Annotated in this window: 54 protein-coding genes, 1 pseudogene and 1 riboswitch (2 of these 56 running past the window's edge); of the genes and pseudogenes, 23 read left to right on the top strand and 32 right to left on the bottom strand. The window is 38.1% G+C overall.

Annotated elements, in window-relative coordinates; genetic code table 11:
• The 3 genes in view from J2Y67_RS04130 to J2Y67_RS04120 are tightly spaced (at most 18 nt apart) and all read right to left on the bottom strand, a layout consistent with a single transcriptional unit that may run on beyond the window.
• Positions 1–1,348, bottom strand: the 5' portion of a protein-coding gene (locus J2Y67_RS04130; protein WP_310170942.1) for a flavin-containing monooxygenase. It extends 293 nt beyond the left edge of the window; the window shows 1,348 of its 1,641 coding nt (coding positions 1–1,348); its start codon is at positions 1,346–1,348; its stop codon lies off the left edge, out of view.
• Between the two features lie 18 nt (positions 1,349–1,366).
• Positions 1,367–2,326, bottom strand: a complete 960-nt coding sequence (locus J2Y67_RS04125) for an alpha/beta hydrolase (protein ID WP_310170939.1) — start codon at positions 2,324–2,326, stop codon at positions 1,367–1,369.
• A 17-nt stretch (positions 2,327–2,343) separates the two neighbouring features.
• On the bottom strand, positions 2,344–3,555 hold the full coding sequence (locus J2Y67_RS04120) for an iron-containing alcohol dehydrogenase (protein WP_310170936.1): 1,212 nt from the start codon (positions 3,553–3,555) through the stop codon (positions 2,344–2,346).
• A gap of 353 nt (positions 3,556–3,908) precedes the next feature.
• Between J2Y67_RS04120 and J2Y67_RS04115 the strand changes: the two genes are divergently transcribed.
• Positions 3,909–4,589, top strand: a complete 681-nt coding sequence (locus J2Y67_RS04115) for a response regulator transcription factor (protein WP_310170933.1) — start codon at positions 3,909–3,911, stop codon at positions 4,587–4,589.
• A gap of 101 nt (positions 4,590–4,690) precedes the next feature.
• Here J2Y67_RS04115 and asnS read toward each other — a convergent pair whose 3' ends face one another.
• Complete coding sequence (asnS, locus tag J2Y67_RS04110) at positions 4,691–6,082, bottom strand: asparagine--tRNA ligase (RefSeq protein WP_310170931.1); 1,392 nt, start codon at positions 6,080–6,082, stop codon at positions 4,691–4,693.
• A gap of 356 nt (positions 6,083–6,438) precedes the next feature.
• Here asnS and J2Y67_RS04105 point away from each other — a divergent pair, with 356 nt between their 5' ends.
• Positions 6,439–6,669, top strand: a complete 231-nt coding sequence (locus J2Y67_RS04105; protein ID WP_310170928.1) for a hypothetical protein — start codon at positions 6,439–6,441, stop codon at positions 6,667–6,669.
• Here the strand turns inward: J2Y67_RS04105 and J2Y67_RS04100 are convergent.
• Positions 6,650–7,153: a GNAT family N-acetyltransferase gene (locus tag J2Y67_RS04100; RefSeq protein WP_310170925.1), complete on the bottom strand. Its 504-nt coding sequence runs from the start codon at positions 7,151–7,153 to the stop codon at positions 6,650–6,652. The genes J2Y67_RS04105 and J2Y67_RS04100 overlap by 20 nt on opposite strands.
• 154 nt (positions 7,154–7,307) lie before the next feature.
• Between J2Y67_RS04100 and J2Y67_RS04095 the strand changes: the two genes are divergently transcribed.
• Complete coding sequence (locus J2Y67_RS04095) at positions 7,308–7,451, top strand: BA3454 family stress response protein (RefSeq protein ID WP_310170922.1); 144 nt, start codon at positions 7,308–7,310, stop codon at positions 7,449–7,451.
• A 44-nt stretch (positions 7,452–7,495) separates the two neighbouring features.
• Here J2Y67_RS04095 and helD read toward each other — a convergent pair whose 3' ends face one another.
• Positions 7,496–9,814, bottom strand: coding sequence for an RNA polymerase recycling motor HelD (helD, locus tag J2Y67_RS04090; RefSeq protein WP_310170919.1), 2,319 nt, complete (start codon positions 9,812–9,814; stop codon positions 7,496–7,498).
• Between the two features lie 384 nt (positions 9,815–10,198).
• Here helD and J2Y67_RS04085 point away from each other — a divergent pair, with 384 nt between their 5' ends.
• Together J2Y67_RS04085 and J2Y67_RS04080 are read left to right on the top strand one after the other, a co-directional pair.
• Positions 10,199–10,729 carry a YceI family protein gene (locus J2Y67_RS04085; RefSeq protein WP_310170917.1) on the top strand — a complete coding sequence of 177 codons (531 nt, stop codon included), beginning with the start codon at positions 10,199–10,201 and terminating at the stop codon, positions 10,727–10,729.
• A gap of 501 nt (positions 10,730–11,230) precedes the next feature.
• Complete coding sequence (locus tag J2Y67_RS04080; protein ID WP_310170914.1) at positions 11,231–13,474, top strand: immune inhibitor A domain-containing protein; 2,244 nt, start codon at positions 11,231–11,233, stop codon at positions 13,472–13,474.
• Positions 13,475–13,551: 77 nt separating this feature from the next.
• Here J2Y67_RS04080 and J2Y67_RS04075 read toward each other — a convergent pair whose 3' ends face one another.
• The 4 genes from J2Y67_RS04075 to J2Y67_RS04060 form a co-directional block, all read right to left on the bottom strand.
• Positions 13,552–14,040: a L,D-transpeptidase family protein gene (locus J2Y67_RS04075; RefSeq protein WP_310170910.1), complete on the bottom strand. Its 489-nt coding sequence runs from the start codon at positions 14,038–14,040 to the stop codon at positions 13,552–13,554.
• 60 nt (positions 14,041–14,100) lie between these two features.
• Entirely contained in the window at positions 14,101–15,603 is a 1,503-nt protein-coding gene (locus tag J2Y67_RS04070) for an aminotransferase class V-fold PLP-dependent enzyme (protein ID WP_310171181.1), read from the bottom strand.
• 123 nt (positions 15,604–15,726) lie between these two features.
• Positions 15,727–16,062 (bottom strand): hypothetical protein, encoded by a 336-nt coding sequence (locus tag J2Y67_RS04065; protein WP_396954041.1) that lies wholly within the window; start codon positions 16,060–16,062, stop codon positions 15,727–15,729.
• 328 nt (positions 16,063–16,390) lie between these two features.
• On the bottom strand, positions 16,391–17,119 hold the full coding sequence (locus J2Y67_RS04060) for a polysaccharide deacetylase family protein (RefSeq protein ID WP_310170908.1): 729 nt from the start codon (positions 17,117–17,119) through the stop codon (positions 16,391–16,393).
• A 178-nt stretch (positions 17,120–17,297) separates the two neighbouring features.
• Between J2Y67_RS04060 and J2Y67_RS04055 the strand changes: the two genes are divergently transcribed.
• Positions 17,298–18,086 carry an HAD family hydrolase gene (locus J2Y67_RS04055; protein WP_310170904.1) on the top strand — a complete coding sequence of 263 codons (789 nt, stop codon included), beginning with the start codon at positions 17,298–17,300 and terminating at the stop codon, positions 18,084–18,086.
• A 50-nt stretch (positions 18,087–18,136) separates the two neighbouring features.
• On the opposite strand, the gene J2Y67_RS04050 is transcribed toward J2Y67_RS04055, so the two are convergent.
• Positions 18,137–18,973 carry a DMT family transporter gene (locus J2Y67_RS04050; RefSeq protein ID WP_310170896.1) on the bottom strand — a complete coding sequence of 279 codons (837 nt, stop codon included), beginning with the start codon at positions 18,971–18,973 and terminating at the stop codon, positions 18,137–18,139.
• A 244-nt stretch (positions 18,974–19,217) separates the two neighbouring features.
• Between J2Y67_RS04050 and J2Y67_RS04045 the strand changes: the two genes are divergently transcribed.
• Together J2Y67_RS04045 and J2Y67_RS04040 are read left to right on the top strand one after the other, a co-directional pair.
• On the top strand, positions 19,218–20,165 hold the full coding sequence (locus tag J2Y67_RS04045) for a MerR family transcriptional regulator (RefSeq protein WP_310170893.1): 948 nt from the start codon (positions 19,218–19,220) through the stop codon (positions 20,163–20,165).
• Between the two features lie 52 nt (positions 20,166–20,217).
• Entirely contained in the window at positions 20,218–20,730 is a 513-nt protein-coding gene (locus J2Y67_RS04040; protein WP_310170890.1) for a MerR family transcriptional regulator, read from the top strand.
• Positions 20,731–20,778: 48 nt separating this feature from the next.
• On the opposite strand, the gene J2Y67_RS04035 is transcribed toward J2Y67_RS04040, so the two are convergent.
• The 3 genes from J2Y67_RS04035 to J2Y67_RS04025 form a co-directional block, all read right to left on the bottom strand.
• Complete coding sequence (locus tag J2Y67_RS04035) at positions 20,779–21,798, bottom strand: acyltransferase family protein (RefSeq protein WP_310170887.1); 1,020 nt, start codon at positions 21,796–21,798, stop codon at positions 20,779–20,781.
• Between the two features lie 372 nt (positions 21,799–22,170).
• Positions 22,171–23,418: a DHH family phosphoesterase gene (locus J2Y67_RS04030; protein WP_310170885.1), complete on the bottom strand. Its 1,248-nt coding sequence runs from the start codon at positions 23,416–23,418 to the stop codon at positions 22,171–22,173.
• A gap of 125 nt (positions 23,419–23,543) precedes the next feature.
• The gene (locus J2Y67_RS04025; protein WP_310170882.1) at positions 23,544–24,029 is read right to left on the bottom strand and encodes a nitroreductase family protein; all 486 of its coding nucleotides are present in this window, start codon (positions 24,027–24,029) and stop codon (positions 23,544–23,546) included.
• Positions 24,030–24,185: 156 nt separating this feature from the next.
• Between J2Y67_RS04025 and J2Y67_RS04020 the strand changes: the two genes are divergently transcribed.
• A complete protein-coding gene (locus J2Y67_RS04020; RefSeq protein ID WP_310170880.1) occupies positions 24,186–24,314 on the top strand; it encodes a hypothetical protein in 129 nt (42 codons plus the stop codon).
• 51 nt (positions 24,315–24,365) lie between these two features.
• Here the strand turns inward: J2Y67_RS04020 and J2Y67_RS04015 are convergent, their stop codons facing one another.
• The 4 genes from J2Y67_RS04015 to J2Y67_RS04000 all read right to left on the bottom strand — a co-directional run bounded on the left by J2Y67_RS04015 (position 24,366) and on the right by J2Y67_RS04000 (position 28,290).
• Positions 24,366–25,082 carry an ABC transporter ATP-binding protein gene (locus J2Y67_RS04015; protein WP_310170877.1) on the bottom strand — a complete coding sequence of 239 codons (717 nt, stop codon included), beginning with the start codon at positions 25,080–25,082 and terminating at the stop codon, positions 24,366–24,368.
• Positions 25,082–26,083, bottom strand: coding sequence for an ABC transporter permease (locus J2Y67_RS04010; protein ID WP_310170874.1), 1,002 nt, complete (start codon positions 26,081–26,083; stop codon positions 25,082–25,084). Before J2Y67_RS04010 ends, J2Y67_RS04015 begins: the two co-directional genes overlap by 1 nt.
• Positions 26,084–26,237: 154 nt before the next feature.
• A complete protein-coding gene (locus tag J2Y67_RS04005) occupies positions 26,238–27,617 on the bottom strand; it encodes a HAMP domain-containing sensor histidine kinase (RefSeq protein WP_310170871.1) in 1,380 nt (459 codons plus the stop codon).
• A gap of 4 nt (positions 27,618–27,621) precedes the next feature.
• Entirely contained in the window at positions 27,622–28,290 is a 669-nt protein-coding gene (locus J2Y67_RS04000) for a response regulator transcription factor (RefSeq protein WP_310170869.1), read from the bottom strand.
• A gap of 181 nt (positions 28,291–28,471) precedes the next feature.
• On the opposite strand from J2Y67_RS04000, the gene J2Y67_RS03995 reads away from it, so the two are divergent.
• Together J2Y67_RS03995 and J2Y67_RS03990 are read left to right on the top strand one after the other, a co-directional pair.
• Positions 28,472–29,596, top strand: coding sequence for an ABC transporter ATP-binding protein (locus tag J2Y67_RS03995; protein ID WP_310170867.1), 1,125 nt, complete (start codon positions 28,472–28,474; stop codon positions 29,594–29,596).
• Positions 29,596–31,161 (top strand): ABC transporter permease/substrate-binding protein, encoded by a 1,566-nt coding sequence (locus J2Y67_RS03990; RefSeq protein ID WP_310170865.1) that lies wholly within the window; start codon positions 29,596–29,598, stop codon positions 31,159–31,161. The genes J2Y67_RS03995 and J2Y67_RS03990 overlap by 1 nt, the downstream gene beginning before the upstream one ends.
• Positions 31,162–31,213: 52 nt before the next feature.
• Here J2Y67_RS03990 and J2Y67_RS03985 read toward each other — a convergent pair whose 3' ends face one another.
• A complete protein-coding gene (locus tag J2Y67_RS03985; protein ID WP_310170863.1) occupies positions 31,214–31,834 on the bottom strand; it encodes a GntR family transcriptional regulator in 621 nt (206 codons plus the stop codon).
• A 213-nt stretch (positions 31,835–32,047) separates the two neighbouring features.
• Between J2Y67_RS03985 and J2Y67_RS03980 the strand changes: the two genes are divergently transcribed.
• The 3 genes from J2Y67_RS03980 (at position 32,048) to J2Y67_RS03970 (ending at position 33,903) form a co-directional block, all read left to right on the top strand.
• A complete protein-coding gene (locus tag J2Y67_RS03980) occupies positions 32,048–32,566 on the top strand; it encodes a membrane-spanning protein (protein ID WP_310170861.1) in 519 nt (172 codons plus the stop codon).
• Between the two features lie 15 nt (positions 32,567–32,581).
• Complete coding sequence (locus J2Y67_RS03975; protein WP_310170858.1) at positions 32,582–33,160, top strand: hypothetical protein; 579 nt, start codon at positions 32,582–32,584, stop codon at positions 33,158–33,160.
• A 98-nt stretch (positions 33,161–33,258) separates the two neighbouring features.
• Positions 33,259–33,903 (top strand): GTP pyrophosphokinase, encoded by a 645-nt coding sequence (locus J2Y67_RS03970; protein ID WP_310170855.1) that lies wholly within the window; start codon positions 33,259–33,261, stop codon positions 33,901–33,903.
• Between the two features lie 544 nt (positions 33,904–34,447).
• Here J2Y67_RS03970 and J2Y67_RS03965 read toward each other — a convergent pair.
• The 11 genes from J2Y67_RS03965 to J2Y67_RS03915 form a co-directional block, all read right to left on the bottom strand.
• Positions 34,448–35,809, bottom strand: a complete 1,362-nt coding sequence (locus J2Y67_RS03965; protein ID WP_310170852.1) for an aspartate kinase — start codon at positions 35,807–35,809, stop codon at positions 34,448–34,450.
• A gap of 182 nt (positions 35,810–35,991) precedes the next feature.
• On the bottom strand, positions 35,992–36,606 hold the full coding sequence (locus J2Y67_RS03960) for an NUDIX hydrolase (RefSeq protein WP_310170848.1): 615 nt from the start codon (positions 36,604–36,606) through the stop codon (positions 35,992–35,994).
• 139 nt (positions 36,607–36,745) lie between these two features.
• Positions 36,746–37,327, bottom strand: coding sequence for an O-methyltransferase (locus tag J2Y67_RS03955; protein ID WP_310170846.1), 582 nt, complete (start codon positions 37,325–37,327; stop codon positions 36,746–36,748).
• A 124-nt stretch (positions 37,328–37,451) separates the two neighbouring features.
• A riboswitch (SAM riboswitch) is annotated at positions 37,452–37,560 on the bottom strand.
• A 102-nt stretch (positions 37,561–37,662) separates the two neighbouring features.
• Positions 37,663–38,826 carry a homogentisate 1,2-dioxygenase gene (locus J2Y67_RS03950; RefSeq protein ID WP_310170844.1) on the bottom strand — a complete coding sequence of 388 codons (1,164 nt, stop codon included), beginning with the start codon at positions 38,824–38,826 and terminating at the stop codon, positions 37,663–37,665.
• A 15-nt stretch (positions 38,827–38,841) separates the two neighbouring features.
• Positions 38,842–39,765 (bottom strand): fumarylacetoacetate hydrolase family protein, encoded by a 924-nt coding sequence (locus J2Y67_RS03945; RefSeq protein WP_310170841.1) that lies wholly within the window; start codon positions 39,763–39,765, stop codon positions 38,842–38,844.
• Positions 39,762–40,385, bottom strand: coding sequence for a flavin reductase family protein (locus J2Y67_RS03940; protein ID WP_310171176.1), 624 nt, complete (start codon positions 40,383–40,385; stop codon positions 39,762–39,764). The genes J2Y67_RS03945 and J2Y67_RS03940 overlap by 4 nt, the downstream gene beginning before the upstream one ends.
• Positions 40,386–40,502: 117 nt before the next feature.
• Positions 40,503–41,618, bottom strand: a complete 1,116-nt coding sequence (gene hppD, locus J2Y67_RS03935) for a 4-hydroxyphenylpyruvate dioxygenase (protein WP_310170838.1) — start codon at positions 41,616–41,618, stop codon at positions 40,503–40,505.
• A 229-nt stretch (positions 41,619–41,847) separates the two neighbouring features.
• The gene (locus J2Y67_RS03930) at positions 41,848–42,642 is read right to left on the bottom strand and encodes an ABC transporter ATP-binding protein (RefSeq protein ID WP_310170835.1); all 795 of its coding nucleotides are present in this window, start codon (positions 42,640–42,642) and stop codon (positions 41,848–41,850) included.
• Positions 42,617–43,648: an ABC transporter permease gene (locus tag J2Y67_RS03925; RefSeq protein WP_310170832.1), complete on the bottom strand. Its 1,032-nt coding sequence runs from the start codon at positions 43,646–43,648 to the stop codon at positions 42,617–42,619. The genes J2Y67_RS03930 and J2Y67_RS03925 overlap by 26 nt, the downstream gene beginning before the upstream one ends.
• Before the next feature lie 135 nt (positions 43,649–43,783).
• The gene (locus tag J2Y67_RS03920) at positions 43,784–44,782 is read right to left on the bottom strand and encodes an ABC transporter substrate-binding protein (protein ID WP_310170828.1); all 999 of its coding nucleotides are present in this window, start codon (positions 44,780–44,782) and stop codon (positions 43,784–43,786) included.
• A 272-nt stretch (positions 44,783–45,054) separates the two neighbouring features.
• Positions 45,055–45,183, bottom strand: a complete 129-nt coding sequence (locus tag J2Y67_RS03915) for a hypothetical protein (protein ID WP_310170825.1) — start codon at positions 45,181–45,183, stop codon at positions 45,055–45,057.
• Between the two features lie 281 nt (positions 45,184–45,464).
• On the opposite strand from J2Y67_RS03915, the gene J2Y67_RS03910 reads away from it, so the two are divergent.
• Positions 45,465–46,013, top strand: coding sequence for a cupredoxin domain-containing protein (locus J2Y67_RS03910; RefSeq protein WP_310170824.1), 549 nt, complete (start codon positions 45,465–45,467; stop codon positions 46,011–46,013).
• Positions 46,003–47,469, top strand: coding sequence for a cbb3-type cytochrome c oxidase subunit I (locus J2Y67_RS03905; protein ID WP_310170821.1), 1,467 nt, complete (start codon positions 46,003–46,005; stop codon positions 47,467–47,469). The genes J2Y67_RS03910 and J2Y67_RS03905 overlap by 11 nt, the downstream gene beginning before the upstream one ends.
• A gap of 395 nt (positions 47,470–47,864) precedes the next feature.
• Here J2Y67_RS03905 and J2Y67_RS03900 read toward each other — a convergent pair whose 3' ends face one another.
• Entirely contained in the window at positions 47,865–48,293 is a 429-nt protein-coding gene (locus J2Y67_RS03900; protein ID WP_310170818.1) for an ATP-binding protein, read from the bottom strand.
• A gap of 277 nt (positions 48,294–48,570) precedes the next feature.
• Here J2Y67_RS03900 and J2Y67_RS03895 point away from each other — a divergent pair, with 277 nt between their 5' ends.
• The 4 genes and pseudogenes from J2Y67_RS03895 to J2Y67_RS03880 all read left to right on the top strand — a co-directional run.
• Positions 48,571–50,055 carry a spore germination protein gene (locus J2Y67_RS03895; protein WP_310170814.1) on the top strand — a complete coding sequence of 495 codons (1,485 nt, stop codon included), beginning with the start codon at positions 48,571–48,573 and terminating at the stop codon, positions 50,053–50,055.
• Positions 50,045–51,238: a Ger(x)C family spore germination protein gene (locus J2Y67_RS03890; RefSeq protein WP_310170811.1), complete on the top strand. Its 1,194-nt coding sequence runs from the start codon at positions 50,045–50,047 to the stop codon at positions 51,236–51,238. The genes J2Y67_RS03895 and J2Y67_RS03890 overlap by 11 nt, the downstream gene beginning before the upstream one ends.
• Before the next feature lie 34 nt (positions 51,239–51,272).
• Positions 51,273–52,367, top strand: coding sequence for a GerAB/ArcD/ProY family transporter (locus J2Y67_RS03885; RefSeq protein ID WP_310170808.1), 1,095 nt, complete (start codon positions 51,273–51,275; stop codon positions 52,365–52,367).
• 555 nt (positions 52,368–52,922) lie between these two features.
• Positions 52,923–53,565 (top strand): annotated as a pseudogene (locus J2Y67_RS03880) (IS110 family transposase); the annotation flags it as partial.
• Between the two features lie 81 nt (positions 53,566–53,646).
• Here the strand turns inward: J2Y67_RS03880 and J2Y67_RS03875 are convergent.
• Positions 53,647–54,087, bottom strand: a complete 441-nt coding sequence (locus J2Y67_RS03875) for a cell wall hydrolase (RefSeq protein ID WP_310170805.1) — start codon at positions 54,085–54,087, stop codon at positions 53,647–53,649.
• A 568-nt stretch (positions 54,088–54,655) separates the two neighbouring features.
• Here J2Y67_RS03875 and J2Y67_RS03870 point away from each other — a divergent pair.
• The 3 genes in view from J2Y67_RS03870 to J2Y67_RS03860 are tightly spaced (each overlapping or abutting the next) and all read left to right on the top strand, a layout consistent with a single transcriptional unit that may run on beyond the window.
• Entirely contained in the window at positions 54,656–56,095 is a 1,440-nt protein-coding gene (locus tag J2Y67_RS03870; RefSeq protein WP_310170802.1) for a spore germination protein, read from the top strand.
• Positions 56,095–57,195 carry a GerAB/ArcD/ProY family transporter gene (locus tag J2Y67_RS03865; RefSeq protein WP_310170799.1) on the top strand — a complete coding sequence of 367 codons (1,101 nt, stop codon included), beginning with the start codon at positions 56,095–56,097 and terminating at the stop codon, positions 57,193–57,195. Before J2Y67_RS03870 ends, J2Y67_RS03865 begins: the two co-directional genes overlap by 1 nt.
• On the top strand, positions 57,192–57,671 hold the beginning of the coding sequence (locus J2Y67_RS03860; RefSeq protein ID WP_310170796.1) for a Ger(x)C family spore germination protein. It continues 618 nt past the right edge of the window; only the first 480 of its 1,098 coding nucleotides appear in the window; the start codon lies at positions 57,192–57,194; its stop codon lies off the right edge, out of view. Before J2Y67_RS03865 ends, J2Y67_RS03860 begins: the two co-directional genes overlap by 4 nt.

Below are 57,671 nucleotides of genomic sequence, written 5' to 3'. Positions count from 1 at the left end.
CAACATGCTGCTCAATAGAGACAGGCATGTTAGACAACACAGAAGGACTCTGAGGGCCGGTAATCATAAACATGTTTGGGAATCCGGCATTTGCAATACCGAGGTAAGTCCTCGTTTGTGTTCCGTCAGCCCATTTATCCTTTAGTGCAATCCCGCCTTTACCACGGATATCAATCTTAAACAATGGTCCTGTCATTGCGTCGTAGCCTGTAGCAAAAACAATGACATCCAGTTTGTACTCTGCTTCCGAGGTTCTCAGCCCCTTCGACGTGATCTCTACAATTGGAGCCGCCTTTACATCAACCAAGCTGACATTCTCACGGTTGTATGTCTCATAATAATTGGTGTCCAAGACCGGCCTTTTAGCGGCGTAGTAGTATGTAGGCTTCAACTTCTCAGCCACCTTAGGTTCTTTTACAATTTCATCTATCTTTGAGCGAATGAATTCTCCTGCAGTTTCATTCGCTGTTCCGTCTACCATCAGATCTTGGTATGTTTGGCTAAACCCTAATCCCCCTTTTTTCCATACCTTTTCATATTCTTGCAGACGTTCCTCTGGTGTATCATCCAGTGCCGATCGATCATTAATCACCTTATGAAGGTAGCCCATCTTCGACCATCGTATTTGCTGCTTTATTGCATTGTAGTTTGCTTTCGTTTCACGAATAAACTCAGGATCATAACGATAGTTTCTCGCTGGAGTACTGTACGCCGGGGTCCTTTGAAAAACAGTGAGATGTTCTGCTTCTTCTGCAATGACTGGGATTGACTGGATACCACTTGAACCCGTACCAATCACACCTACACGTTTCCCTTTGAGATCTACTTTTTCATGCGGCCAGCGGCCAGTGTGGTACCACTCACCCTCGAAACGATCTAAGCCCTTAAAGTTAGGTACATTGGAGGCAGAAAGGCAGCCTACCCCTGTGATAAAGTATTTAGCAGACAATCTCGTGCCATCGTCCATTTGGATTCTCCATCTATTATTGACTTCGTCATAATGAGCAGCCGTAATACGTGTATTGAACTGGATGTCACGACGCAAGTCAAACTTATCTGCCACATAGTTAAGATAACTTAATATTTCCGTTTGTTCAGGATATCTGGAAGTCCAAGTCCATTCCTGAAGGAGCTCCTGGGAAAAAGTGTAATTATAAATGATGCTCTCTGAGTCACATCGCGCACCGGGATATCGATTCGCGTACCATACGCCCCCGACATCAGCTGCTGCCTCAAAGGCACGAATGGAAAATCCGGCCTCCCGTAAGCGATATAACATGTACAACCCCGAAAATCCTGCTCCAACAACGACTGCATCCAAGTTCATATTCTGATTCGTATTATTCATTTCTTTCCTCCCCTTTTATCACAATTTGTTAAGTGAATGATCCTTATTTTGAAAAACTGATTGCAAGTAGCGGGCCACATGATCAATCGCCTGCTTCCCTTTATCCATAATTCCAGCCATCCAGAAAAAACCATGAATCATTCCTTCGTAGGAGGTGTATTCTGCCTGAACACCCGCTTGCCGCAGCCGCTCAACATAAGCCAATCCCTCATCACGAAGTGGATCATATTCTGCCGTTATGACGAATGCCGGAGGAAGTTGGCTCAGATCCTTAGCCTTAAGCGGTGCTGCGTAAACATTGAGCTTCTCTTCCTCTTTATTTAAATATTGACTAGTAAACCATTCCATGCTATCACGGGTGAGGAAGTATCCTTCTCCATTTTTCAGATACGATGGCGTTTTAAATGAGAAATCAGTTACCGGATAAATTAATATTTGGGCCACAAAATCCGGACCATGCCGTTCCTTTGCTTTCAGCGAGACGGAAGCAGCTAGGTTCCCTCCGGCACTATCTCCACCAACAGCGATTCTCGCTGGATCTCCCATCCAATCACTTGCATGTTTTGCCACCCATGTTGCCGCTTCATAACAATCTTCAAGAGGAGTTGGGAACTTATATTCGGGAGATAGGCGGTAATCTACGGACACTACGATGCATTCAGCCCAGTTGGCCAAGCTGCGGCAAGGTGAATCTGCTGTATCCAGATCTCCAAAAACCCACCCTCCACCATGAAAATAGATAAAAATCGGAAATGGACCTTCCCCTTTAGGCGTATACATCCTCACCTTTATTTCAGTATCGTTTACGGGAATCAACTGCTCTTCTATCCTGGCAACCGGCTCTGCTGGACCCGTTAGTTTTTTAAGTTCCGCCGCTCTTGACCGGTTCTCGTCAGGTGTCATCGCAGAGTTTGGCTCCCTTTCCCCTAATAAATCTAGAAATGCTCTCGCTTGAGGATCTAACATAAATGAACTCATTCCCTCCTTTGAACGCATTATGAATTGACTTTGTTTGAAGCAAGTCCGGATACTTCGTTTGTCACTTGTAGGATTACATCAGCCGGAATGAAGAATCGTGCAGAAGCGGGATCACTATGCACATCGGCAACAATACTTGGAAGCAAATCCTGGTCAAGATTATATTCTGTAAAGGTCCCAGGCAAGCCTATCTGATTCCGCAGACCTCGGATGAATCCAATTACCTCTGTTAAGCACTCCTTTTGATCAGAAGACGGTTTTACAATTCCCAATGCCTTTGCAAATCGCTTAATTTTCGGCAAATATAAGGAAGGTAAGGCAGCCATAACGTTAGGCAAAAGAACTGAATTGGCCAGCCCGTGCGGGATTCTGAACCTGGCCCCAAATGCATGAGCCATGTTATGAACTGGAACACCATTGTTACCAAAGCCAAATGCTGTTATTGCCATCGCACTTGCCATCAACATATTTGACCTTGCTTCCAGATTAGCTCCATCTTTGACCGCTATTGGGAGATTCTTTACAATTAACTGGGTTGAATACAGAGCATAGGAATCTGTAAGTGGAGTTGCTGTTGTTGAGAAATAACCTTCTATTGCATGCGTCAAGGCATCAAATCCCGTAAAGGCGGTAATCTTCGGAGGCAATCCAACGGTTAACTCCGGATCCAAGATCGCATTGTCGGCACTAAGATATGGGGTTCGGACGACTATTTTCATACCGAGTTTTTCATTGTAAATTACAGCCATCGGCGATACTTCTGCACCGGTTCCCGCTGTGGTAGGAATCGCAACATGTGGGATGCCTATTGGTTGTGCTTCCGGCGGAAATTCCCTGATATGAGTGTTAAGAACTTCCTCCATATCTTGATAACCTTTGTTGAGCATCCACTTTATGCCTTTAACAGCATCAAGAACGCTTCCCCCTCCCAAAGCTATCACCGAGTCTGCCTGATGCTCTTTAAAAAACCGTACTGCTTTGGAGACGTTTTCCGCTTTGGCATCCTGTTCAATCTCGTCATAGACTCCCACAAGCTCTACGGACCCTTTTTTGTCTTTAAACAAATCGATGATTTGGGCAGTAACACCTGCTTTAACTAATCCTTTGTCCGTAAATAAGATGGCCCGCTTTCCACCTAAACCCTGAATCATTTGCGGCAGCAAGATTCTTGAACCTGCACCGCTGGATATCGATGTTCTTAAATGAAATTCAGAAAAATAATTATTCATTTCCATCACCCACTTTGCCAAAATATAAATTCATTCGATTACTAAAACGACATTCACCCCTAAACTTTTATGGCTTTCCCTTTGCGACCGTTTACAATTTTTATAATAAACAGAATACTTAATTAAATATACCCCCTAAAAATAGGGGGTCTTTCCTCATGTATCTTCTTTTTCACTATTTAACCAAATATAAAAACTCGCCTTTTTAATGGATCGTTTTAACCAAAAGCATTGTTTCAATCATGTAATCTTACACTTTACAAATTTATTAATAACGTAATTATAGTGTTTATAATTAAAATAGTTTTTCGTATACTGTAAGTATTCAGTTAATTGTAGGAGGCGATCCAGCAATGCTTAGTACAGCCATAAAAAAGCAGATTCATACCATTGAATCAGCCCGTTCTCATGATGAAAAGCAAATCCTTGCTGTACGGGGATTTATGGATCTTTTCCAATTTTCCCGTGTTGGTCTCTATTTCTATTCGCCTTTAAGCAAAATTGGTGAAGGTATTTTGCGGATTGATAAACAAGGTGTATCTTCCTTACGAGAATGGAGAGAAGATGTTCGAAACATGCCGCCCATCTATACTGCTATTCAAGAGAGAAAACCAAAACATGTTGATTCTCAATTAATTCACCAGATACCGGAGAAATTTACCAATGGCATAAAAACTGAGCTGCTAGTAGTCCCCCTGATCCATGTTTCACACGTGGTTGGCTATGCGTGTATGGGGAGTACAGATACCTTTACTGTTAGAGATAATCTTCTCTACTCTCTGGGTATATATGGACAACATTTAGGACAAGTATTTAAAGATGACTATTCCGGAGATTCCAAAAAACTTAGCAAGAGGGAAATTGAAGTTTTGCAAAAAATGTCTTGGGGTGAAAGCACCAAGGAAATGGCTGTAACCCTTGGGATTAGTGAATTTACCGTCCAGGATTATGTACGATCTGCAAATCGAAAACTTGGTGTGCTTAATCGGGTACAAGGAGTGGCTGAAGCTTTGCGAAGAAGAATCATCCAATAAGAATGCTTTACCAACAACAAAACTCTCCTTCATTAAAGGAGAGTTTTAAAGTAATGAACACATCGTTTTTAGACCTTTTTCTCAGTCTGTTTTTCCTTTTTTTAAAAATCTGCATTTCCTGTTGTTCTTGGGAATGGGATTACGTCTCTGATATTGGACATCCCTGTTAGGTACATGATTAAGCGTTCAAAGCCTAAACCATAACCGGAATGCTTCGTACCACCGTATTTGCGAAGCTCCAAGTACCACCAATAATCTTCCTCATTCATTCCCAGCTCATTAATCTTCGAAGCAAGAATTTCTTCGCGCTCCTCACGCTGACTGCCACCAATCAGCTCGCCAATGCCAGGTACAAGTAAATCTGTTGCAGCAACGGTCTTGCCATCCTCGTTTAAGCGCATATAGAAGGCTTTAATTTCTTTTGGATAATCGGTAACAAATACTGGCTTTTGGAAGACCTTTTCGCATAGGTAGCGTTCATGCTCCGTTTGTAAGTCAAGTCCCCACTCGACAGGGTAGGCAAACTTTTCTCCGGATTTTTGTAAAAGTTCAATTGCCTCCGTATAGGTTACCCGGCCAAAATCAGCAGTATGGGCGTTTTTGAGACGATCTAACAAGCCTTTTTCAATAAAGCTGTTAAAAAAGTTCATTTCTTCAGGTGCCTGTTCAAGAACATAACCAATCACATATTTGACCATTTCCTCAGCGAGATCCATAATATCTGGAAGTTCGCCAAAAGCGATCTCCGGCTCAATCATCCAAAATTCTGCAGCATGTCTCGCCGTATTCGAGTTCTCTGCTCTAAATGTCGGTCCAAATGTATACACATTACGGAATGCCAACGCAAAGGCTTCAGCAGATAACTGACCGCTAACCGTTAGATTGGTTTCTTTGCCAAAGAAATCAATTGTATTATCGATTTTTCCTTCTTCACTTTTCGGGAGATTATCCATATCAAGTGTTGTGATCCTGAACATTTCACCCGCACCCTCTGTGTCACTTCCTGTAATAATTGGAGAATGAACATACACAAAGCCTTTTTCCTGGAAAAACTGATGAATTGCATAGGAAGCTAAAGAGCGAATACGGAATACAGCCGAAAATGTATTCGTTCTTGGGCGTAAGTGAGCAATCGTTCTTAAATACTCAAATGAGTGCTTTTTCTTCTGTAATGGGTAATCTACATTCGAAGTGCCTTCAATGGTAATTTCAGTTGCTTTAATTTCAAAAGGCTGCTTCGCCTGCGGAGTATGAATAAAATCACCGACAACCTTAATCGACGAACTGATTGGAAGCTTGGTAATATCTTTAAAATTATCCAATTGTTCATCAAAAACAATTTGAACGCCTTTAAAAAAGCTTCCATCATTTATTTCAATAAAGCCAAAGGTTTTGGAATCACGAATGGTACGAATCCAACCCGATAATTGAACTTTTTGATCAATATAATTTTCTGTATTTCTGTACAAATCCTTAATTAAGGAATTTTTCATTGCAATAGACCTCCTAAAGCATTTTATATATGTAAAAAAACCTCTCACCCCAAGCGGGACGAAAGGTAAATCCACGACAAAAAGTTTTTCTTTTATCCCTTCAATATTATATAAAATTTTTCACCCAAAAAACAACCATCAGCTAATATTCCTAATTTTTATAGTATTAAATTCATATCGCCAAATTCATGCCATAAATAACCCTTCTTAATCGCTTCTTTTTAGGCTGTTACTAATTCATTCTGGTTAATCTTTCGCCACTTTTTTTGCAATTTTTCTGAAAATTTGCAGGAGATTTTAGATTACAGTCGAATTAGTATAGAATCATTCGATTCTTGATTTGAGGAGTGGTTCTGGTGGATAAAGTTACATGCCTTGCTTTTCTTCTTTATGAATCTTCAAACAGTCAAGACATCAAAGAAAAAGCCATCCAATTATTGAATGGCGATTCATCACTGCGGGAATTAAAAAAGGATACTTCGATTCAGCATTATCTTGTCATTGCAGAATCTTTATTAAAAAAGAATAAAATAGACAAAAACCTTGTGCAACGTTTTGCAGAGGAATTTATGGTTCTTGAGGTCTAGCCTCATCAGGATGTTTTTGTACTAATTGCTTTTCATAGCATAGAATTTCTATACCGTTTTTCCAAATTTTTGTTTCAAAAAAAGTAAATCCTAATGACTTCCAAAAAATATGTGCCTTTAAATTATCTTTTATCACACCGATTCGGACACATATTAAACCTCTATTTAGCATGTCATTTTCGTATAGTTTAAACGCTTGTACGCCAAAGCCATATCCTTGATAATCACTGTGGATGATTAATAGTCCCAACCAGGGAGTATGATCTTTTGAATTTTCCAGCAAGTAATCAATGATACCGATATAAGTGTCATCCAATTTAATAAATGCACTAGTTGATTGTGGATTTAGAAATTCTTTTTCCATATCGGCAATCGTTCTTGTGGCATTTCCATTTTCAAGTAAATTATACGCTGGATTTGAGTTGATAATCTCAAGAGCAATATAAAGTGTTTCTTGGGTAATTTCTTCAAAATACATCGACATAATCCTACCTCCGAACCAATATACTTTAACAAACATTATAACAAATCCGTCAAAAATATTTCGAAGTCTCAAGTCATAAAATTTCCTTATCGGCATAAAATGAATCGTTTTGATTTTGATAGAAGAATATTCAACTTAAAGAAAGGTGATTTAAATGTTGCAAGTAAATGTCACGGTAACCTACCAAGGAAAAAACTATTTAACGAATGTAATTACAAACCGAAATACGTCTGATGAAGAAATTTTTCGGTTAGCATATGAACAAGTACAGAAGCAATACGAAAGAAAAAATATATAAACAAGAAGAAGCTGCATGATCAAGAGTCATGCAGCTTCTTCTTGTTATTCAAATATATAGGCAGACTGCGGTACATTTTCCATTAACGGACTAATTCCATCCGTTGTAAACAGATATAGTTCATGCATCGCCCTAGTACAAACCGTATAAAATAATTTTCTCTCCTGTTCATTCTTATATTCTGAACTATCGTAGAGAATGACAGCGTCAAATTCAATTCCTTTTGCTAAATAGGAAGGGATAACAAGAATCCCTTTCTCATAGGAAATGGTTCCTTTTTCAATTAAGTGAAGAGATATCTTCCCCTTTAAAACCTCATACACAGCCTTACTTTCTTTTTCTGTTCTGCAAATCACCGCAATGGTCTGATGCCCTTCCCTTTGGATGTCATTTATTTTCTTTAGTATGCATTCATGAATCCTATCATTTTCGACCTTCTGGACCGTCGGTTTCTTCCCTGTCCTGTTGAATGGTTCAATTTGTTCTCCACCTGCAATCAAAGCACGAGTAAACTCAACAATCTCCTTTGTCGAACGATAGGTTTTTGTTAATACACTCCTCTCAACCTCATCACTGCTGATTTCAAGGTCGGTCAAAACCGTATCGGAACCGGTTGCCCCGGAGAAAATTGCCTGATTAAAATCACCTAGCAGGGTCATTTTACTATAGGGAAATAACTTCTGCAGGAAAGCAAATTGAAACGGTGAATAGTCCTGTGCTTCATCAATAAAAATATGCCGAATCGATGTATTTGAGGTACGGCCCTCAATGAGATCCTGTAAATAAACAAAAGGGGTGGCATCTTCATAAGCAATTTCCAGTTTATTTAGTTTGTGTATGGTTTGCGTACAAATTTGAGGCCAGACTTCAGGAAGCGCTCCACCAGAACTTCCTTCAAAAAGCTGCTCGTATATGGCCGGCATATCGACAAACTTCAATTTTTTGACTTTCGCAAAAATCGGTTTAAACTTTTCTTTTACAACCATTTCTGCAAGAAGCTTCTGCTCTTGTTCAAAATCATCGAAGCTGTTATCCGTAAAGCGATTCTGTTCTTGCAATTTTTTAAATGCTACTAGATAATCTTCCTTTTCTAAAAATTGCACTTCTTCCTCGACCCAGCTTTTGGAGCGTTCCTTTCTCACCCTTCTCTTCAATTCTCTTAACAACCATTCCTTTACTAACTGCATTCGATTAGGAATCGAGTAGGATGAATCCAAAGAATAAAAGTAATCATGAATCGTCTCTTTTGAAAAAAGCACGTCACCTCTAAAGGATAAATCCCGGAACATTAACCCCTGCTTAGACAATTTCAGAGCATATGAATCAATCACTTCTTTAAACGCTAAACCAGCCTTGTAACGAATTCCTTCAGCCCTTGTAAAATATTCCTGCCCATCAGGTCCGTGTAACAAATATTCCATTTGGGTAAAAGGGTCTTCTACATCAAATTCTTTTCCAAGCCGGTGGTTCAAGTACTCCTGAAAGGTTACCTGCTGCATATTTTCTTCCCCTAATTCGGGAAGGACGGTAGCGACATAGCTATTAAATAAAGGATTCGGGGAAAATAGCATAATATTTTCCGATTTCAATGTCCCACGGTATCGGTATAGTAAATAAGCAACTCTTTGCAATGCTGCAGAAGTTTTTCCACTCCCGGCAACTCCCTGAACAATTAAAAGTTTGCTTCGTTCATTCCGAATGATCTGATTTTGCTCCCTTTGAATAGTTGCGACGATACTTTTCATTTGCGTACTTGCATTGTTCCCCAGGACTTCCTGAAGCATTTCATCGCCAATCGTAACTCCGGTATCAAACATTCCTTTAATTTCGGATGCCCGAATAATAAATTGGCGTTTTATTTTCATTTCTCCTTCAATGGTTCCTTCAAGCGTTTCATATTCAGCCGGACCTGGAGGATAGTCATAATAAAGGCTAGAAATCGGGGCACGCCAATCATAAATCAAAAAGTTCTCATCCTGCTCATCCATGAGTGAGGCAATTCCAAGATATACTTGATCAGCGGTCTTTTCTCCCTTCTCCCAAAAATCAATCCTACCAAAATAGGGTGAATATTTTAATCTGGCTAAAGCGTTAAGCTGCTTATCAATCTGTTTATGTGTCCGTTCCCGCTCCGAAAGTAATTCAGCCTGCTGCTTTATACTTGCGGCAGTCTCAATCACATCATCCGGTTCATCCATATTAACAGTTACATCTTCCCAGAAAGTTTTCCGCAACTCGAGTACGTCTGAGCTGACATTACCGGCACTTTGCTTGAATTTTTTCGCCTTTTTTTCAATTTCTTTTACAACGAAATCAACCCGATCCTGTTCCGCTTGCCAGTCTATATTTCGTAAATCGCTCATCGAACCACTCTCCAGAAAAAATTTTGGTCTATTTCTTTGACAATCATGAAAAAATGTGATAATGTTATTATAGGATATTTATATACGATTTTAAGAAACGCCAAATAGACCAATTTTTATTTTAACATGCCTATATTTAACATTCAACCTATATTTCAAACAAAAAACGCCAAACTGGCGTTTTTTTTATGCACATTTTTAGTATTTGTTTTTTCTGCCTGCATTCATTCCTCCATTTCTGTTTAATCATTCCCATAAAAAGAATGAAAAAATTTTGCGAAAACTAATTGACAATTACTAACATCCAACATATAATTTACCTTGAATTAAGTTATTCTAATTTCAAGATAAATGATTTCAAAACAAAATTGGAGGAGAAATAAAATGACAAAAACAAAATGGGCTCTTGATCCAGTACACAGCAGTGTAGATTTTTCTGTTCGCCACATGATGATTGCAAACGTGAAAGGTACTTTCAATAATTTCAGTGCTACAATTGACGCAGATCCAGCTGACCTAACAACTGCCACCATCGAATTCTCTATTGAAACAGCAAGTGTAGACACTCGTAATAAAGACCGTGATGGTCACCTAGCCTCTGCTGACTTCTTTGATGCAGAAAATCACCCAAACATGACTTTCCGTGCTACAAAAATTGAAAAAACAGATGAAGGTGAATACAACGTTACCGGTGATTTAACACTACGTGGCGTAACAAAACCAGAAACTTTTGCTGTTACTTTTGAAGGTCAAGGAAAAGACCCATGGGGAAATGAAAAAGCTGGTTTCAGCGCACAAGGCACCATTAACCGTTCTGACTATGGTTTGGTGTGGAATGCTGCACTAGAAACTGGCGGCGTGCTTGTAGGCGATAAAGTGAAAATCAACTTACAAATCCAAGCTGCAAAAGCTTAATGATATTGCAAACAAGGGCAGTTTATTAATGGACTGTCCTTGTTTAATTAAAGAAGCTCTCCATATTTACATAGAGAGCTTTCAAATAAAGCTTAGATATTCATTTTTTCAATGTCATAGGTATAAATTTCTCCGTCTTTTTAAAAATATTATCTCGACAAATTAATTGTTTTCATCATAATATTTAATTTTCATGTCGAAAAGATAATTCCATTTTCCTATTTTTTGTTATTAATTGAAATAATTTGGGGGTTTTTTCCTATTGTCTCGTCCTAATTTTCAAAATATTATGGAATTGTAACAGAAAAAAACAGTTTAGGAGGAATTTGGTTGAAAAAGTTTTTAAAAACGGGTCTATCAACAGCAGTCATTGCTGGAACATTGTTTGCCGGTTTTCCTGGCAACTATGTTAGTTCATCTGGTGGAGACATATTACATAAAAATCCTACTGTCTCTCATTATTACGGTTCACTAGACTTATCAGTAGTAAATGAAGACAAATTGCTAGATTCACTCATCAAACGTGGAGTGATTTCTAAAAATGCCTCTACTGCTGAAAAACAAAAAGCTTTGCATAACTATATAGAACTAAAAGGGAAACAAGACAAAGTAACACAATCTGACCCTTTAGCTGCTAAGGTAAAAGCAGCTGATGCGGAAAAACAGCGAAAATTTAAAGATTTTAATAACGGCCTGTTAAAAGGGAAAGGAAACAAATACGGACAGTTAAAAGGGAATCCTGATCCTGTAAACGAAGGAGCTTCGCCTGGGGTACAGAAAAAAGGGAAACTATTAACCTTAATGGTTGAATTTTCTGATCTTCCACATAACACTCTCAAACCTAGTGAAACAGACAACTACTATAAAGATTATGATACTGAACATTATGAGAATATGATATTTGGCGAAAAGGGACAATATAAAGGTCCAAATGGTGAAGATCAAGTTTCTCAAAAACAATTTTATGAAGAACAATCAGGCGGGACTTACTCGATTGAAGGGCAGGCCTACGGCTGGTTAAAGGTACCTGGCACTGCTGCATACTATGGGGCTGATAAGACTACTGGCGGACATGATAATGTTACTCCTGGCGGTTCAAAACAATTAGTGATTGACACTTATGCTGCTGCAAAAGCTGCGGGAGTTCCTTTACAAGACTATGATTTAGAGGATCCACATGATTTAGACGGCGACGGAAACTTCTGGGAACCGGATGGTTTAGTTGATCACCTGCAAATCATCCACTCCGGTATGGGACAAGAAGCTGGTGGCGGTGCCCAGGGTGATAATGCGATTTGGTCACACCGTTCTGCAAAACTAGTTGATCCTGATGGACTTGGAAATGGATTACCTGGTTTCTATGATTATACAATGATGCCTGAAGACGGTGCTACTGGGGTATTCGCGCACGAATATGGGCATGACTTAGGTCTACCTGATGAATATGATACTCAATATACTGGAACTGGCGAAGCGATTGGCTACTGGTCTATCATGGCAAGTGGTTCATGGGCTGGTAAGATCCCAGGTGCTGAACCAACAGGATTTTCGCCTTTCGCTAAGCAGTATTTCCAATCAACCCTAGGTGGAAAATGGACTGCACCCACGGTTGTAAATTGGGATGAAGTTTCTACAAAAGGAACTCAATTTTTACTCGACCAAGCCAATTCACCACTTGGCAAAAACAATCAAGCAGTACGTGTGAATTTACCTAAAAAGAAAACACCAATCAACACTCCTACTGGAAGCTATGAGTACTGGGGAGGACAAGCGGATGAATCTGATACAAACATGGTTACTGATGTTGATTTGACAGGTAAAAACGCAGCAACATTAACGTTTGATGCTTGGTACGATATTGAGCCTCAGTGGGATTTTGCTTTTGTTCAAGTTTCAACTGATAACGGCGCAACATGGAAATCATTGGGGAATAGCAACACCCGTTCTGATGTTGTTCCAGAGGGTTATCCAACCATTTTAAACTCTATGCCTGGTTTTACTGGAAGTACCAATGGCGAATGGCAGCCACAGTCATTTGACTTGTCAGATTATAAAGGTCAAAAAATTAAACTTCGCCTTCGCTATGCAACTGACTGGGGCAGCTCGTACACTGGCTTCTTTGCAGACAACATCAAGGTTGTTGCCGACGGTCAAACTTTAGTGGATGATGGTGCTGAAAATACCACTTCTAAATTTACTCTAAATGGATTTACAAAAGAAGATGGAAACAAATATAGCGACCACTACTATCTATTAGAATGGCGTAACCAAAAAGGCGTTGACCGAGGTCTGGCCCACATCAAACGCGGTCAATCCTTAATGAGCTATGATGGTGGTTTAGTAGTTTGGTATGTTGATAATAGCTTCACAGATAACTGGACAGGTCCGGTATCGGCAGGAGGCCATCCTGGAGATGGATTCCTAGGTGTTGTTGACGCCCACTTAGCTAATGACCTACAATGGCTCCTAAGTACTGGAAAAACTGCCGAAGCGAGCACTCGCTTCCATATTGCCGACGCCGCCTTTGGTTTAGATCCTACATCTGGTCTAAATATTGATTATCCAGGTGAACAAACATTAACTGCTCCAAGTCAACCTGCCGTATCATTATTTAATGACAGCAACTCTTTCCTAAACACATTTATGCCGGATGCAGGCCGTAATATCGGTCACTATGGCCTAAAAGTTCGTGTTAACGGTGAAGCCAAAGACAAATCAGTTGGCTCGGTTGTCATCTATAAATAAATAAGTTCATTCTGCCTCTGCAGTCTGACTATAGAAAAAGTCCGATTCGTTGTGAATCGGACTTTTTCGGCATGAACTTACTGACGAATAACCACCCGTGTTCCATTCGGGACAGTGTCGGCTAGCTGCAGGACATCCCTATTATACATTCTTATGCAGCCGTGAGAGACGGCTTTTCCAATCGAACTTGGGTTATTTGTTCCATGGATTCCATAGCCTTGTTTTGAAAGCGAAAGCCACATGACTCCAAACGGTCCACCCGGATTCATTTGCCGGTTTACAATAACGAACTCACCCGTTGGAGTATTGGTCAGCATTTTTCCTACGGCAATCGGAAAGATTTTCACTAACTTTCCATTGTGATACAATGCAAGTCTTCTTTTACTAACTGAAACATCGATGGAATAAGGAATCGTATTTGGGTCAGGGAGTCCTGGAATTTGTACTTTTTGACCCACCTGTAAATGTCCAATTCCGGGGTTTGCACCATAGAGCCGGTGCAAATTCACCCGATAGTCAGCGGAAATCGACGAAAGTGTTTCACCGCGCTTTACGATATGAATCATGACTTCCCACCTTTTTCATTATCTTATGCCCGGACAAGGAGGCCGTTGCCTGAAAAAAGATTATTCCATTCGGAACAGCGGTGCCATATCCTCACGAATATGGTGGATATAAAAATAATCGTTACTAGCTGAATCGTAAACATAATCCTTTTTCCAAACCTCAATATTCGCAATAATTTCTTTTATTGCATGAATAAACATCCAAATTTCCTCATTTGTCATTATTGGATGCAGGGAAAAGCGCACCCATCCAGGTTTTGTAGAAAAATCTCCATGGTTAATTTTGTCTGTTATTTCTTTCGATGCGGGTGGATTAATCTTGTATAAATAATGTCCATAGGTGCCTGCACAGGAACATCCGCCTCTAACTTGAAATCCAAAGCGGTCATTCAGTAAACGGACTATTAAATTATAATGGATATTTTCAATGTAAAAAGAAGTAATTCCTAAACGGTTCTTTAAATGACCGTCTAATATGTGAAAGGTTGGAATTTTTTCAAGTTGAGGAAGCAGGATTCCCAGCAGCTCTTTTTCTCTTTTTAATATATTTTCGACACCCATTTGATCTTTTAAATTCAAGCAAAGTGCAGTGCGAATCGCTTGCAAAATCCCCGGCGTTCCTCCATCCTCTCTGAGTTCGATATCTGGATAGTAGTGATGCTCCCCCCAGGGATTGGTCCAAAGTACGGTTCCTCCCCCCGGATGATCCGGTACTTTATTTGAATAAAGTCTTGAGTCAAATACCAATACCCCACTTGTTCCTGGTCCACCTAAAAACTTATGCGGCGAGAAAAATATCGCATCTAGTTTTTCCAAAGGATTTTCCGGATGCATATCAATTTTGACATATGGTGCAGATGCTGCAAAATCAATAAAACATAATCCTCCATGTTGATGCATGATTTTTGCTAATTGATGATAAGGGGTTTGAATTCCCGTGACATTCGAACAAGCCGTAAAGGACCCTATTTTTAATGGACGTTCACGATATTTGAGGAGTAGATGCTCCAATTGCTGAACATCAATCCCTCCGGATGAGTCAGGTTTTAAAATGACAACCTCCCCGATTGTCTCCAGCCAGGTAGTTTGATTTGAATGATGCTCCATATGGGTGATAAAAATAACGGGACGTTCATTTTCCGGAATTTTCAAATACCCTCTCAACTTTTCAGGCATTCGTAACCCTAAGATTCGCTGAAATTTATTGATGACTGAAGTCATCCCAAAGCCATCCAGGATAACCGAATCCTGTGCTTTCGCGTTTACATGCTCTTTTATGATCTTTTTTGATTGTTTATAAATCGCTGTCATCATTAAACTTGTTGTGTTAGATTCTGTATGGGTATTCGCCATATATGGACCAAACACTTCAGAAATTTTCCGTTCGATAGGGCGGTATAGGCGCCCGCTTGCCGTCCAATCTGTATAGATAATTTTCTTCTTTCCATAGGGTGTTTCAATTTCATGATTCATTCCGATGACTTGAGAACGAAATCTTTGAAAATATTCCTCCAGGTTTTCCGGCAATTTGTAGGTTTTACTGCCAATCATGGCGGTGATCATTTGCTTCACCTCTTCTCTATCCTGTTAATCAATATATGCAAGGTGAATTAAAGCGGATTCCCGTTCTTTCGCATCAAAAAAGCAGCTTCATACTTTCAAAGCTGCTTCCATCTGATTTTTTGATTACGATACATTTAATTTAGCAGATTCTTTCCGAGTGACTTCATCAATTTTTTGGATAAACATTTGAAAAACCCTTCGTTTTTCTTCGAGATCACGTATGTATTCTTTCAATTGGTTATAACTTTCCTCAAATGGTTTATGATACATTTGCCGGATATTTTCAATAATTTCTTCATTTACAGTGGATTGAATCACTTGTTTGGTAATGTTATATTTATATGAATACACCTTTAACTCCTGTGCTACTTCTTCATATTCTTTATCGATTTCACCAAGGAAATTGGAGATATCCTCCTTCCATTCGTCCAATGATTTTTGTAAATAGGATTTTACCATTGTTTCTTCTATCAAAACCCCGCCTTTTAGCATTTTATTTCAGTATAGCGGTGGTTGGTTACATACTAATTTCCGTTCGTTTACAATCTAATTTCATTATTTTTAAATCCCTATTTACTTAACAAATTGTTAATATTTTTTTCATCTGTTTTTAATTATTTCGGTTTATTATGTGGATTGTAGGTCACAGTTGTCCGGGCTTAAAATACTCTGGTTGGGAGTTCACATGAAGGATTGAGTTTTTGGCTATGATGCTAAGCTCGAACAACGGCCAAATACAGTTTTCTACTTTAAAGTAGAAAACTTTTTTATTGACTATCCCTGTTTTTCATTTTACAATTTTTGCAAAATCATTTAACTTCGTTGAATATTTGATATACGTCCTTGGCAGGAGATAGTCTTCGTTTTCAATCCCTTGTTTGATGTAGGGTCCTGGAGTAGTCGTTAATCCAAAAAGATAATACTTTTTTGTCTCCGTCACAACCCTGGAATTAACATTTCCATAAGGATAAGAAATCGCAATTACCTGTTTACCTATTATTTTTTCTAACTTCCTTTTCGAGTCTCTTAATTCTGAATCAAGATTTTCTGTTTCAGTCAAATCAGGGTGGGTTGCGGTATGAGACTGGATAGATATCAAGCCGGATTTAGAGAGTGATTTTAAATCATCTGATGACAAACGGTTTGTGCGACCAATGAAATCCGAGATGATAAAAAAGGTACCTGCTGGTTTAAACTGATTTGTTTGCAGTTTTTGAAAAACCTTAAATACATTCAGATTATTTTTATAGCCATCATCAAATGTGAGGAAAATCGGCTTCTTAACAAGATCAATATTCTGCCATTGCTCAAACGTTAATAAGGTATATCCATGGTCCCGCAAATAACCAACTTGCATTTCAAAATTCTCTGGGGTTACATACAACTCCTTTTGACCGTGTCCTGTGAATTGCGCAATGGAATGATAGACCAAGATTGGCACCTTCTTTTGTGCAAACACTTCTGTCGGAGAACCGAAAAACAGAAATCCAAGGATAAGGAACAATAATTTATACATAGAATTCCTCTCTTCTATTATATTGTCTACTATTATTATCCCTGAGAGAAATAATTCTATGAACGATTGTCAAATCGGTTTTATAGAGGTTATTTTTTTGCTCAGGTTCTACTTATGTGACTTCTTTAAAGCGAAAGTGGTAGACTAATGTCATATTCACAAAAAAGGAGTACCAATCATGCCGGAATACAAAGTTTTATTTCTTGATGTTGATGGAACCATCTTAAGACCGGATGACACCATTGAAGCCTCAACCAAGGAGGCGATTGCCAGTGCCCAGAGTAAGGGAATCGAAGTCTTTTTAGCAACCGGTAGACCCCTGCATGAGCTTGATAAAATTGCTGAGGAATTAAATATTCATTCTTTTATAGGTTATAATGGCGCTTATGCCTTTTACAATCAGGAAGATCTTTTTAAAGAGTACATGAATGAGGAAAATGTTCGACAGTTCCTTAAAATAGCAAAAGAAAATCAACATGAAGCGGTCCTTTATACAAACGAGAGTAACGCCTTCACAAATTTGGAATCTCCGCTTGCTGCACAGTTTATTGAAAAATTCCACATCCATAAAAATTGCAGCTATACACCTTCAATGATCAATCAGATTTTGGGAATCACGCTAATGAATTTACAGGAAGGTGATGTTGAGCGTTATAAAAATGACGATGGAATTCATTTATCACAGGTACATCTCGAAGGGTTAAAGCACTGTTATGATGTTATCAGGGACAAGGTAAACAAAGGAATCGGAGTCCAAATGGTATTAAAACATCTTGGAATTGAAAAAGAGAGCTCGATTGCTTTTGGTGATGGAATGAATGATAAGGAAATGCTGATGAGCGTAGGTGAAGGTTTTGCGATGGGAAATGGTCACCCAGACCTCTTTCAATATTCGAAACATAAAACGACTGAGGTGACCAACTCTGGGATTTATAATGGCTTGAAAAAACTTGGGTTAGTGGATTAATACAAAGAGCAGTGGAAAATTAAATTTTCCACTGCTCTTTTAACTTCTTATTATATTTTAGTTAAAAGGATTCCCAGTACTGCCGAGAACACACCAATAATTTGATACAATTTTAACTTTTCCTTATAAATCCAGCAGCCCGCCAATACTACAATTAAACAATTTAAGCTAACAATTGGGAATACGATACTGGCTGCTCCAAACTGTAAGGCAAAGAAATAAGCGGCATAACCAAAAACACTAATGATTCCAACTAATGCCCCAACACCTGCCTCATTCCGGCGCCATTTTTCTTTTTGCAACAGGCTGCAAATCGCTAAATACACACTTCCCCCACCATACATGGAGATAAGGATATTTACAGAGTTAATGTGTAAATAGGTGGAAGTTTTCATTAATATTCCTAAAACTCCAAAAGACATAATGGCTAGAATAACTCTTAGGATCCAAGGCAGATAGCTTGTGTTTCTTTTTGAAGATGGTGAATACTGAATGACCATCGCCGACCCCAACATAAAAACTATCCCCAGCCATTGTAAAAGGCTAATTTTCTCGTGAAAAATGAGTCCAGCACTTAAAATTGGAAAGAGTGCATTGGTGCCGATTAATGGCGATGTGAGACTTGCTGGTCCCTTTTCAAAGGCTTTTGACATTTGGATATTTCCGTTTGCATTTAAAATACCAATTAATGCTCCTAGTAAAATAGTGAATAAGCTAAAATGAAGGATGCCATTCAACAGACCATAACCAAACGATAAAATAAATGCCACAAAATAAAAGAAAAATTGGATATGAATTTTTGATAGTCCATTTCCTGTACTCCACTTAAAAATCGTGTTATTCGTTCCAAAGCTAATCATGGTTACAAACGCAGCAGCAATCCACATGTTGACCCTTCTTTCTCTCTTTCAAATCCTCTTAAAATTTTATTCCTTTTTACTAAGTTTCTCAATCCTTTTTTACCAATTTTCGATTTTTGCGCTCTTTTTGCAGAAATCTGTTAGTATTTTTAGATTTCCGTCTTGTTTTGATAGCTTTTGTCACCTGGCAGGAAAAGCAGGTGCTTCTTGGTGAATTATAAGATTCAGAGAGATTTATTTCGTAGATAATAGAGGAAGGAATGAATTTTTTATGAAAGCATACACAATGAAAGAGGCTGCTAAAAAAATTAATATACCACCAAGAATTATTCGCCAATGGGAAAAAGATTATGATGGACTTTTAGAAATTCCACGAACGAAGCAAGGCGCCAGAATCTATACCGAGACGGAGATAACACTTTTGCAACAGCTTAAACGAAAGTTTTCTGAAAAAGAAAGTAAAGAATCAGTACGTGAATGGCTGAAAATGAAACAAGCACTTTTCGTTGAAACACTATCTGAACTGGAAGAAGGATCATCCTCAAATGATACTCCCGAAACGGTTCCGTACCCTAATGAAAGTGAAAGCCCGGAAACTCAAGAAATCTCCATGGAACTTGTCTCCAGCCCCGAACCGGAGTCGAATAATGATACTCACGAACTAATCAATAATACTGATTTGTTTTTTGAGGCAATGGATACGTACAAGCAAACCTTTTTAAGTGAGGTAAAAGATGAAATCCGCAGTGTTGTTCGCAAGGAAGTACTGGAGGAAGTAAAAAAAGAAATTTCCAACGGGGCTATGTTAACCGTTAAATCCCTTTCCAATTCCATTTATAAATCAACGGAAAACACAAAGGAAGAAATTAAAGAGCTTTCCGCTGTCATTGAAAAAAATTCTGAGCAGACAACGGATTCACTTAAATACCTTTCGAACAGTATTGCGAACGTATCGATTGAAACTACGGAGGAAATTTACTCCCTTTCCAAGCAGGTTGCCGAAACGTCAGAGGGGCTTTCTCACTATATGGATGTCACCAATGAGGAAATTGCCAATTTATCGGAAGCGATTACAAAGGAACGAGAGATTCACCTAGAAGAACGGGAACTACTGTCACGAGAAATTATCAAAAGAGAGGCGGCATTTCAAAACATGTTAACCAGTTTTCGAGATGTAGCTGTCGCGAAAGAGAAGAAATGGTGGAAATTCTGGTCTTAAGGTTCTTGTTCACTTTGTGTTTGAGATTCAAATCATTTTAGGAGGGAGTCATATGAATACAAGTGAGGTTGCAAAACTATTAGGAGTATCTTCAAGTACCATCCAACGCTGGGTAAAACAGCTCGAACTTCCGATGGAAAGAAATGATCGCGGCCATTATTATTTTAAAGATGAGGACATTGATTTATTAAAAAAAATCCAAGAACAAATCCAAAATGGAGCACTCTTACAAGATATTGCTCCCATTCAAGAGAAAAAGTCACGAAGAGGAGTTGTTAAGGCAGTAGAAAACGAGCAGGCAATGGAAAAACTGTTTGCAAAAGTAAGTGAGTTGGAAATCAGCCTGAACGCAAAAGCCGACTCCGTAGCCTCCTATCAATTGCTGCAGCACCGAAGAGAAATTGAAGATTTGCAGTCCCAAGTAAAAGAATTAAATCTCCAGCTAGAAACACTTCAAAAGCAGGTTGCTGAGTTAACCACCCCTGTTCAGACCGAAACAACTCATTTCCATAATAAGAAGAAACCTAAAAAGAAAAATATCGTCAGCATGCTGTTTGGCTTTTAATAAAAAGGGTCAAATGTGGAAATCACATTCGACCCTTTTTAGGGAAGATTATCTAGTCAGACCTTTCTGCCTTGAGCCAGATAAAATGTCTAATTCAACCAATGGGCTTGTATATTTTTTTATGAGATAGCTTCCAAGACCGATACAAAGAATAAGTGAAAAAATAATCAGTAAAACATAGTGATCTGAAACCAAATTTAAACTCTCGTCAGGTAAAAACGATTGAATTGATTTTAAAATAAACCCATGAAACAAATAGACGTAAAGGGTTCTTTCCCCTATTTTTGTTAATTTAAATCGATTCGACGGGATGAGCGCTAAAAAGCCGAAGACAACAACCAATGTAAGTGAATATTGGCCAGCACGTAGTAAACCATCTGTAAACTGCTCTTTCCCCATATGTGCATAAGAAGTATCACCTAACAGCCATGGTACCGCCTCCTTTGGAAAACCAATCGCAAACAGTACAATAATCAAAAGAATGACCGCGAAACCAACAGGTCGGGAAAATTTTGTGCGTATCAACCGTGTCAGCATTTCCTTGTCTAATAAAAAACCTAATAAGAAATAAGGAAAAAACACAAAGGTTCTCGAAAGACTTAAAAAACTGCCGATGGAATCAATATAACCAATTGCGATTCCCAGAATAACGGAAATAAAAAATCCGTACCACCTGTATCTTGCAAACAAATAAAGCATTACATTCCAACAAAACATACTTAATAAAAACCATAAGGACCAATGGGGATGAAGAAAATCAATTTCAAAAGTTTTTTCCTGGCCGCTTATAAAATAAAAAATGGAATAGATAATTTGAAAAATAATATAAGGCAATAATATTTTCTTAATTGTTTTTAATAAATAGCCTTTTTTCCGGTATCCTTTGGCAAAATATCCTGAAATTAAGATAAAGGCTGGCATATGGAACAGGAATATTACAGTATATAACGTGAATAGAAATCCATCATCCTTTTTTAATGGACTGATCACATGACCAAAAACAACAAGAAAGATTAACACAAATTTCGCATTATCAAAAAACATATTCCTTTTTGAAGCTGAAGCCATATTATCACCTCAAATATTTTCTTACAAAAAGGTATTTAAAATTATTCAAGATTTTAAATGTAGAAGACTAAAAGCATTATACCTTATTTATGTTACAGGGATATGTAGATAATTTTTCTTTCTGTTTCATCACTTTTACAATTTTACAATAATAATCAAAAATACCTACGAATAAATTACCACAAAAGGCTTAACCCAAGCTTAATATTTTAAAAATTATTTTTACAAAAAAGGGACAAGTTCAAAAAAATTGAACCTGTCCCTTTTTTATATCATCCAATATTCAGTTATTCTAAATTACTGTGCCGTTTGAAATGCTAATTGATGGTCTACCTGACCTAAGTTCGCCAAAACTTCCGAGTCATATTTTCATTATTTATCTAATGTATCGATTAATTTCTTTACCAAATGATTGTAAATCCCTTTAACCTCTTCCACTTTCTTGGAAAAGGTTTCTGCTAATTGTTGCAGACACTCTTGGTCATAACGAAGCCATGATCCATAGGTCCGTTTTATATAACGTTCTGCTTCATCATATGAATGAAATATGGAATTATGTCTTTTTCCATTATGTATAACTGTATAGGCATTTTCTTGTAACGGCCGAATAAATGAAATTTCACCTTTTACACTTTTATAGCTTGTTCCACTTTTTGTTTCCTTTAAATTAAATTCATTCTTGTCCGGATCCGGTTTTAATGTTGGTAAACTAAATACCTTAATGACAAATTTATCAAATGCTTCGGCTGACATTTCAGAGCCGGAAGCTTTCGGATGTCCGCCGCCTCCAAAACGTTTTGCATATTCGGCTACATTCACATGATCATGAATGGTTCGATAACCAACCTTCTTTCCACTTACATTCAGAAGAATAATCATATCTAAATGTGGATAGAGTTTATTTAATGCGTTCCCAAGCTCTGACAAATACTGTTCCGCATGAATAATCCCGACATAATATTCATCAACAAAGGCTTGAACCGTTTGCCTGCTTTTCGAATGAATATAGCGATTAATTTTTGCTTCTTCCATATCGAGCAGCATATTTTCTGTTTCGGTTAAATAGAAAGTTTGCGGATTTTCAGAAAAACGCTTTAGCATTGCTTCTTCAAATTGTTCACGATTTAAAATATAGAACAAATCATTTAGGCGTTTCGCATCAATATTATTATTTTCATCCCATTCCCATGTATCATATTGGCGGACTAATTCGATAAATCCCTCAAGTGCTTGATTTCGCTGCATTAATCCCTGTTCAATTATATAATCGTAAAATAAGGAAGTTGCGCAGGTTTTCTTTCCTGTATCATATTCCGGGTGAACAAATGCCCACTTGTATTCATTGAAATGCAGGGCTGTAACATGATGGTCAATCATTCTAATATGCTTCCCTTGTTGATATCGGGCAGCCAGCTTTTTCTCATTCGTTTCATTGACCGCTAAATCCGTAATATAAATTTGTGAATTATGATTTTCCGGATTTTCAATATACGTTTCTACCTGCTGGTTCAAGGTACGATACGAGCAATACGAAACATCGGCATTTTCACCAAAAGCCAGTTTGGCAATAATTCCACAGCCTAGCCCATCTAAATCAATATCGGTAAATAATTTTACCATCTTCTAACCACCATTCTTCATTTATTCCATAAGGTATAGTTTGTTAATGGAATGATTTTCTTATACGATTCCATTATTGTCAAAAAAGTGGAGCCAACTGCAAATTAGCAATTGGCTTTTCTAGTCTATGGCAGTTCCTTTAGTTTATTTTTCATTGGTGTCCTTGGTTTCGGCTCACTGATTTCTTCAGGGTAACCAACGCCAAATACCCCTATCACGTCGTATCCTTCCGGTACCCCCAGAATCTCTCGTTTGTTTGCCGGTGCCGCAATCGAGGACCAAAATGTCCCGACCCCTTCTTCCCAGGCAGCTAAACTAAAATTTTGAACAAAACATGCGGTTGCAAGGGCATTTTCCTCTGTTTCAATAGCTGTTGCCCCATGTTTTGATAACACAGCCATTAGGACAGGAGCATTTCCAAAATTGGTTTTATGGTTCAGTTTCGCCCGTGTTTCTTGTCCAATAAAGTATATTTCCCATGGCTCTGTCATGCGATGATTGGGAGCCATGGCTCCCGCCTCTAGCCAAGTCATGAGTTGATTCGTATTGACCAGGTCGGATTTGAATTTTTTTATTGTGCGTCGTGATTTAATGGTTTCCAAAATACTCAATGGACTTCTTCCTCCATTTCCAAACAGTTAATGAATACACGTTATACTATCATATATAGGATGTATTTTCCATGTTCTTTTCTTTTAGAGTAAAAGTCATAAAAATTACCTGCTTGTACACAATAATGGTCGGGATTGAAGAAAAGAGGTGAAAACATGACGAATCGTAATGATAATCGCGAACGTAAAAACAAGTATCCTAATAACAAAAAACAAGACGCCGAATTTGCAAAAGAAACAAGCATTCGCAGTGAAATAACCCAAAAAGATATACAAAATAAATAAAAAAGAAAAGAAACTCTTTCCAAAAAAGGAGAGTTTCTTTTCTTTTATGATCTAATTAATTATTCTATTATTCATTTTTAAATTCTTTTCTTGCTCAACTAATTGTCCGTCTTTCATCACAAAAACCCTGTCACATAACGGAAGAATTTGCTCATCATGTGTAACAATAATCGCTGATTTATTTTGTTCCTTCACAATTTTAGAAATCAGTTCAATGATCGCCATACTCCGATTCGGATCAAGACTCGCAGTCGGTTCATCCGCCAATATCACCTCAGGGTCATTAACAAAAGCACGGGCAATCGCCACTCGCTGCTTTTCCCCGCCGGATAATTGGTGGGGATAATACTTAGAGCGATGGTCCATCCCCACTGCTTTTAAAAGTTCTTTAATCCTTTGTTTTTCCCTAACCGACCATTTATCTGCCATTTTTAACACAAAACTTAATTGTTCTTCTACCTTCAAATAAGGAACTAAATTCGAGGTTTGAAAAATATAACCAAGATGATTCAAGCGAATATTTGCTTTTTCCACATCACTAAAAGATGAAATATCCTCTCCATTCACAATAACTCTCCCTTTATCAGGAGAAAGCAGGGCACCGGCAATCGATAAGAAAGTCGATTTTCCTGAACCGGATGGACCTATGACAGCCATTACCTCCCCTTCATTCACACTGAACGATAAGTTTTTTACAATATGATTAATACGATCTCCGTCTTTAAAGGATTTTTCAATATTTTCTAGAACCAATGTTTGTTTAACCATTATTCAATCCTCCCCATTGCTTGAATTGGATCTGCCTTCACAATATTAAACACCGATAATAAGGAGCCAAAAATTGAAACTAAGAATAAAATTCCTGAGAATTTTGCAATTTGAAGCATATCAAAAATAAACGGAATATCTGCCGGAAGAACTGCTTTAAAGATTCTTGTGAACCCGATGGCTGCGGCAATATTAATAAGTGTTAAAATGATTACTTGAAAAACCGTTGATTTTACTAAAAAGCTTGATTTTGCACCAATGGCTTTTAAGATTCCGAATTGTGCCGTTTTTTGAATGGTCATGATATAAAAGAATGCAGCTAGTACGAAAACGGCAATCACAATTAAAAATGTCAGCATCATCATTAAAGAGTTTTGCTCTGCATTATATCCGGGGATCCCTTTAATCACCTGATCTTTTTGAACCCATTCGCCGTCTTTAACCAATATTCCAATTTGTTTTTTCAAAGATTTATTGTCTGTTTTGAGGACAATCGCATTATACTCGCCTTTTTGAGTTGCACCTGACAAATTGTCCCAGGTTGCAAACGAAACAATCGCAGCAGGTGTATGGCTGAAAGTTTGGTCTTTCATAAATCCCGATACCGTTAACTTTGTCCCTGTACGGGAGTCTTCAACGATACTGCCCACTTTAATTTTTTCTGATTTTAATGATTGATCGAGTAAAACGGTATTCTTTATTCCAGATTCTTCCCCTTCGACCACCTTTGGCTCGAAAAAAGCTCCTTCATTGATCGCCATATACGTTACATCCAATTTATTCTCCGAATTCAGCTTCGAAATTGATCCCATCTGAATGCCAAGTGGTTGAACCTTATTTTTGTCAGCCAATTTTCCCAAATCCACTTGAAAATGAGAGCGGTCAATCCGGCCATCCGCCGCTTTTTGCAAATAAAAGGAATCAGCCGGCATATTGATCATGGAGGAGGCATTGTTCATCGAAAGCCCATGTGCCAAACCGCTAATAATAAAAACCAGCACGGATACAAAAAACAAAATGAAGCTTATTAATAAATATCTGACTTTAAAAAATGTCATCTCTTTAAACGGTAAGAAATACATAAAAAAATCACCTTCCTTATTTCATTTCGTAAATAGAATACTTTACGAATATGAACGGAAGATGAACGTTAGTTTACATTTTCGGCAGGATGACTTTAATGGTTGTTCCTTTGCCTTTTTGACTTAAAGCTTCCACTTTTCCATGATGCAAATCGGCAATAGACCACACAATCGACAAACCGAGACCAGTTCCTTCAACAGAGCGTGTCCTGGAGGTATCTGCCCGATAAAATCGGTCAAATATTCTTTTCAATTGCACTTGTTCCAACCCAATTCCACTATCCTTAAATGTCACTTCAATGGAGGAACCGGAATCAATTAAATCAATATCAATATTTCCATTTTCATTATTGTACTTAATCGCATTGGTCAACAGGTTTTCCCAAACAGAGTAAAGCAAAGAGGAATCCCCATTGATCCATGTATCAGGAAGTGAGTAACTCATCATAATTCCTTTATCACCAATACTCCACTGGTATTGATGAATCACATCTTTTAACTGTTGGGCAAGGTTAAATCGACTGATTTTCAATAAATCCTTTTTACTTTCAATCGAAGCGAGCAAGAGAAGCTGCTTTGTAATCGTTGACAGTCGTTCCACTTCCGATTGAACAACCTGGATATATTGTGTTTTCTCCTTTTTTCCAAGATTTTGATCATCAAGGAAATTTAAATATCCCTTAATATTGGTTAGCGGGGACTGTATATCATGAGATATATTTGATATCAATTCCCTTCTCAATTGTTCCACTTTATCCAATTTCCGAGACATATTTGTAAAACTTACAGCCAAATCTCCCAATTCATCACTCCGATCGATGTCCAGTTTGATGGAAAAATTCCCTTCAGAAATTTCTTTTGTAGCTGCGTTAAGCTTTCGAATCGGTTTCACTAAATAATTTGTACTGACTAAAACCATGATAATACTTAATAAAATTGTTAGCAGAAGTAACCAGCCAAATAATATATGCATTTCGTTGAACATGAGTTTAATATCTGGACGAATAAACATAGCATATGGTTTATTCTGATAGGTAAACGGAACGCCGACCGAATTCGCTAATTCATTGGCAAAAAAGCCTGTTATAAAAGTCTGCTTTGGAAAATTTCGAATCCCATGATAAATTTCACCATTTAGAACTTTTTCAGGAACATTATCAGGAAGATTTTTTATTCGAAAGGCTGATCCAAAAAACTGCTTATGGCCTTTAGAATCGATCAAAAGAATCTGATAGCCAATCCCACCCATGTGGGTAAAATAATCGTCCAAACCAATCGTTTTTTGCTTGCTGGCAAAACCAGCGATTTTTGTGGCGAAGCCAGTGATTTTCTCATCATTCTGTTTCTTCAAAGTCACTTGATAATAATGATTGGAAACAATAAACGAAAGAACTCCACTTAAAATCATAATTAAAATCGTCGTGATTGCGAACTTACTATAAAGAGATTTCATTTACCTAAGCCTCCAGTGAATAGCCAACCCCTCTGATTGTCTTGATGGAAAAATCCTTTTCAATCGTGTTGAATCGTTCTCTTAGACGCTTAATATGAACATCTACTGTTCGTTCATCCCCTTCAAAATCCAGTCCCCAAATCTTTTCGATTAATTGGCTGCGGCTAAATACCAGATTATGATGCTCTGCAAGGAAAGAAAGAAGTTCAAATTCTTTCAATGGGAGCATATACGTTTTATTCTTAATTTTAACCTCATACCCCTTTTTATTAATATAGAGCGAGCCAATGCTTATGTTCGCTTCACTAGTTTTTCCATATCTTCTTAAAAGAGCATTCACGCGAAAAATCAATTCCTTTGGCTCAAATGGTTTTACTAAATAATCATCGGTACCCGCTTCAAAGCCTTTCTCTTTATCTTCAATTTGGCTTTTGGCTGTTAATAAAATAACTGGTATGTCATATTGTTTCCGTATTTCTTTTGTTAAACGATATCCATCCATAATGGGCATCATAATATCGACAATAGCTAAATCAAATAGTTCTGAATCAAGAATCTTTAACGCTTCTGCACCGTTTTCCACAACAACAACCTTAAATCCTTCCTTTGTTAACAGTCCCTTAATCAAATTAAGGATATGCACATCATCATCTGCTGCTAATATGGTTTTCATCTAAACACCTTCTATTTACTCATATTTTTCTCCTACAATTGTAATCAATCCTTATGTATAAGGAAAGAATTAGCTGATTATCTAGGCTTAAGAAGGTCATTCGACAAAGTAACAACTTGTATGTTATTATTAGGTTGTTACATTATCCCGGGTTAAATTTCATATAAAAGGAGGAAGCATTATGATCCAGTTTAAAAATATTGTTAAAAAGTATCGGACGAAAACGATTATTAATTCTTTTTCGTTAGATATCGAGGGAGGACAATTAGTCGTTTTTATCGGTCCTAGCGGATGCGGAAAAACAACATTGCTAAAAATGATCAATAAATTAATTCAACCAACATCGGGAAAGATTTTTGTAGATGGAAAAGATATCTCGACCATGAATACCATTGAATTGCGCCGAAACATTGGCTATGTTATTCAAAACACGGGTTTGTTCCCGCACATGTCTATTAAGGAAAATTTGGAACTGATTCCAAAGCTTAAAGGAGAAGCTCCTGAAGCGATTGCAAAAAAAACGGAGGAATTATTGGAGACGGTTGGATTGAATCCAAAGGAATACCTTCATCGTTATCCAAATGAACTGAGCGGCGGTCAGCAGCAAAGGGTTGGCGTGGCTCGTGCATTCTCCACTAACTCCGATATCATCTTAATGGACGAACCATTCAGTGCCTTAGACCCCGTGACTAGAAGCTCTCTGCAAGATGAATTATTCCAAATGCAAAAGGAATTTAATAAGACGATCATCTTTGTAACGCATGATATGGATGAAGCTATTAAAATAGCAGACAAGATTTGTATTTTAAAAGATGGCGATATTCTTCAATATGATACACCAGAAAATATCTTAAAAAATCCGGCTAATCCTTTTGTCGAGGACTTCATCGGAAAAAGACGAGTATGGAATAACCCTGAATTATTGATGGCTGAAGATATTATGATTCATTATCCCGTTAAAATTACCGGGAAACGAAATGTACTTCAGGCCATTGAAATTATGAAGGATCAAAAAGTAGATAGCTTGATGGTTACCGATAAAAACAATATTCTCATTGGTCTGGTAACATTGAAAGGAATTCAATTACTGAATCGAAATGCTGCGATTGAAGATGTAATGGAGCAAAATGTTCTATCTGTTTCACAGGATGCCAATTTAATCTCCGTTCTTGCAACCATGAATGAACATAAGATTGGTTACGTTCCTGTCGTTAACCATATGAACCAATTGACGGGGCTCATTACAAGAAGCAGTATTTTATCTGTATTAAGCAGTCAACTAATTGATTTGGAGGTGGCTTTTTAATGAAAGAATTTTGGAATTATCTACAATCAAACTCTGACCAAATTTTTGGTTTAATCGGGGAACATTTATATTTAAGTGTCCTTTCCGTTGCCATTGCCATCATTATCGGGATACCACTTGGAATTTTAATTTCCAGGGAGCCTAAATTATCAAAACCAATCATTGGAACGACCAATGTCATTCAAGCGGTTCCAAGCTTGGCCTTACTCGGTTTTTTAATTCCATTTATCGGGATTGGAAGTACCCCTGCTGTTGTGATGGTTGTCCTTTATTCATTACTTCCAATTGTTAAAAATACCTATACAGGATTAACAAATATTAATGCAGACATTCTGGAAGCCGCCAAAGGTATCGGTTTAACCAAGAGCCAGACGATGAGAAAGGTTCAGTTGCCGTTAGCTTTCCCGATGATTATGGCGGGAATCAGAATTTCAGCCGTTACCGCTGTGGGTCTGATGACCATCGCTGCTTTTGTCGGAGCAGGCGGACTTGGTTATCTTGTCTTCTCAGGTGTACAAACCGTTGATAATAACATGATTTTAGCTGGTGCCATCCCTGCATGTATCTTGGCATTAATCATTGACTTTGTTGTCGGGAAACTTGAATCTTCTATCTCTTATACTAGTAAAATAAAAGCTTCTAAAACGAAAAGAAGCCCGGCAAAAAAATGGTTCATTGCAACAAGTGCTGTTGTAGTTATTGCTGCGGGAGGTTTTGGTGTTTATGCAAAATCAATTGGAAATTCCAAAGATAAAATTGTCATCGGCTCTAAAAATTTTAGTGAACAATTAATTTTAAGTAATATGCTTGCTGATGTAATTGAAGCTAAAACAGATCTGCAAGTGGAAAGAAAGTTAAATCTCGGCGGTACCCAAGTGGCCTTTAGTGCAATTAAGAATGGTAATATTGATGCCTATGTCGAATATACAGGTACTGGTTTAGTTGATATCTTAAAACAGCCGCCTGAAAGTAATCCTGATAAAGTCTATAACTTTGTCCAAAAAGAATTTAAGACTAAATACGGAATTGATCTATTAAAGCCAATTGGCTTTAATAACACGTATGCACTCGCCGTTCGCCAAGACACGGCGAAACAATTTGGTTTAAACACGATCTCCGATTTGGCAAAAGTGAGTAACGGCTTGATTATGGGACCGACCATCGAATTTCCAAATCGTGAGGATGGATTAATCGGACTTACGAAAACGTATGGCATTAAATTTAAAGATGTCAAAGCCGTTGATGGCGGCCTACGCTATACGGCTTTAGACCATCATAAAAGTGACGTCATTGATGCCTTCTCAACAGATGGGTTACTTGAAGCATTCCATTTAAAAGTGTTGAAGGATGATAAAAACTTTTTCCCTCCATACTACGCGGTACCAATTGTAAAAGAGGAAACCTTAAAAGAACATCCTGAACTGAAAAAGGCACTAAATGCTCTATCGGGTAAAATAACAGATGAGAAAATGCGTGAATTAAACTATAAGGTAGACAGCCTTAAGCAGTCACCTGCCAAAGTGGCGAAAGAGTTTTTACAAAAAGAAGGTATCATTAAAGAATAAATTACAAGACCAGTCCCGAACGCTAGGGAACCGGTCTTTTTTTCGTTAAAATCTATTCTTCCTCTAAAAAATGCAGTACCCTTTGATACGTTGTTTCATTACCAATAACCAAAAGGATGTCTCCTTCAAGGATTGAGGCATACGGTCCGGGGGAGATGATCGTCTCCCCTTTCCTTTTCATCCCAATGACCGTCCCTCCTGTGTTTTGCCAAAACTTCATATCTGAAATTGTTTTGCCGATATGGGTACAGCCTGAAAAAATTTCAACCTCAATCGGTGCTAATGGATTCGTATGACGCAGCTTGTCTGAATAGTCCATAATTTTCCTTAATGTTTCATACAACTCCTCGTCCAGCTTCTCCCGCTCTACAATTAAATGGTTCATTTGCTTCTTTAAATCCTTTACACTTGCTAGATTCGAGAATCGATGAATATATTTAAAAGCATTTTCCCTGGAGGAGATGACAATTCCGCTGCCTTTTGTAGAATGAACAATTTCGACATCCTCTAAAATTTTTATTGCTCTTCGGACGGTTTCAGGAGAAACCTTGTATTCACTGGCCAATGTCGATCTTCCATGAATTTTTTCTCCTACCTTAAATTTCCCATCATAGATTCGATTGGCTAAATCAATTGCAATTCTTTCATATGTAGGTATTTGAGTCCTTTCCATAAAAAAACCTCCGACACCACTATTATTAAAAAAGTTTCTCTTTTTTATATCTAATACCTTTCCACTATACCGTTTTAAACGTTAGCATGCGAGTAAAAAAGTTAGAGACTTTATTAAGGACAAATTGGACATAATTGTAAAAGAAAATAATATTGAGGTGAGAACATGAAACGGAAAATCATCATATTTTTAAGTGTAGCCTTCATGATATTTATGGCAGTATTATTTGTTTTTTACATCATAAAAGATGACTCATCCAAATGGCAGGTAGCACTCGGTGGAATACTTGTTAGTGCCTTACCTTTATTATTATTGCGATTAAAAAATAATCCTTTTAATATTCCACAAATTTTGGGTTATTTCATACTTCTGTTTTGTACTACGTATTTAGGTTCTATCGCGCTTTTCTATTTACATCATAAATGGTGGGATTCTACCCTTCATTTATACAAGGGAGCATACGTTGGAATTATTGCCATCACACTTTTTAAGGTAATGGTACCTTCTCAAGTTCGAGAAAACGTATCCCGGTGGGTTCTCTTTTTGTTTGTCCTCTCTCTCGGAAGTTCAGCCAGTGTGCTATGGGAAATCTATGAGTTTTTAGGGGATCTAACCTTTACGCATACGATGCAAAGGGGTGGAAATACAGATACCATGTATGATTTATTATTTGGTTTATTGGGCGGACTGCTGATTGCACTATACTCCTTAGTCCGAAAACAACAGGTTTAATGGGAGGAAAATAAAATGAATCGTAAACTTGTCTTATTGATTAGTGCAGTTTATGTAATTTTTATGGCCATTTTAGCTTTTTACTATCATTCAACCGGTGCCACGTTTAAATCGACGGTAGCAATCGGAGGAATTGTCTGCGGTGCTATCCCGCTCCTATTAGCCCTATTTACAAAGCTGCAATTCAATTTACCCATTGTTTTTTCCTATATCATTTTTCTGATTGGGTCACAATATTTGGGTTCCATCCGCGGCTGGTACGGACTTGGCTGGTGGGATACCTTTATGCATTTTATCAGCGGAGGAATCCTTTCCTTTACAGCAATTGCTTTATATGAGCGCCTGATTCATCGAAATGCAGGGACGGCTATTTCTCCTTGGTTCGTCTTTTTGTTTACTCTCTCATTTGCGGCCCTTGGTGGAGTCTTATGGGAAGTTTACGAATTCAGCTGTGATCAATTTTTGGGCATGACTCTGCAAGGCGGTGGAAATACAGATACGATGACCGATTTGATTGCCGATACTGCAGGAGGTCTCCTTATTGCCATTTGGGCTGGAGTTCGAACCAAAATTAAATTTAAAAAACAAGAATAAAAAGGTGACTATTTTTTAGTTCTTTCCTAATTAAAACTGCCTATGATATGATGGCGAAGTAAGAAAGCAAAATAAAAACGCACACAGAGGTGTTTACCATGTATAAAGAAAAAACTTCGCTTGAATTAATTCAAACGGCTTTGAAAAACTGGAGAGGCTTCTTCATTCAATATGAGATGGCATTATATGAAATGGAAAGTGATTTCAAAATTATTGATTTAGAATGGAAGGCACGATTTGGCTACTCCCCAATCGAACATTTAAAAACACGCATGAAAACTCTACAATCATTGATCCAGAAAATTGACAAAAAGAATATACCTCTGACTCAAGAATCAGTTAAAAAGCACATAAAAGATATTGCTGGAATTCGAATTGTAACCAGTTTTATCGATGATATATATATGCTAAAAAAACATATTGAGGAACGTGAAGATTACCGAATAATTGAAATAAAAGATTATATCAAGGATCCTAAACAGAGTGGCTACAAAAGCCTTCATCTTATTATTGAAACACAAATAATAGTATCTAACAAAGTATTATGGATTCCCGCTGAAATTCAAATTCGCACATCTGCCATGGATTTTTGGGCATCGACAGAACATAAACTAAACTATAAGTACCAAGGTAAGGACATCCCAAAAGAAGCTAAAGATCAATTAGTTGAGCTTTCAAAGGCTTCTTATTTATTGGACCTTGAAATGTCTACATTAAGAAATCAACTGTTATCAAGTGAATAGCATTTAAGTTGAGAATTTTTAAATAGACTCTCGGAATAAATAAGCAATTCATCGAGAGGCTTGTAAAAATTCCACTGGGAATTCCGTCAGAAATATCTGACGTAATCATCGGTTTCATTGTATTTTTAAAAATGTACATGCCAAATAAACCTACATCTATCATTTTTTAAAAAAATCGACTAGGTAAAGGCTGTTTTCGTAAATTTTGTTGCTTTTGAGAAGTGGTTGATTTCCGCTCCAGGATGCTCGCTTTCCGCCCACGGAAAGCGAAGTGCCTGGAGCGGAAATCAACAGGCAAATTTAGAGCCTTTTTGTAAAAAGAATAATCCCCCCTATACAAAGTAGGAGGAATTAAATATAACTGGTTTAAGAAAACCCTTGAACCATCTGACTCGGCGAATGCCAAGAGTCTATTTAACTAAAAAGAGGGATCATCCGTATTGAAGGACTGACGTTCTAACAAAGAAGTCAGTCCATTTTAATACACCGTGACATCTATCATTTAAAAATACTGCTTTTTTTCTTCTTGTGATGTATGTAACTTTTAAACCATCACAGCCGCAAAGAATTCATCATAAAGTGCTTGAACGGCTCTTTTTTCTTCCACTTCTTTTACTCCAAACATCATGCTCACTTCAGATGAACCCTGGTTAATCATTTCGATATTAATTTTAGCCTTTGCCAGTGCTTTTGAAGCTCTCGCCATCGTTCCCACATTTCGGCGCATGCCTTCACCAACGACCATAATTAGGGCCAGGCTATGTTCAAATTTTACTAAATCAGCATTAAGGTCAGTTTCAATACGTCTTTTAATCTCCTCTTCCATTCCTGGTGCAAGCTGGTTCTCTCTTAAGATAACCGAGATATCATCAATTCCGGAAGGCGTATGTTCATAGGATAGGCCAAATTCCTCTAGAATACCAAGAAGTTTGCGTCCAAACCCAACCTCTCGATTCATTAAGTACTTGCTCACATAAATACTGCAAAATCCTTCGTCACTAGCAATCCCAATAACAGGACCATTGGTATTATCGCGTTCATAGACAATTCTTGTACCAGGTGCAGATGGATTATTTGTATTTTTGATATTCACTGGGATTCCTGCGCGGAATGCTGGAACAAGCGCTTCATCATGAAGGACCGAAAACCCCGCATAGGAAAGCTCACGCATTTCGCGGTACGTCAATTCTTTGATCTCCTTTGGGTGACTCACTAATGACGGATTAACGGAATAAACTGCATCCACATCGGTAAAGTTTTCATAAAGATCCGCCTTTAGGGCATTGGCAAGGATGGAACCGGTAATATCGGATCCGCTTCGTGAAAAGGTAAACACATCGCCTTCCTTGCTATAGCCGAAAAATCCAGGGAATATTAAAATTCCTCGTCGATCATGCAGTAAGGCTAATTTTGCATATGATTCCGGCAGTGTTTGGGCATTTCCCGGCTCATCACTAACAATGAGTCCTGCATTTTTAGGATCAACATAAGAGGCTTCCACACCTTGCGACTGAAAATAGACGGCAACTAATTTTGCGTTATTATCCTCTCCGCTTGCCTTTATTAAATCCATAAACCGATCCGGATTACCCTTATCCGAGGAAACTCTTCTTTTTAAGTCTTCCTCAATTTCCTTAATGACATCAGAAGAAATGGCTAATTCCTCAGCAATTTGCGCATATCTTTCAACTACTGCTGCTAATTTTTCGCTGGGATCCTGATTCTGTAAGGAAAGTTCACCACACTCAATCAATAAATCCGTTACCTTCTCATCTTCGGAATATCTTTTTCCTGGAGCGGATACGACCACTACTTTCCGCTCGGAATCAGAAATGACAATCTGGAAAACCTTCTGTAATTGTTTTCCAGATGCTAAAGATGATCCGCCAAATTTAACGACTTTCATTTGTTACAACTCCTAATCTTTCAAAATATAATCTTAATTTTATTCTAATTCTGAAAATAATCAATAGTTTTTTCCTCCTAACGAGGACATTTGTTTATTCATAGTGGACATTTATATAATTAGACCAAAAAATCAGAAATATTTCAACTATTAAAGCCCACTGGTTTGGCTATATGGAAAATTTAACGAATGAGTTCGATAAAATGGAAAAGGATTTTGGCAGTCAAACCCCATATAACTTTTTCTTCGTAAATATAAAAATATTCGTCTAATCCTCTTGTCCGCCATTTATAATTTTCTCCCCCCGGAATTAACTCCAACGGAAAATTTTTTTCCGGTTCAACTTTAAAATTCAAATTGTAAACTTCCGGGTTATTATTTAAGAAAAAGGAAATGGGTACTGAAAAAACTTCCCCTACCTCCGCTGGATTTGGTTGAATAGATTCAGGACAATTAATAAATCCTGCGAAAGGATAAATAATCATACCAAACTGTGAAACCATATAATCCAAGGGAAATACTCTCGAGATATTTTGCTTTTTAATTCCCAGTTCCTCAAGTGTTTCCCGTATTGCCGCTCCTTTTTCATCGGGATCATTAGAATCAATTTTTCCTCCTGGAAAACAAATTTCTCCTGGCTGCCTCCTGAGCTCCTTTGACCGGACTTCAAATAGGACATGGATTCCATCCCCTTTTTGAATAAGAGGTAATAGTATAGCGTATTTGGAAAACTTTTCACTTCCCAGTATGATTGGCGTATGTGTTTTTAATTTATGATGAATAAATTCCAACTCCATAAATTTCACCTCTTTTGATTCACTCACCTTGATACACTGCGATCAAGTATTCCCTGTATATGAATTAACTGTTCATCTTAATTTTAGACAAGATTTATAGAAGAAATTACTCCTTTCAATTCAAAATTTCTTATCCTAATCAAACATTCGTCTTAATTGCCAATAACAGCCCGGTAGACCAATCCATTTCTGTTATCACCAAATCCGGTCTTTTTCGAAGGGTATGCACAAGTTTAGGTGCTTTGATTCTATATTCTTCCGGCACTCTCCAATCGGGAAGTAAATCATGAATCACATAAAACCCTCCCACATTTAAATGATCTAAGGTTTTATCAAGTAGCTCGAATTTTCCCGGCCAGGTATCGGCAAAAATAAAATCAAATCGCTCCGACATTTTTTGAATAAAAGCCGCTCCGTCCTCGCAATGGAATGATAGTCTACTGTCATGTCCCAGGTACTTCTTAGCAATAGATTGCACACTCGAATCTATGTCTACGGTCGTAAGCCTGCTGTCCGTATCCATTCCCTCAATAATCCATGAAGCTGATGCACCTGCTCCCGTTCCAAGCTCTAAGAAATTTCCTCTTGATTTTGACGCAGCCAATCCTTTTAGTAAAAACCCTGTTTTTCTGTCACATGACTGCTCAAAGCCAATCAACTTAGAATCTTGTAATATTTTCGCGTAAGCTTCAGGCGCTTGCAAAACTTTGCTTTCCTCCATGACGATCCCCCCTTTTATTCAATCGATGTATTCAGTTTCTTTCATTGAATACGGCAATAACTTTATGAAGTGCAATAGAAAAAGGCCTCTTGTGATAAGAGGCCTTTGGATTAACTATACCGACCTCTTATCTCCCAGAGTATGTCAACTCTGTTGGAATTAGCACCTTCCTGAAATATTCAGGGGTTGCTGAGGTTTCGCAGGGCCAGTCCCTCCACCTCTCTGGATAAGAATAAAATTTATGGAATTTCCTTCATTTGCAAATAAGTATCGCACAGATTTTACAAAAAAACAATCCTTTTAAAATATTTTAATCTCAACCAATTTAAAAATAGTTATTGCTTTTTCTCCACCCAAGAATACATATAATCGGGATCTTCGACATCAGCTGCTGCTTTAACCACCTTCAATGGATGAAACGTATCAATCATGACTGCTAATTCCAATGTTTCCTTTTCGCCAATACTTGCCTCTGTTTTCCCCGGATGAGGTCCATGCGGGATGCCGCTTGGATGGAGTGTAATGGACCCTTCTTGAATCCCCTTTCGGCTCATAAAATTACCCTCTGCATAATAAAGGAGCTCGTCACTGTTCACATTGCTATGGTAATACGGCGCCGGTATTGATTCTGGATGATAGTCATATAATCTTGGCACGAAAGAACAAACAACAAAATGATTCCCCTCAAATGTTTGATGAACAGGCGGCGGCTGATGAATTCTCCCCGTAATCGGCTCGAAATCCTCGATATTAAACGCAAAGGGATAGAGATACCCATCCCAGCCAACGACATCGAATGGATGATGACCAAGAATATGAGAATGGATCCGCCCTCTTGATTTCGTTAGTACCTCAAACTCACCTTTTTGATCATGTGTCTGCAATGATTCCGGCCCGCGGATATCCCGTTCACAAAACGGACTATGCTCCAAAAGCTGCCCATACTCATTACGGTATCGCCTTGGAGTTGTAATTTGACTAAAGGATTCTATAAACAGCATTTTAGTCGTTTCATTTTCATTCGGTATCACCCGAAAAATGGTTCCAATTGGAATCACCAAATAATCCCCTGGACGGTAGGAAATCGTGCCAAACATGGTTTCAAGCTTCCCGGAACCATAGTGAATAAAGAACATTTCATCTCCATCGCCGTTCCGGTAAAAGCTAGGCATCCCTTCCGTCACATTTGCGGTTCCAATCAGCAAATCCTGATTGCCTAAAAAGTACTGTCTTCCTGTTAACGCATTTCCCTTCTTGATTACTTTGCTGGTAAAAAAATGACGGTGCCGCAAATGTTCCTGTTCTTCAAATTCCGGTAAATACTTCCTGGTTAATTCCGATTTAACAACTTCGGTTGGCATATATTCATGATATAAAATCGACTGAGTTCCCGAAAACCCGCGGGTCCCCATTACCTGCTCACGATAAAGACTGCCATCTTCCTTTTTAAACATCGTATGACGTTTATGGGGGATTCTGCCCATTTGACGATAAAACATCCTGTCACCTCTTTTCTATTCTTCTATAATCGTATTTCTTAAAACCCCTAATTTTTCAATCTCAAGTTCAACGATATCCCCAGGCTTTAACCAGCGGTGCACCTTAGATCCTAGCTCAAAAATACACCCGGTACCAACAGTCCCTGACCCGATGATTTCTCCGGGATAAAGGGTAACCCCACGTGAAGCACGTTCAATCATTTCTGCAAAGGAGTAGTGAATGTCTTTCATATTCCCCTCTGAAAGAAGTACACCGTTTACACGCGCCTTCATGGCGAGATTATAGCCTTTCCCCGTTCTTACATGTTCTAATTCATCTTTTGTCGCAATCCATGGTCCTATAGAAGTGGCAAAATCTTTCCCCTTCGCTGGACCAAGCCCCACCTTCATTTCCTTGCGCTGAAGGTCTCTTGCACTCCAATCATTTAATATACAATAGCCAAAAATATACTTGTCTGCTTCCGAGGCAGAAATGTTTCGACCCTCTTTACCGATTACACAAGCAATTTCCAGCTCATAATCCAGCCAATCAGATTCTACCGGCTTCACAATTTCCTCTTCCGGTCCTTTGATGGCTAAATGATTAGAAAAATAAAAAACAGGAATCTCATACCACTCGGGAATCATTTCAAGGCCCCGATTTTCTCTTGCCGTTTTAACATGCTGCTCAAAGGCATAAAAATCACGGAAACTCTTCGGTACAGGTAATGGTGCTTTTAACCGAATATCAATTAATCGATACACTGCCGAATCTTCAACTGAAATCGATAGAAGCTCAGCAGCCTTTTTCCTATATTTTTCATGGCAAGCGATGAAGTCTAGTAAATTAGCAGGGAGTTCATCGCCGGCAGCTTCAAACATATCCACTACATACTCGTCATTTAATAAAACGCCGGCCCGAACGGTTTTATCATTTTTTTCAAAGGTCACAAATCTCATTTTCCAGCCTCCTTTTTTCTCTCCATATCAAAGGTCCGTACTAACGGATCCGTAAAGGTGTTCCCCGCCATCCTGCCAATGGGCTTTAATTTTTCAGTTTGGATCCGGCCATTACTGTATAGCTCATCGTTTACATGTACATGGATCACTTTGCCAATGACAAGGCTTCCGGCACCCGGCTGATCACCAAAATGCAGTACTTGGTACAACTCACATTCCAGATGTACAAGCGATTCCTTTATCCGTGGGACCTTTACCTTTTTACTAGGTTCTTTCGTTAATCCTGTCTCATTTATTTCATCAATTTCAGGGGAAAATTCAATTGCACAGTTATTCATTTGTTCCGCCATTCCTTCACTGACGATATTAATGACAAACTGCTCCGTACTTTCAATGTTAATCAGCGTATCTTTTTTCGCACCGTCCATCCCTCTCCGCATTGGCGAGAAACAGATCAGCATCGGATCGGCACAGATAGCGGTAAAAAAGCTAAACGGCGCTGCATTCGCTATCCCATCCTCCGCCAAAGTTGATACAAATGCAATTGGCCTTGGCAAAATGGATCCGACCAATAGCTTATAGGCTTCTCTCCATTGGAGTGTCTCCGGGGTGATTTCCATTCCATCCACCACTCTTCCTTTTCAATAAAAACTTTGAAAAAAGGGAGAAAGCCTTTCCTCCCTTTTTACCGACCCTATGGTGATCCCTTTAAAAATATTACATTCTTTATCTAGTCATTATAAATTGCCCCGTTTTTCCTGCTCACGTTCAATCGACTCAAATAAAGCTTTGAAATTTCCTTCACCAAATCCCCGTGCACCTTTGCGTTGGATGATTTCAACAAACAAAGTCGGGCGGTCCACAATTGGTTTTGAAAAAATTTGCAGTAGATACCCTTCATCGTCACGATCAACTAAAATATTCAGTTCACGGAGTTTATCAATTTCTTCATCTATTTTTCCAATCCGCTCGCCTAATGCTTCATAATAAGAACCCGGGGTTTTCAAAAACTCTACACCATTCTTTTTTAATGTTGTTACAGTAGACACGATATCTTCTGTTAAAATCGCCAAATGCTGAACACCTGGGCCATTATAAAATTCCAGGTATTCTTGAATCTGCGACTTCCGTTTTCCTTCTGCCGGCTCATTAATTGGGAATTTAATCCGACCGCCATTGTGCATGACCTTGGACATGAGGGCAGAATATTCCGTTGTAATATCCTTATCTGTAAAATGTTTCATTTCCTTAAATCCCATAACCTTAGAATAGTATTCCACCCATTCCTCCATCCGTTCCACATTACCGACGACATGATCGAAACCGATTAATCCAGCATCCTCGATTGCCAAATCAATTGAATATGGTTGATAACCCGGCATGAATACACCCTGATAATTTTTCCGTTCTACTAACGTATGGATGGTATCCCCATATGTACCCAGAACGGCCTTTTTTACGACCCCCTTTTCATCTTTCATTTCAAAAGGTGCAATGATGGCAATGGCTCCTCTTTCGACTGCAGCACTGTAAGCCTTTTCCACATCATCGACCAGTAGGGCTATGTCTTTTACGCCATCCCCGTGTTTTTTTACAAATTGGGCAATTCTGCTGTCTTCCGTATAGGATCCTGTAATAATCAAACGGACATTTCTCTGCTTAAGAACATAAGAAACCGTTTCCCGATTTCCCGTTTCTAAACCGGAATAAGCAATCGGCTTAAATCCAAATGCCGTGCAAAAGTAATGGCAGGCCTGCTTGGCATTGCCAGTGTAAATTTCAATATAGTCAACATCACGTACTGGAAAGAAGTCATCCACAAGCTGTTCAGCTCTCACTCTTTGTTCTTTCATACCAAAACCTCCACAGAAAAATTTCTACTTTTCTGAATTCATTTTATCTGAAGGCTTTTCGTCCTCTCAAGTATAGGGTGTAAAGCAATAACGCTTTTAGGTAGTAAAGAAAACAACATGAAAATAGTGTTAAATCCTGTATAAAACAAAAAAGAAACAGCCTATTGCTGGCTGTTTCCCTTTGGTAAGACAAAATATTTTTTTGTCGACAAAATTTCACTTAAATGGATTATGCTAGGATAGCCCTATCACTTGCCATCTGCTCCCCGCGAATTCGTTTAAATTCTAATAATAAGCCTTCAATCGTTAATTCCTTCTTGTTTTCTTCGTCCACTTCAAGAATGATTTGGCCCTTATCCATCATAATTAAACGGTTGCCAAGGTCAATAGCCTGCTGCATATTATGAGTAACCATTAAGGTCGTGAGCTTGTATCGATCGACAATTTCTTTTGTAAGATTGGTAATAAGCTCCGCTCTTGACGGGTCAAGGGCTGCAGTATGCTCATCGAGAAGGAGAATAGATGGTTCTGTAAACGTAGCCATTAACAAGGAAAGCGCCTGCCGCTCTCCTCCGGAAAGTAAACCTACCTTTGCCGTTAAGCGGTTTTCCAAACCTAAATGTAATGTTTCAAGTACCTCACGAAAATATTCCCGGCGCTTTTTTGTAACTCCTCTTCTGAGTGTTCTTGTTTTATTCCGTGAAAAGGCCATCGCAAGATTTTCTTCGATGGTCATACTTGGAGCTGTGCCTGCCATTGGGTCCTGAAAAACCCGGCCAATCATCTTGGAACGATTATATTCTGTCATGGCTGTGACATTTTTTCCGGCAATATGAATATCGCCAATATCTGGTGTGATCACACCGGAAATAATATTCATCAAGGTTGATTTACCAGCACCATTACTCCCAATGATGGTGACAAAGTCTCCCTGCTTCAGATTTAAATTGATATGGTCAATCGCAATCTTCTCATCAGGTGTTCCTTCGTTAAAAATTTTATGAATCTGATTTAATTGCAGCATGACTTTCACCCCTTTTCTCACCTGAAGCCTGCATGATGTTCATTCTTTCCGCTTTTCTACGCGCTTTCCGCTTTCTCTCTTTTGAGCCGTCAATAATTTTTGGAGCGATTAAGGCAATAACTACAATGACCGCGGTAATCAGCTTCATATCACCAGGGCTTAAGAATTCGATTCGAAGTGCCAACGTAACCACAATACGGTAAACGATCGATCCGCCAATTACTGCAAGTGTCGTTCTCGCAATGGTTTTCGTTCCAAACAGCGCTTCACCAATGATAACCGATGCAAGCCCGATGACAATCATTCCGATCCCCATTCCAACATCGGCAAAACCGCCTTGCTGGGCAATTAATGCCCCGGAAAAGGCAACTAATGCGTTGGAAATACCAAGACCAAGAACGACGAGAAGGTTCGTATTAGCAGAAAGACTGCGAATCATTCGTTTATTATTTCCTGTTGCCCTGATGGCAAGACCAATTTCTGTTTGTAAAAACCAATCAGTAAAACCCTTAATGATAAAGGTAATGATAATCATGGAAATTAAAATTCCCCATGTAGCGGGAAGGCTGTCTCCTAAACCAACAAGTGATAATAAATTGTTGAAAAAGGAATCGATTCCAGCCTTTTCAAATAAACTGCTGATTTTTGTGAAGGTAGTATCCGAATTTAATAATGGTATGTTCGATCTGCCCATAATTCTCAAGTTAATGGAATAAAGAGCAATCATCATTAAAATACCTGACAGCAAATTATTAATCTTTCCTACAGTATGGATCAATCCGGTCAAACACCCTGCGGCAAAACCTGCGAATAATGCCATGATTGTAGCAAAAAACGGATTGGCTCCTCCTGCAATCATTACCGCCGAAATCGCTGCCCCTGTAACAAAACTCCCATCCACCGTTAAATCTGGGAAATCCAGAATTCGAAAGGAAAGATAGACGCCAAGTGCCATAATCGCATAGATGATACCAGCTTCGAATGATCCAAATATGGCTGTAAACATTGAGAGTTCATCCTTTCTTTATCTATGTCCTATAGGTATAGGTATAGGTATAGGTATAGGTATAGGAACCTATATGTAAAAAATTGGGGGAGCAGACGCAAAAAGGCCTCCCCCACGCTACTATTTTAAAAGTGATTATTTTCCTTCGTAAAACTCTCCAAGCTTACTCCATTCATCTTTTACAGTTAGTCCCTGTGCTTCTGCCGCTTTCTTATTGATTACAAGTTTCAGAGATTTAGGAAGTTCAACTGGAATTTCAGAAGGCTTTTTCTTACCTGTTAAAATGTCCGCAGCCATTTCACCTGATTGATAACCAATATCGAAGTAGTTAAATCCGCTTGCTGCCACAGCCCCGCGCTTCATTGAATCCAGCTCACCAACAAATAACGGAATTTTCTTGCTGTTTGCAACTGAAATAACAGACTCCAGTGCTGATACAACGGTATTGTCCGTTGGTACATAGATGGCATCGACACGACCTACTAATGATTCTGCTGCCTGTTTCACTTCAGCAGATGTAGATACCGAAACTTCAACAAGCTTAGCACCTTTTGATTCAACCAAATCCTTTACTGCCTTTACTTGAACTTCTGAATTTTGCTCTCCGGAGTTAAAAATGACACCAATTTTCTTTGCTTTCACTTCATCTGTAATAAAGCTGATTGTTTTTTTCGTTGCATCCGGGTGGTTATCCGTGGTACCGGTAATGTTTGGTCCCGGTTGATCAAAGGATTTCACTAATTTAGCCCCAACCGGGTCGGTTACAGAGGTAAATACAATCGGAATTTCCTTGGTTGCATTCAATGCTGCTGTTGCACTAGGAGTTGCATTCGCAAAAATCAAATCTACCTTGTTGCCGACAAAATTTTGAGCAATCGTCTGAGTATTATTCATATCCGCCTGCGCATTTTGCACATCGAACTTAACCTTTACCCCTCTATCTGTAAGCGCCTTTTTAAAGCCTTCAGTCGCTGCATCTAACGATGGGTGAACAGCAAATTGGGTAATGCCAATTTTATATTCCTTTTGACCCTCTTCTTTTTTCCCGCTTCCAGCTGTATCCTTGCTGCCGCATCCAGCAAGCATCAGCATTCCTGCTAACACAAAGGAAAGCGATCGAACTGTCTTCTTCATAAATAATAGTCCCCCTTAAATTTCTCTAAAATAATATTCAAAAAATTCTTATATTAAAATTATTCTAATATTTCTTTGTACTAAAATCAATAGAAAATTGAAAAATATTTTTCCGCTTTAAAGCGGCAATTTCCACCAAATATTCTTTAAACTGAAAAATATTTTAATAAACCGTCATAATTCTCTTTTTTAAAAAACAAAAAGCCTTCTCATCACGAAGAAGACTTTTACAAATTCTCTATTTTACTGGATAAATTTAAGAACCAAAGATTCTACCATTCTCTTGTTTTTTCTAGTAATTGATCAATTTCAATTGTCTTTACTTTATAATTGTTCTTTTCAGATGTTAGATCTGCTGTAGATTCTAGTAATTTGTCAATATCAATCAAAGTGATTCCCATTATCTAACCTCCAAGTTTTGATTTAATTAGGAAAATATTTATCTTGCTAAATGGTTCGAACCTTCTTGGATGGTTATGGGGGTGTTTTTTCCAAATTAATTGTTTTCCTTTATCCTAGCTGGCTAAATAGTGCAAAAGTATTAGTCCTTATAATAATGCACTAGTAAGGTATGATATATTTCACTTTTATTTCACAAATTGCCATTTAAAATGATAATGGGAAATCAAGCAAGTGGTTGGGGGACTCCTTGCTTGATAAAAAATTAATGGGAGGGGTTATTATGTACCAATCAATTGCATGGTACGCTACACTCTTTTTTGTTTTCCTTATTGCACTGGCATTTTCCTTCGTGTACGGGGAATCGAGAAAACTCAAAGATTATGGACCAATTCAAGAGAAAGGCTACAAAATTCGTAAATTTTATTTTCTTGGTCTAATCGCGATATTAGGGTTCGCCTCTGCTATATCGCTAAGCAGACTTCCTTATCATGCTCAACATGCTGAGGCAAAGGAAATAGGGAAAGTAGTTAAAGTTACAGGAATGCAGTTTTCATGGGAATTAAGTGACGACCATTTTACGGTTGGGGAGCCGGTTATGTTTCATGTCACAAGTAAAGATGTTACACATGGTTTTGGGGTGTATGATCCAAATCTGCATCTTATTGGACAAACACAGGCAATGCCGGGATATACGAATATGCTTGCCGTTACCTTTAAAAAACCTGGAACTTATAAAATCCTATGCTTAGAATATTGCAGCACGGGTCATCATTTAATGATGAAAGACATCGTAGTGGAGCCTAAAGGAGGAAGCAGCAATGGAAACTAATGCGCGGAATTCCATCAAAAAGGGTGTTTCTATTTACCTCATGGTAACCTCGGTGGTTCTTATTCTTATGATGATTTTCGGTGTCACCATGCTATTAAATCAAGGGAATGTTATTAAAATTTCTGCGCAAACGTTTTATAAGCTTATGACAATACATGGAACCGGAATGATTGGGATTGCTTCTTTAGGTGGAAGCGCGATCCTATGGTACTTCCTTTCGAAATACATCCATCTAAATCCAAGGGTACTATTTGCCAATCTAGTTCTAACAGTTATCGGAGTCGTTATGATTCTTGTGGCGATTTTTGGATTTAATTTTTCTGATGGATGGACCTTTTTGTATCCACTTCCATCTTTTTCAGCAAAACTAAATGGTATAACGGGTGCATTATTATTTTTAATTGGTCTTTTATTAGTAGGCGTTGGTTATCTGGTCATGTATTTTTATTTAGCTGCAAGACTCATAAAGGAATACGGTGGTCTAGGGAAATCACTTGGGTGGGACTATATTTTCCGAGGTAAAAAAGGATATGGTCCACCGGCTGCAGTCGTTGCCACAACCATGGTGATTATCGCAAACTCTGTGGGAATTCTAGCAGGGGCAACCGCATTAGTAGAATCGATTTTAAACATTCTTAATCCTAATTTTGCTTTCGATCCAATGCTCGCGAAACACTTAACCTATGCTTTTGGCCATATTTTTGCTAACTGTACGATTTATATGGCAGTTATTGCTGTTTACGAAGTTCTTTCTGAGTATACAGGGCGCCCTTGGAAATCAAATAAAGTATTCTTAATTGCTTGGAACTTTTCGACCTTATTTACTTTAATGATTTATACCCACCATTTATTAATGGACTTTGCCGTTCCTGAATGGATGTTAATTGTCGGGCAGATTTTCTCCTATGCAAACGGTCTTCCTGTTATGGTTGTAACCGCATATGGCGCCTTGATGATTGTCTTCCGCTCAGGCATGAAATGGGATTTTGCTTCAAGTATGTTTTTCCTTTCGATGTTTGGCTGGGTAGCTGGTGCCGTTCCAGCGATTATTGATGCAACGATTGTTGTTAACCATGTAATGCATAATACAAAATGGGTTCCAGGGCACTTCCATACCTATATGGGAATGGGAGTTGTCGCAATGATTTTCGGTTTCATGTACTATTTCAATAAAACTGAAGGAACTCAGGAGCAAAAAGGTATTGATAAGTACGCGATTTTCACTTATTTCGTTTTCTTTTCCGGTTTAACCGGCTCGTTCCTCTATGCTGGAAAAATAAGCGCACCTAGAAGATGGGCTGAACATCTGCCACAATGGACAGGTTCTGACCAAGTAGGGGCACTATGCGGAGTCTTTATCATTATTGCATCGATCATTTTTACAATTCGATTTTTCATTGGCTTAAGAAATGTCGGTAAGAATTCACCAACAATATCCATTAAAAGAGTTTCATAAATTTTAAAAAATCCAGTCATTAGGGAATGACTGGATTTTTTCAGTAAAATTAATAGACTAGTAATCTTTTATTCATAGTTTATTCATTTTAGTTTTGTAAGATTTTATTTGTAGGACAATCACTTCCCCCCTTTGACATCCGGCCCTAGAATTGGCCGGATTTTTTTATGCAGTATTTTTGATGAACTTAAATGTTCGGATACAGGTTGTTACTTTATTTATAAACTATTGTTTTTTCACTGCGTATAAAGTTAAAGTTTCACGTAATTATCCATGGTCTCCCCCTACTTCGGCTTCGATAGTGGGATTGCTTCACCATGACCCAGTTTAATATCATTTTAAACTTGGGTGACTCTTATTTTTATAAAAAAATTGTTTACTTTTACCATTCATGTTTAAGTTTTTATATCCAACTCCTTCCACTCTTTTTTCCATAGTCTCCAATATGGAATATCATTTGAAGAAGGAGGAAGTTCACATGGATCTATTTGTACTAGACTTGGAATCACACTGTATTCACCAATTAATAGTGCTTCGTCTGCACTAAGTGAAGGCAATTTATCTATTAAGTTGCCTAATGTGTCGGGCCATAGTTTTTTCACATAAGTTTGATCATTAGGATTTGTTAATCTCATTACAATAAAATTATTGCATTGGGAGAAGATCGTTTCAGAAAGTTCCGAAGGCCTTTGACTTCCTAAAAATAATGCAACTCCATACTTTCTTCCTTCTTTTACAATTCTTTTAATGGATTTTTTTGAGGATCGGAACTTTAATAAATCACTATTTGGAACGTACTTATGTACCTCCTCAAAAACTAACAAGATAGGCACATCATTGTTAATTTTCTCCTCTGAGTTTAACTCACACCTTAATCTTTTATAATAATATCCATACTCAAAAATAATCCTGGAAATTAATGATACAGTAATACTGTATTTGGCAATTAAAAAATTCTGTTTATGGCAGTAGGTTATATGTATTTATTTTTATTCCTTATTGTTGTAAAGCACCCAGTTAAAAAGATTTTTATTAAAGCATATTAATTTACCTCCTGAGGAAAAATAAGGTACCAATTTAAACTAAAATCCGGTGGTAAAAATGAAAGTTAACAACGAGGTATCAAATGTTCTGCATTACAATATCCAAACCTTAACTGCCCTTTTAGGAAAGAGCTCTGATCTTCAAGTAAGAGAAATTACCTTAACCAGCATAAAAAAGAAAGCGGCAGTTCTATTCTTCGATGAGATTGTGGATACTCATTCAGTTCAGCGATACGTACTAGAACCTTTATTAACATATAACCTACCACATTTTAAAACCGACGAAGAACTGCTTGCATTTATGGAATCATCTGTCATTCAATCGAAAACTATTACACGCGTGAAAGATATGACACATGCTTCAAGTGAGTTGCTGGCAGGCAAAACCCTTTTCATAGTAGAAGGAATAAATGCTTTTCTCTCAACCGATACAACAAAATGGAACGCACGGAGTATAGAAAGCCCAAAAGGACAACGGGTCGCGAAAGGACCTGATGTGGGTTTCTCCGAAAATAGAAGCACAAACATCTCTCTTGTCCGGAAGATTATTAAAAATCCTAATATCAGAGTAACAACCACGCAATATGGAACGAAAACCCGTACAGACGTATCCGTAATGTATATTGAAAATATTGTAGATAAGCAAATACTGCAATCAATCTATGAGCGGCTGGATAATCTGCAGTTAGATGCTGTGCTTGAAGCCAATTACATTGAAATGGTTTTGACCAAAGAATCGAAGTCTTTTTTTCCTCTAATGCTCAATACCGATAGACCAGACGTGGTAGCGGGTGAAATATTGGAAGGAAAAATTGCGATATTTGTGGATGGTACTCCTTATGTCCTAATCGCTCCCGCAGTTCTCGTTCAATTTTTCCAAACACCTGAGGATTATTATATCGGAAAAACAGGTTTAATAAATCAGCGTCTTCTTCGTTGTATTCTATACTTTGTGGCTTTGTATATTCCGGGAGTGTACGTAGCGTTTATGACCTACCATGCAAACTTCTTGCCCGTTAAACTTCTAGTAGGGTTTGTATCGCAACGAGAATTGGTGCCCTTTCCGACCGCATTTCAAGTAACCGTTTTGATTATAATAGTGATGGCTATAAATGAAAGTTCCACACGGTTACAGCAAAATATTTCCATTACAGTGTCCATTTTCGCCGGAATTGTATTGGGTGAGTCTGCCATTGAATCGCAATTAGTTGAACCTGCTAGCTTAGTTGTAGTTTGTGTAACGTATATTTTAGTCAGTGTCGTCCCAATTTACGCCATGAGAACACCAGCAGCAACTATTACCCTTGTTTTTATTAGCGCCGGAGCGACTCTAGGGTTTTACGGCATTGCTTTAATGTCACTTGTTTTACTGCTTCATCTGAATTCCTTGAGAAGCTTTGGTGTTCCTTATTTATCTCCTTTTGCACCTTTCGTTCCTCATGATTTAAAAGACAGCGCGATTCAATTGTCACAGGAAGAAATGACAAATGATGAGTCTCGATACACGAAGGAAGAAACGATGGAGGAAACAGATGAAGCATAAACATACCAAATCAAATATTACTATTGTTTTGTTAATAGGATTGGTCATCGCTAATGTCGTCGGGAAGTTTGTGCAAGACAGCATGTTGAATAAAATTTACATTATTTCATCAATAGGGATAGATAAAAGTAAGAGTGGGTACGTCACAACCCTACAAATCTATAATCCCGCCTCCAACAGCAAAGAAGGAGCAGCCGAACAAGGTGCTTACTCGTACAGTGTCGAGGCTCGGACCATCCCTGAAGCCATCGACCTCTTGCAAAATAGAATTCCTCGATCCATTTTTTTGGATGATACTGAAGTGGCGGTTATTGGGGAATCATTAGTAAAATCCGAAGGAATTTCTTCCGTAACCCATTACATTTTGCGGGAATCCAATTTTCCTTCCAATATAAGGTTTGTCATTGCGAAGGGAGTAACACCGGATAAACTACTTCAAATTTTTACACCCGTTCAAAAAATTTCAGGAAACAGATTTGAAGAAATGCTGAATAGGAAACAGGAGTCTTGGGCGGACCTTCCGAATATGACAGCCGACAAAATAATGGGATTGTTAAAGCAAAATAGGAAAAAACTAACCATCCCTTATATCACCTTAAAAGGTGATCTCTCAAAGGGATTGTTGAAAAGCAATATTGAAAAGTCAACGCCAGATGCTTACCTAGAGATGGATGGAGTAGCCGTTTTTCAGCATCAACGATTATCATACTGGCTTTCTTCAATGGAAAGCACATTATATGCGTTAGCCCGTAACAAAGTAAACAATACTATATTGGTTACGAAGTGCGGTAATAAGCAGGGATATGTGACATGGAAAGACGTTCAAAGTAAACCAGAAATAAAAATAGATGATAACAAGGGAGTTCCATCCTTTCTTCTACATATTCATATAAAAGGTAAATTGGAGGATGTGTCGTGTAAGATGGACACTTCCACTGTCCAAGCCATTGCGCGATTAGAACAGGAGACAGAACTTGAACTTCAAAATCAGATAAATAAGCTGATCGCCAAAACGCAAAATAGAAAAACCGATATCGTGGGATTTGCGGAAACTTTATATCGAAAACAACCAGATAAGTGGAACCGAGTTAAACATAATTGGGATTCCGTCTATCCAACCGTACCTATTCGGACAAAAGTGAAGGTTGATATTTTAGATACAGGAGACATTTCATCACAATAGAGTACTACGTGTATGGAAAGGACTTGATGGGATCATGGTCAGATTAGGACAAGGTGAAATATTTTCCTTAATGATTTGCTTTTTGCTTGGAAGTGCTATTGTGGTGGGGTGGAACTTCGAGACTAAACAAGATGTCTGGATGACAATTTTGTTGTCGTTAGCCTTGGGTGTGGGGATATTTTATTTCTATCTTTTGCTTCACTCATTAGGAAATTGGGGCAATTTGATCCAACTTTTGGAACTTGGATTTGGGAGATGGATATCCAAAGGGCTTGGATTCATTTATGGTCTATACTTTCTTTACATTGCTGGTAGGGTGTTAAAAGATTTCTCCATTTTCGTCGGTGAAGTGCTTTTTGATAACATCCCTTTTGTGGTTATATCCTTCACCCTTCTTCTGGTGGTATCGTATAGTTGTTATGTCGGGATCGAAGCAATGGCAAGAAGTACAGTGATTTTATGTGCCTTTACATGCGTAATTATATTAATTATCATGTGTTTTGGGTTTCTATCTCCATATTTTGAATTCAGAAATTTAACCCCCGTATTCCGGGCAAGCTGGAAACAGGTGCTTTCATCCGTTTTTCCAACCGGATTGACCGTGCCTTACGGAGAGCTCATCGTATTTACCATGCTATTTCCGTATATAAACAATAAAAAAGCGTTACTAAAATACGGTTGGATCTCTGTATGTATAACAGGTATGCTCCTGCTTCTGGCAGGAGAAATGATACTAGGCTTGTTAAATTCGGAAACCGTTAACATGTATATATTTCCTTTTATGAAGGCTTTAGAATTGACCAGCGTCTTAGAATTTTTGCCGCACTTAGAAACTTTTGCGGTAATCCTTAACCTTATCGGAGGATTTGTAAAAATTTCAGTTTTTATGTATGGCGGGCTTATGATTATGTCTAACATTTTCCCAAAAACAAAACCAAACCGTCGTATTTTAATTGCAGCAACCCTAACCTTTTTAGTTACCTTTATTTTATCAAAAAACATTATACAACACTTGTACATCGGATTAAAAATTATCCCTATTATTTTCCATATTCCATTACAATTCATCATTCCATGTATCTTGGTCATTTGTTTGTTTATAAAGAAATACATTATAAAATCAATTTAAATAAGGGCTCTAATTGTTCATTTCTTATTAAATTGAAAAATACCAAATCATTCTATAAACCATATTAATTAGAAGTAAGATGGACTTTATGCAAATTTGCTTTTTATGTAAATTATCAAACTTTTTGAATTTTAGGATGAACTTTTATACAAAAAAGCAAAGGATTTGTTTAGATGCTGTGCTTAAATAATAACAATTAGTTAGTTTTATTTCACCAGTCTCTGGTTCATATTTCTTTTTAAATAGATATTGTTAATAAAAACTCATCAAATCAATTTTTTTCTTATTTCACTAATGCACCCCGTTCGTAATATAAGGTTAGCCAGATTTTCTGGTTGACCATTTTTTATATGGTTTTATTATAACGGCAGCCAGGGTAGAACGTACCTGCCCGTGGGACATAAGATCCCGTCAGCTAAACAGTTCGCCCCCCTAATTGCTTAAACATGATTTGGCTGGTTGGGACATAGATCTCGTATAATAAGCGAAGCTATGATACTACAAGGAGGAACTGGGAGTACCGGTGATTTTAATGTTGGAGGAGGAGATTTAACAATGAATTCAGTCGTTGGTCTGGATATATCAAAAGTGAAAGTCAGGTACAAGTTTTCTAGGATAAGAAAAAAACTTACAAAAGCAGTTTTAAAGTAAAACATTCCCTTGAAGGACTAAATAACTTCCACCAATTTCTTTTAGAAATAGAAAGTGTAACAGGAATACAACCTCCGTTTGTTTTAGAATCTAAAGGGCATTACCATGCTCCTGTTGAACTGCATTTTTAGGGCAAAGGGTGCTTGCTAATAATCGATAACCCACTGATCTCTTATCGAGTGAAGAGCTCAAGCTTACGGAAAGTAAAGACGTAATCGATGTAAATCATCTATGCGAGCTGTACTATAAAGAGGATTTAGAACCATATAAAAGGATCCAACTCTTAAACCTTCGTAAACTTACAAGACAACACGAAAATCTTACAGATATCTATGTTCAAACAAAGCTACAATTTCAAGCAGTGCTAGACCAAGTTTCCCGCAATATAGAGGTGTTTTCGGAATTTATATTCCGTTGTTTCTTTACTTACCCCATTGGAATATCCTTCATCTAAAGATGTATTAGCAGCTGGTGAATGAACTGCAGGAGCTAAAATCAACGAACTATCAATAGTCGATTTAGTAAGTGGGCGGATAGTAAAGCAGAGTAACTTATGGATGCCGCTACTAAAAATCCTTTCCAGAATAAATATTCCAAACATGTAAAAAAGATTAATCAAAGAGCAAGATTAACCGCTATAAACACTATCACATGTTCCAGCTTTTGGTTCATAAAAACAATGTTGTTTAAATTGACCGGATTGAGGTTGACCGTACCATGTTGGAGGACATGGAGCATGTGGATTAAAGTACCAAAGAGCATATTTCGCTGGATGGTCTCTCCAATAATTCAAATTCTGTTTTGCTAATCTTTTTTCAAATGTTCTTGCTCTTTGATAAAAAACATTTCCTTTTTGAACTGCTTCAAAAGAATAATTTCCTCCTTGTACTTGAAATATTACATCATGAATAGTGTTTACATCTTTGAAGTCTAAGCAGGTTGCTACACACCGATTCACTATTACATTTCCAACATATAGCATTCCCTGTTTTCCTTCACCTTCAGCTTCTGCTCTCATCATCCTTGCCATTTCGTCTACTTCATAACTTCGATAATTTACTCTTGGCATTTTATCACCCCAAAAATATAGTATGAAAAAATGCCTACATTATGTCATTGTTTATATAATAAGAATGCTAAGTTTTTATAGCATACAGTATTTAAGTAAAATGAAACTATTTCGTTCTTTTATACCTTTATTCAACTATACTCCTTCTATATAAAAAGGAAAAGCTACCATTATGGCGGTTGCTCTTTAACTCTTGCAACCCTATAACCTAAGTTATCCTTTTACAATCTTTACTTTCAATAAAAAAGGTCTCCATGGAAAAAAGAGCTCTTTCACACAAGGCCACAATATTATTTTATTCCTTTAATACTAGTAGTTATCAGCACGCCACATCTCTGGTTTGCTGATTGTAGAAACGAATTTTTTAATGGATGTAGATTTTTTTGATAAAAATTATCCAAACGGGAACCATTAAAGGCTTCATAGTCGTAATCTAGAATGACGTTATGGTAAATATCATGGAACATCGGTTGTTTCAGTCGTCTACGCTTGGAAATAATTGTATAGTTCCAGTTAGTGTTGGGAAAAGTTAAAAGAGCAACTTCAATATTTATGAGAGGAAAAGTTTATGAAACATAGTTTTTCCATTCAAGACACTTACCACTATTTCCAGGAAGCCTTTACTTTCAGCTCGGATTTAAAGATGAAAATAATGAGCTTTCCACAATACGAATATTCGCTTTTTTACTTGGATACGATGGTCGATTCGCAGGTTTTTCAGGAACATATTGTAAAGCCGTTATCAATAAGGCCTGATGCGAATACTCAAGAAGTCATCACTGTCCAGGATATGAAGGAAACCGAAGACTTGGATGAGGCCGTGAAGGCCCTCGTACAAGGAAAGACGGTATTGCAAAAGGAAGGAGAAAGTGTTTTATTACTTCTCGGAACTGAGTTACACAAAGAGCGCCAGGTTAATTTTCCTACGAATGAACGGGTGCTTCGGGGGTCAAGAGAAGCCTTCGTGGAGCATTTGGATACGAACCTCAATCTGCTTAGGAAGCGCATTGCCTCACCCGATCTTGTCATTAAGCACTACACCATAGGATGTGTTTCACAAAACAAAGTTTCAGTCATTTACATTAAAGGGATTGCAAATCCGAAAGTTACTAACTTAATTGAACAAAGACTGCAAAAAATAGATATTGATAGCATTTACGCTCCTGGGTTCATCCAGGAATTCGTCCAAGACAGACGATTTAGTTTATTTCCGCAAATGCTGACATCAGAGCGCTTAGATCGGACGAGAGCCTATTTGATGGAAGGTAAAGCCGTTATCCTTATGGAAGGCTCTCCTGATGCTTCTATATTGCCAGTATCGTTCTGGGCTTTTTTTCAATCCCCGGACGATTATCAAATCAATTGGTTGATTGGCAGTGCAATCAGATTGTTGCGTATCACCTGCTTTTTTATTGCTCTCGGATTACCTGGATTATATACTTCGCTTGTTGTATTTCAATCATACGTTCTTCCAATAAATATAGCTTTGACTTTTCAAAGCGCATTAAAGTATATCACGTTTCATCCCGCGTCTGAGGTGATACTCTTGCTTGTTGCGCTTGAAATATTAAAAGAAGCAGCGGTGCGGCTTGCAAGTCCTATAGGGCAAGTTATAGGAGTAGTGGGAGGCATTATTATCGGAACTGCGGTCGTCCAGTCCAATTTGATTTCTAATACGGCTGTCATTGTCGCTGCGTTTACTGGCATGGCGTCATTTCTCATACCTTCTTACGAAATGAGCAGTTCCATCAGACTCATTAACATTCCAGTGACCTTGCTTTCTGCTTTTTTTGGGATTGTAGGACTTGTTTTCTCTTTTCTTATGCTGAATATTTATTTGTGTCGAATGAACTCTATGGGTCTTCCTTATTATTATCCGGCGTTCGCGGACAGTGGAGTTAAAGATACGCTAATAAGAGCGCCCATTTGGAGCTTAAGAAAACGTCCGAAGGAAGCTGCTCCAATCAATCGGCAACGATTCGGAAATCCCGAAGGGTGGAAGGAATGATGAAGGAAGAGTCTATTTCCAACCGACAACTTCTATTCCTTGTTCTACTCATGCAAATAGGCAGCAGAATATTGTCTTTGCCTTACATGGAGGCGAAATATGCAGGTATTTATGGATGGATGGCTGCTCTTATCGGAGGAATTGCCTCTCAATTAAGTATTATGCTGATTTGGAATCTTGGAAAACGTTATCCAAATCAGCATATCTTTCAATATGTTTATACCCTTGCAGGCAAACCTATTGGTAGTGTCTTAACCTTCCTTTATGCAATTTACTTTTCCTATAGTGCGCTCATTGTCGCACTGCTATATATCGAAAAGCTAAGCCGATGGGTCTTGCCTAAGACACCCTGGTGGGTGCTGCTACTCCTAATTTTCATCGCTAGCGGTTATGCGGCCATGTCATCATTGCGATTGCAGTCTTTTATCAGTCTTTCACTGGCACCTATCCTCATTGCAGGATATTTAACGATAGTTGTTAGCGGACTTAGAGAAGCAGATATCCGGAATATTTTACCTATAGGGCACAGCGGAGGCTCTTCATTTGCAAATGGCGTATTTCAAGGCTACACTGCTGGTTTTGGATATGACCTGCTCTTGTATGCATTCCCTTTTGTAAAAAGCCAAAGCAGTAGAAAGCTTCTGGGAGCGATAACTTGGGCAAATGGCTTGACAACTCTTATTTATGTGACAGTTGTTTTGATTTGTGCTTTAAACTTTACACCTGACCAAATGAGCAACATACCAGAACCAACCGTATTCATATTAAAGCAATTAAAATGGGACGTTGTGCAAAGCATAGATATGTTGTTTATTGCATTATGGTTTTCCATTCTTGCAGCTACCGTATATGTTTATCTATTTTTAGCCGCTAAAGCAGTATGTCATATCGGAGCTGTTCACAAGGAAAAGCATGTCCTATGGGTTTGGATATGCACAGGAATCTGCTTTGCAATTGGATGCTGGATCCCAGAAGAAAATGTGATAAATGCTGTATCGGGGAAACCATATGAAATAATGAGCGTAGTCTGTATAGTTTTCATACCACTCCTTTTATTGCTCATACCTAAAGTTTCACGTTTGAGGGGGAGAAATATTTGAAAAAACTTACACTCTCCTTTTTAATTTTGCTTTTGCTAAGCGGATGCTGGGATCAGCAAAATTTTAAGAGCCTCCAAATGATTGATATGATTGGATTTGACAAGGCGAAGAAGACCGAAGATATGAAATTAAGCCTCGCCATTTCTTCACTATCTGAAGCACATCAGGGTGGAGGAATGCCAGATATGGAAGTGACTACGACACAAGGATCTAGTTTAGCAGACGCTATTGAAAACACAGATTTTAGGACGCCTGGATTGCTGACTTTCAATCAAGCCCGTATGTATATCATGAGTAAATCGTTCGCATCCGACAAGCCGATTGAGAAAATGAAAGTATTAGGACAGGTCGCCACCTGCCCGTTAACCTCAAGTGTTGTTGTGTATGACGGAGAAGTTTCCAAACTGCTTGCAAAAAAAGAACTAAAGAAAAAAACGGTTGCAAATTATTTGGCCATTTTAGTAAAAGAGGCCGAG

The organism is Neobacillus niacini, from assembly GCF_031456445.1.
GTDB lineage: Bacteria > Bacillota > Bacilli > Bacillales > Cytobacillaceae > Neobacillus > Neobacillus niacini_I.
Note: the sequence above shows the minus strand (reverse complement) of the source record. Positions and strands in the feature narration are given on the sequence as shown.

Excerpts from the sequence above, each read along its gene's own strand:
- J2Y67_RS04095 (WP_310170922.1), top strand. The coding sequence starts at position 7,308 with ATGTTGCAAGTAAATGTCACGGTAACCTACCAAGGAAAAAACTATTTA.
- J2Y67_RS03925 (WP_310170832.1), bottom strand. The coding sequence starts at position 43,648 with ATGTTTACAGCCATATTTGGATCATTCGAAGCTGGTATCATCTATGCG.
- J2Y67_RS03980 (WP_310170861.1), top strand. The coding sequence starts at position 32,048 with ATGGCAGTATTATTTGTTTTTTACATCATAAAAGATGACTCATCCAAA.
- J2Y67_RS03920 (WP_310170828.1), bottom strand. The coding sequence starts at position 44,782 with ATGAAGAAGACAGTTCGATCGCTTTCCTTTGTGTTAGCAGGAATGCTG.
- J2Y67_RS03945 (WP_310170841.1), bottom strand. The coding sequence starts at position 39,765 with ATGAGATTTGTGACCTTTGAAAAAAATGATAAAACCGTTCGGGCCGGC.
- J2Y67_RS03995 (WP_310170867.1), top strand. The coding sequence starts at position 28,472 with ATGATCCAGTTTAAAAATATTGTTAAAAAGTATCGGACGAAAACGATT.
- J2Y67_RS04115 (WP_310170933.1), top strand. The coding sequence starts at position 3,909 with ATGCTTAGTACAGCCATAAAAAAGCAGATTCATACCATTGAATCAGCC.
- J2Y67_RS03970 (WP_310170855.1), top strand. The coding sequence starts at position 33,259 with ATGTATAAAGAAAAAACTTCGCTTGAATTAATTCAAACGGCTTTGAAA.
- J2Y67_RS04085 (WP_310170917.1), top strand. The coding sequence starts at position 10,199 with ATGACAAAAACAAAATGGGCTCTTGATCCAGTACACAGCAGTGTAGAT.
- J2Y67_RS04055 (WP_310170904.1), top strand. The coding sequence starts at position 17,298 with ATGCCGGAATACAAAGTTTTATTTCTTGATGTTGATGGAACCATCTTA.
- J2Y67_RS04035 (WP_310170887.1), bottom strand. The coding sequence starts at position 21,798 with ATGGCTTCAGCTTCAAAAAGGAATATGTTTTTTGATAATGCGAAATTT.
- J2Y67_RS03875 (WP_310170805.1), bottom strand. The coding sequence starts at position 54,087 with ATGCCAAGAGTAAATTATCGAAGTTATGAAGTAGACGAAATGGCAAGG.
- asnS (WP_310170931.1), bottom strand. The coding sequence starts at position 6,082 with ATGAAAAATTCCTTAATTAAGGATTTGTACAGAAATACAGAAAATTAT.
- J2Y67_RS03985 (WP_310170863.1), bottom strand. The coding sequence starts at position 31,834 with ATGGAAAGGACTCAAATACCTACATATGAAAGAATTGCAATTGATTTA.
- J2Y67_RS04015 (WP_310170877.1), bottom strand. The coding sequence starts at position 25,082 with ATGGTTAAACAAACATTGGTTCTAGAAAATATTGAAAAATCCTTTAAA.
- helD (WP_310170919.1), bottom strand. The coding sequence starts at position 9,814 with ATGAGCGATTTACGAAATATAGACTGGCAAGCGGAACAGGATCGGGTT.
- J2Y67_RS03950 (WP_310170844.1), bottom strand. The coding sequence starts at position 38,826 with ATGTTTTATCGTCAAATGGGCAGAATCCCCCATAAACGTCATACGATG.
- J2Y67_RS03940 (WP_310171176.1), bottom strand. The coding sequence starts at position 40,385 with ATGGAAATCACCCCGGAGACACTCCAATGGAGAGAAGCCTATAAGCTA.
- J2Y67_RS03905 (WP_310170821.1), top strand. The coding sequence starts at position 46,003 with ATGGAAACTAATGCGCGGAATTCCATCAAAAAGGGTGTTTCTATTTAC.
- J2Y67_RS03885 (WP_310170808.1), top strand. The coding sequence starts at position 51,273 with ATGGTCAGATTAGGACAAGGTGAAATATTTTCCTTAATGATTTGCTTT.
- J2Y67_RS03890 (WP_310170811.1), top strand. The coding sequence starts at position 50,045 with ATGAAGCATAAACATACCAAATCAAATATTACTATTGTTTTGTTAATA.
- J2Y67_RS03910 (WP_310170824.1), top strand. The coding sequence starts at position 45,465 with ATGTACCAATCAATTGCATGGTACGCTACACTCTTTTTTGTTTTCCTT.
- J2Y67_RS04045 (WP_310170893.1), top strand. The coding sequence starts at position 19,218 with ATGAAAGCATACACAATGAAAGAGGCTGCTAAAAAAATTAATATACCA.
- J2Y67_RS03865 (WP_310170799.1), top strand. The coding sequence starts at position 56,095 with ATGAAGGAAGAGTCTATTTCCAACCGACAACTTCTATTCCTTGTTCTA.
- J2Y67_RS03960 (WP_310170848.1), bottom strand. The coding sequence starts at position 36,606 with ATGGAGTTGGAATTTATTCATCATAAATTAAAAACACATACGCCAATC.
- J2Y67_RS04060 (WP_310170908.1), bottom strand. The coding sequence starts at position 17,119 with ATGTATAAATTATTGTTCCTTATCCTTGGATTTCTGTTTTTCGGTTCT.
- J2Y67_RS03915 (WP_310170825.1), bottom strand. The coding sequence starts at position 45,183 with ATGGGAATCACTTTGATTGATATTGACAAATTACTAGAATCTACAGCA.
- J2Y67_RS04075 (WP_310170910.1), bottom strand. The coding sequence starts at position 14,040 with ATGATTCATATCGTAAAGCGCGGTGAAACACTTTCGTCGATTTCCGCT.
- J2Y67_RS04100 (WP_310170925.1), bottom strand. The coding sequence starts at position 7,153 with ATGTCGATGTATTTTGAAGAAATTACCCAAGAAACACTTTATATTGCT.
- J2Y67_RS03965 (WP_310170852.1), bottom strand. The coding sequence starts at position 35,809 with ATGAAAGTCGTTAAATTTGGCGGATCATCTTTAGCATCTGGAAAACAA.
- J2Y67_RS03975 (WP_310170858.1), top strand. The coding sequence starts at position 32,582 with ATGAATCGTAAACTTGTCTTATTGATTAGTGCAGTTTATGTAATTTTT.
- J2Y67_RS04005 (WP_310170871.1), bottom strand. The coding sequence starts at position 27,617 with ATGAAATCTCTTTATAGTAAGTTCGCAATCACGACGATTTTAATTATG.
- J2Y67_RS04050 (WP_310170896.1), bottom strand. The coding sequence starts at position 18,973 with ATGTGGATTGCTGCTGCGTTTGTAACCATGATTAGCTTTGGAACGAAT.
- J2Y67_RS04120 (WP_310170936.1), bottom strand. The coding sequence starts at position 3,555 with ATGAATAATTATTTTTCTGAATTTCATTTAAGAACATCGATATCCAGC.
- J2Y67_RS04030 (WP_310170885.1), bottom strand. The coding sequence starts at position 23,418 with ATGGTAAAATTATTTACCGATATTGATTTAGATGGGCTAGGCTGTGGA.
- J2Y67_RS04040 (WP_310170890.1), top strand. The coding sequence starts at position 20,218 with ATGAATACAAGTGAGGTTGCAAAACTATTAGGAGTATCTTCAAGTACC.
- J2Y67_RS04020 (WP_310170880.1), top strand. The coding sequence starts at position 24,186 with ATGACGAATCGTAATGATAATCGCGAACGTAAAAACAAGTATCCTAAT.
- J2Y67_RS04125 (WP_310170939.1), bottom strand. The coding sequence starts at position 2,326 with ATGAGTTCATTTATGTTAGATCCTCAAGCGAGAGCATTTCTAGATTTA.
- J2Y67_RS03955 (WP_310170846.1), bottom strand. The coding sequence starts at position 37,327 with ATGGAGGAAAGCAAAGTTTTGCAAGCGCCTGAAGCTTACGCGAAAATA.
- J2Y67_RS03930 (WP_310170835.1), bottom strand. The coding sequence starts at position 42,642 with ATGCTGCAATTAAATCAGATTCATAAAATTTTTAACGAAGGAACACCT.
- J2Y67_RS03895 (WP_310170814.1), top strand. The coding sequence starts at position 48,571 with ATGAAAGTTAACAACGAGGTATCAAATGTTCTGCATTACAATATCCAA.
- J2Y67_RS04000 (WP_310170869.1), bottom strand. The coding sequence starts at position 28,290 with ATGAAAACCATATTAGCAGCAGATGATGATGTGCATATCCTTAATTTG.
- J2Y67_RS04070 (WP_310171181.1), bottom strand. The coding sequence starts at position 15,603 with ATGATCACCGCCATGATTGGCAGTAAAACCTACAAATTGCCGGAAAAC.
- hppD (WP_310170838.1), bottom strand. The coding sequence starts at position 41,618 with ATGAAAGAACAAAGAGTGAGAGCTGAACAGCTTGTGGATGACTTCTTT.
- J2Y67_RS03870 (WP_310170802.1), top strand. The coding sequence starts at position 54,656 with ATGAAACATAGTTTTTCCATTCAAGACACTTACCACTATTTCCAGGAA.
- J2Y67_RS04065 (WP_396954041.1), bottom strand. The coding sequence starts at position 16,062 with ATGGTAAAATCCTATTTACAAAAATCATTGGACGAATGGAAGGAGGAT.
- J2Y67_RS03990 (WP_310170865.1), top strand. The coding sequence starts at position 29,596 with ATGAAAGAATTTTGGAATTATCTACAATCAAACTCTGACCAAATTTTT.